The organism is Streptomyces sp. NPDC056480 (genome assembly GCF_042795405.1).
Classification (GTDB): domain Bacteria; phylum Actinomycetota; class Actinomycetes; order Streptomycetales; family Streptomycetaceae; genus Streptomyces.
The window spans coordinates 56,923-98,197 of the sequence record NZ_JBHTSA010000020.1 but is presented as its reverse complement, the minus strand read 5'-3'; the positions used below and the strand labels follow the sequence as shown (position 1 = coordinate 98,197).

General features: G+C 72.8%; 39 protein-coding genes and 1 tRNA gene (1 of these 40 cut by a window edge). 10 read left to right on the top strand and 30 right to left on the bottom strand.

Translation table 11 applies throughout. From position 1 onward, the window contains the following. Positions 1-58: 58 nt before the first annotated feature. From ACFQ79_RS12180 to ACFQ79_RS12170, 3 genes are all read right to left on the bottom strand, one after another. Entirely contained in the window at positions 59-877 is an 819-nt protein-coding gene (locus tag ACFQ79_RS12180) for an SAM-dependent methyltransferase (protein WP_383581879.1), read from the bottom strand. Between the two features lie 74 nt (positions 878-951). After that, entirely contained in the window at positions 952-1,188 is a 237-nt protein-coding gene (locus ACFQ79_RS12175) for a DUF397 domain-containing protein (protein ID WP_015037566.1), read from the bottom strand. Beyond that, the gene (locus ACFQ79_RS12170; RefSeq protein ID WP_030313556.1) at positions 1,189-2,064 is read right to left on the bottom strand and encodes a helix-turn-helix transcriptional regulator; all 876 of its coding nucleotides are present in this window, start codon (positions 2,062-2,064) and stop codon (positions 1,189-1,191) included. Positions 2,065-2,328: 264 nt separating this feature from the next. On the opposite strand from ACFQ79_RS12170, the gene ACFQ79_RS12165 reads away from it, so the two are divergent. The 3 genes from ACFQ79_RS12165 to ACFQ79_RS12155 all read left to right on the top strand — a co-directional run bounded on the left by ACFQ79_RS12165 (position 2,329) and on the right by ACFQ79_RS12155 (position 4,098). Next, positions 2,329-2,766, top strand: a complete 438-nt coding sequence (locus ACFQ79_RS12165) for an ATP-binding protein (protein ID WP_383581889.1) — start codon at positions 2,329-2,331, stop codon at positions 2,764-2,766. Between the two features lie 5 nt (positions 2,767-2,771). Continuing rightward, positions 2,772-3,269: a hypothetical protein gene (locus ACFQ79_RS12160; protein ID WP_383581876.1), complete on the top strand. Its 498-nt coding sequence runs from the start codon at positions 2,772-2,774 to the stop codon at positions 3,267-3,269. 115 nt (positions 3,270-3,384) lie between these two features. Then, positions 3,385-4,098 (top strand): class I SAM-dependent methyltransferase, encoded by a 714-nt coding sequence (locus tag ACFQ79_RS12155; protein WP_383581874.1) that lies wholly within the window; start codon positions 3,385-3,387, stop codon positions 4,096-4,098. 154 nt (positions 4,099-4,252) lie between these two features. On the opposite strand, the gene ACFQ79_RS12150 is transcribed toward ACFQ79_RS12155, so the two are convergent. The 22 genes from ACFQ79_RS12150 to ACFQ79_RS12045 form a co-directional block, all read right to left on the bottom strand. Continuing rightward, a tRNA-Leu gene (locus tag ACFQ79_RS12150) sits at positions 4,253-4,340 on the bottom strand. A gap of 243 nt (positions 4,341-4,583) precedes the next feature. Beyond that, positions 4,584-5,651 carry a sugar phosphate isomerase/epimerase family protein gene (locus ACFQ79_RS12145; protein WP_383581872.1) on the bottom strand — a complete coding sequence of 356 codons (1,068 nt, stop codon included), beginning with the start codon at positions 5,649-5,651 and terminating at the stop codon, positions 4,584-4,586. A gap of 130 nt (positions 5,652-5,781) precedes the next feature. After that, entirely contained in the window at positions 5,782-7,221 is a 1,440-nt protein-coding gene (locus ACFQ79_RS12140; protein ID WP_383581870.1) for an alkaline phosphatase family protein, read from the bottom strand. Further along, entirely contained in the window at positions 7,218-8,513 is a 1,296-nt protein-coding gene (eboE, locus tag ACFQ79_RS12135; protein ID WP_383581867.1) for a metabolite traffic protein EboE, read from the bottom strand. The genes ACFQ79_RS12140 and eboE overlap by 4 nt, the downstream gene beginning before the upstream one ends. A gap of 9 nt (positions 8,514-8,522) precedes the next feature. Continuing rightward, the gene (locus ACFQ79_RS12130; RefSeq protein WP_383581865.1) at positions 8,523-9,371 is read right to left on the bottom strand and encodes a TatD family hydrolase; all 849 of its coding nucleotides are present in this window, start codon (positions 9,369-9,371) and stop codon (positions 8,523-8,525) included. Further along, entirely contained in the window at positions 9,371-9,931 is a 561-nt protein-coding gene (locus ACFQ79_RS12125; RefSeq protein ID WP_383581863.1) for an EboA domain-containing protein, read from the bottom strand. The genes ACFQ79_RS12130 and ACFQ79_RS12125 overlap by 1 nt, the downstream gene beginning before the upstream one ends. After that, positions 9,925-10,869 carry a sugar phosphate isomerase/epimerase family protein gene (locus tag ACFQ79_RS12120; RefSeq protein WP_383581861.1) on the bottom strand — a complete coding sequence of 315 codons (945 nt, stop codon included), beginning with the start codon at positions 10,867-10,869 and terminating at the stop codon, positions 9,925-9,927. Before ACFQ79_RS12120 ends, ACFQ79_RS12125 begins: the two co-directional genes overlap by 7 nt. Positions 10,870-10,916: 47 nt before the next feature. Next, positions 10,917-11,930 (bottom strand): SCO3242 family prenyltransferase, encoded by a 1,014-nt coding sequence (locus tag ACFQ79_RS12115; protein WP_383581859.1) that lies wholly within the window; start codon positions 11,928-11,930, stop codon positions 10,917-10,919. Beyond that, entirely contained in the window at positions 11,927-13,198 is a 1,272-nt protein-coding gene (locus tag ACFQ79_RS12110) for an inositol-3-phosphate synthase (protein WP_383581857.1), read from the bottom strand. Before ACFQ79_RS12110 ends, ACFQ79_RS12115 begins: the two co-directional genes overlap by 4 nt. 164 nt (positions 13,199-13,362) lie before the next feature. Continuing rightward, entirely contained in the window at positions 13,363-17,046 is a 3,684-nt protein-coding gene (locus tag ACFQ79_RS12105; RefSeq protein ID WP_383581855.1) for a ThuA domain-containing protein, read from the bottom strand. 261 nt (positions 17,047-17,307) lie between these two features. Next, entirely contained in the window at positions 17,308-18,312 is a 1,005-nt protein-coding gene (locus tag ACFQ79_RS12100) for a sugar phosphate isomerase/epimerase (RefSeq protein ID WP_055600077.1), read from the bottom strand. Positions 18,313-18,325: 13 nt separating this feature from the next. Next, positions 18,326-19,612, bottom strand: a complete 1,287-nt coding sequence (locus ACFQ79_RS12095) for a Gfo/Idh/MocA family protein (RefSeq protein WP_383581853.1) — start codon at positions 19,610-19,612, stop codon at positions 18,326-18,328. 126 nt (positions 19,613-19,738) lie between these two features. Further along, positions 19,739-20,782: a substrate-binding domain-containing protein gene (locus ACFQ79_RS12090; protein WP_383581850.1), complete on the bottom strand. Its 1,044-nt coding sequence runs from the start codon at positions 20,780-20,782 to the stop codon at positions 19,739-19,741. A 74-nt stretch (positions 20,783-20,856) separates the two neighbouring features. Next, positions 20,857-21,855, bottom strand: a complete 999-nt coding sequence (locus ACFQ79_RS12085; RefSeq protein WP_383581848.1) for an ABC transporter permease — start codon at positions 21,853-21,855, stop codon at positions 20,857-20,859. Then, positions 21,852-23,339, bottom strand: coding sequence for a sugar ABC transporter ATP-binding protein (locus tag ACFQ79_RS12080; RefSeq protein ID WP_383581845.1), 1,488 nt, complete (start codon positions 23,337-23,339; stop codon positions 21,852-21,854). The genes ACFQ79_RS12085 and ACFQ79_RS12080 overlap by 4 nt, the downstream gene beginning before the upstream one ends. Before the next feature lie 322 nt (positions 23,340-23,661). Then, on the bottom strand, positions 23,662-24,843 hold the full coding sequence (locus ACFQ79_RS12075) for an ROK family transcriptional regulator (RefSeq protein WP_209497681.1): 1,182 nt from the start codon (positions 24,841-24,843) through the stop codon (positions 23,662-23,664). A 155-nt stretch (positions 24,844-24,998) separates the two neighbouring features. Next, positions 24,999-25,679 (bottom strand): class F sortase, encoded by a 681-nt coding sequence (locus ACFQ79_RS12070; protein WP_383581843.1) that lies wholly within the window; start codon positions 25,677-25,679, stop codon positions 24,999-25,001. Between the two features lie 225 nt (positions 25,680-25,904). Then, a complete protein-coding gene (locus tag ACFQ79_RS12065; RefSeq protein ID WP_383581841.1) occupies positions 25,905-26,462 on the bottom strand; it encodes a hypothetical protein in 558 nt (185 codons plus the stop codon). 190 nt (positions 26,463-26,652) lie between these two features. Next, positions 26,653-27,609, bottom strand: a complete 957-nt coding sequence (locus ACFQ79_RS12060) for a beta-ketoacyl-ACP synthase III (protein ID WP_229313489.1) — start codon at positions 27,607-27,609, stop codon at positions 26,653-26,655. Between the two features lie 172 nt (positions 27,610-27,781). Continuing rightward, a complete protein-coding gene (locus tag ACFQ79_RS12055) occupies positions 27,782-28,165 on the bottom strand; it encodes a (2Fe-2S) ferredoxin domain-containing protein (protein WP_383581839.1) in 384 nt (127 codons plus the stop codon). After that, on the bottom strand, positions 28,162-28,764 hold the full coding sequence (locus tag ACFQ79_RS12050; protein WP_383581836.1) for an isochorismatase family protein: 603 nt from the start codon (positions 28,762-28,764) through the stop codon (positions 28,162-28,164). Before ACFQ79_RS12050 ends, ACFQ79_RS12055 begins: the two co-directional genes overlap by 4 nt. A 25-nt stretch (positions 28,765-28,789) precedes the next feature. Beyond that, positions 28,790-29,899 (bottom strand): bile acid:sodium symporter family protein, encoded by a 1,110-nt coding sequence (locus ACFQ79_RS12045; protein WP_383581834.1) that lies wholly within the window; start codon positions 29,897-29,899, stop codon positions 28,790-28,792. A gap of 145 nt (positions 29,900-30,044) precedes the next feature. Here ACFQ79_RS12045 and ACFQ79_RS12040 point away from each other — a divergent pair, with 145 nt between their 5' ends. From ACFQ79_RS12040 to ACFQ79_RS12025, 4 genes are all read left to right on the top strand, one after another. Next, entirely contained in the window at positions 30,045-30,902 is an 858-nt protein-coding gene (locus tag ACFQ79_RS12040; protein ID WP_356554058.1) for a LysR substrate-binding domain-containing protein, read from the top strand. Positions 30,903-31,321: 419 nt separating this feature from the next. Further along, the gene (locus ACFQ79_RS12035) at positions 31,322-33,145 is read left to right on the top strand and encodes an AMP-dependent synthetase/ligase (protein ID WP_383581831.1); all 1,824 of its coding nucleotides are present in this window, start codon (positions 31,322-31,324) and stop codon (positions 33,143-33,145) included. A 285-nt stretch (positions 33,146-33,430) separates the two neighbouring features. Next, complete coding sequence (locus ACFQ79_RS12030) at positions 33,431-34,219, top strand: aldo/keto reductase (protein WP_383581886.1); 789 nt, start codon at positions 33,431-33,433, stop codon at positions 34,217-34,219. Positions 34,220-34,411: 192 nt separating this feature from the next. Further along, the gene (locus tag ACFQ79_RS12025; protein ID WP_383581829.1) at positions 34,412-34,879 is read left to right on the top strand and encodes an RICIN domain-containing protein; all 468 of its coding nucleotides are present in this window, start codon (positions 34,412-34,414) and stop codon (positions 34,877-34,879) included. Positions 34,880-34,979: 100 nt separating this feature from the next. Here the strand turns inward: ACFQ79_RS12025 and ACFQ79_RS12020 are convergent, their stop codons facing one another. Beyond that, the gene (locus tag ACFQ79_RS12020; protein ID WP_383581826.1) at positions 34,980-35,948 is read right to left on the bottom strand and encodes a class I SAM-dependent methyltransferase; all 969 of its coding nucleotides are present in this window, start codon (positions 35,946-35,948) and stop codon (positions 34,980-34,982) included. A gap of 113 nt (positions 35,949-36,061) precedes the next feature. After that, on the bottom strand, positions 36,062-36,994 hold the full coding sequence (locus tag ACFQ79_RS12015; RefSeq protein WP_383581823.1) for a cupin domain-containing protein: 933 nt from the start codon (positions 36,992-36,994) through the stop codon (positions 36,062-36,064). 95 nt (positions 36,995-37,089) lie between these two features. Between ACFQ79_RS12015 and ACFQ79_RS12010 the strand changes: the two genes are divergently transcribed. After that, on the top strand, positions 37,090-38,049 hold the full coding sequence (locus tag ACFQ79_RS12010) for an NmrA family transcriptional regulator (protein WP_383581821.1): 960 nt from the start codon (positions 37,090-37,092) through the stop codon (positions 38,047-38,049). Positions 38,050-38,072: 23 nt separating this feature from the next. Here ACFQ79_RS12010 and ACFQ79_RS12005 read toward each other — a convergent pair whose 3' ends face one another. Further along, positions 38,073-38,819: a class I SAM-dependent methyltransferase gene (locus ACFQ79_RS12005; RefSeq protein WP_383581818.1), complete on the bottom strand. Its 747-nt coding sequence runs from the start codon at positions 38,817-38,819 to the stop codon at positions 38,073-38,075. A 191-nt stretch (positions 38,820-39,010) separates the two neighbouring features. Then, positions 39,011-39,316 (bottom strand): 4a-hydroxytetrahydrobiopterin dehydratase, encoded by a 306-nt coding sequence (locus ACFQ79_RS12000; protein ID WP_383581815.1) that lies wholly within the window; start codon positions 39,314-39,316, stop codon positions 39,011-39,013. A gap of 91 nt (positions 39,317-39,407) precedes the next feature. Between ACFQ79_RS12000 and ACFQ79_RS11995 the strand changes: the two genes are divergently transcribed. Next, on the top strand, positions 39,408-40,235 hold the full coding sequence (locus ACFQ79_RS11995; protein ID WP_383581813.1) for a helix-turn-helix domain-containing protein: 828 nt from the start codon (positions 39,408-39,410) through the stop codon (positions 40,233-40,235). On the opposite strand, the gene ACFQ79_RS11990 is transcribed toward ACFQ79_RS11995, so the two are convergent. Beyond that, complete coding sequence (locus ACFQ79_RS11990) at positions 40,225-40,647, bottom strand: hypothetical protein (protein WP_383581810.1); 423 nt, start codon at positions 40,645-40,647, stop codon at positions 40,225-40,227. The two genes, ACFQ79_RS11995 and ACFQ79_RS11990, sit on opposite strands and share 11 nt — an antisense overlap. Before the next feature lie 373 nt (positions 40,648-41,020). Here ACFQ79_RS11990 and ACFQ79_RS11985 point away from each other — a divergent pair, with 373 nt between their 5' ends. Then, positions 41,021-41,275, top strand: the beginning of a protein-coding gene (locus ACFQ79_RS11985) for a low temperature requirement protein A (protein ID WP_383581807.1). 957 nt of this gene lie beyond the right edge of the window; 255 of the gene's 1,212 nt are visible here — the first part of the coding sequence; the start codon lies at positions 41,021-41,023; the stop codon falls past the right edge of the window.

Sequence of the window (41,275 nt, the reverse complement as noted above, 5' to 3'; positions counted from 1 at the left end):
CGGTGAACGCGACGGGGGGCGGGCCCGCGGGCCCGCCCCCCGTGACGCGCGCGTGCGGTCAGGGCTTGCGGGCCACCGCGGCCCAGCCCGGGATGGGCTCGTCGCCCGGTACCGGGACCGGCTCGCCCAGCTCCGGGTGCCACTCCGCGGTGAGCGAGACCCCGGGCTCGACGAACTCGAGGCCGTCGAAGAACGCCGCGAGCTCGTCCCGCGACCGCGGCCGCAGGGTCAGCCCGCGCGCCTTGTACATCGCGACCGCCTCCGCCGCGCCCTCGGGGTTGAAGTCCCCGGTGACATGGGAGAGGACCAGGTAGCTGCCCGGCGCGAGCTGGTCCACGAGCTTGCCCACCAGGTCGTACGCGTTGTCCTCGTCCCCCACGAAGTGCAGCAGGGCGAGCATCGACAGCGCGATGGGCTGATCGAAGTCAAGGACCTTTCCGGCCCTTTCGAGGATGATCTCGGGTTCGCGGGCGTCCGCCTGGATGTACTCGGTGGCCCCTTCCGGGGTCGAGCGCAGCAGGGCGGCCGCGTGCGCGAGCACGATCGGGTCGTTGTCGCAGTAGACGATGCGGGACTCCGGCGCGGCCTCCTGCGCGATCTGGTGCAGGTTGGGCTCGGTCGGGATGCCCGTACCGATGTCCAGGTACTGGCGGACGCCGTGGGCGCTGAGCCAGCGGATGGCGCGGTGCATGAAGGCCCGGTTGACGCGGGCCATGTCCCGGCCGCGGGCGTCGACGGTGAGCAGCTGGCGTGCCATCGCCTCGTCGACCGGGTAGTTGTCCTTGCCGCCCAGGAACCAGTCGTACATGCGCGCCGGATGCGGCGTGCTCGTGTCGATCCGTATCTCACTCCGCGGGGATGCGGGGTCCTGGGTCATCGGCGCTCCTGGTCGGGATGAACGAGTGGCACTACAACAAGAGTTACGTGACGGTAGGGGCGGGGCGGAAGGGGTCAGGTGAGCAGAAAGTCAGCCTGACCGGATTTGGCCCCCTGGATGAAAGCTGCGATCTCCCCGTGGGTGTAGATGAGCGCTGGTCCTTCAGGGTCTGCGGACTGTCGCACGGCGACTCTGCCGTCGGCCAGCTTCATGGCCTCCACGCAGTTGCCCCCGTTCCCGCCGCTCCACGGCTTGTGCCAGCCCTCGGCACCGAGCTCAGCGGCGGGCATGCCGTTGTATATGCGATCCATTCACAGCTCCTTGCGGAGATTCCGGAGAATCTCCTTCGTGCGTTGTGCAGTCGCGGCCTGAGCCGCCATGCGGTCCATGACCTCCAGGTGGGATGCCACCTCGGGGCGCGCGTCGAGATAGACGGCGCCGGTCAGGTACTCGCTGTAGACCATGTCCGGCAGTTCGGGCATGGCGAAGCGGAAGAGGACGAACGGTCCGTAGGTGCCGGGGTGATGGCCGGACGCGAACTCCGCGATCTGCAGGGTGACGTTCGGCAGCTCCGACGCTTCGAGCAGCCGGTCGAGCTGGTCGCGCATCACTTCGGGCCCGGCGCCGACCGGTCGGCGGAACACCGTCTCGTCCATGATCACCCAGAACTTCGGGGCGTCCTCCCTGGTGAGCAGGGACTGCCGCTCCATCCGTAGGGCTACATGCCGCTCGGCGTCCTCGTCCTTGCCGGCATCGCTGCCGCCACCGACCGCCCCGCTGCGCAGAATGGCGCGGGCGTAGTCCTCGGTCTGGAGCAGACCGGGGACGAACTGGGGCTCGTACGCCCGGATGAGGCTGGCCGCCCCCTCCAGGCTGACGTACATGGAGAACCAGCCGGGCAGCACGTCGTGGAACCGCTGCCACCAGCCGGGAAGGTTGGCCTCCTCCGCGAGGGCGATGAATCCCTCGGCCTCGGAGTCCGTGATCCCGTACTCCCTCAGGAGGAGCTGCACGTACGGAATCTTCAGCGCGACCTCGGCGGTCTCCATCCGCCGGACGGTGGCCGGGGCCACCCGGAGGATCTTCGCGGCCTCTTCCCTCTTCAGGCCGGCGCGCTCCCGCAGATCCTGCAGGCGCCTGCCGAGAACGACCTGTCCCACCGTGGGGGCGGACCGCGGCTCGCTCACTCTCAGACCTCCCCGACGCACTGTTTCGACGAGTGTGCCACGAAGCCGGGCCAGAGAGAACACAGCACTCTGGAATTTTCAGAGTGCCACTTGCCAAGTGTCCGACTCAGGAGGACAGTGTTCCGGTGTGAACCAGTACACGCTGCCGCCGTGCGCCACCGCGCCACGGCGACAGTGTCGTACGGCACTCCTGCCCCTTGTTGTGAGGAACCGGTCGTGGCTTCTGGTAACGCGCAGCCTTCAGGTCTCATGAGTCCCCGAGTCATGGCCCAGCGCCCGCAGCCCCAGACCGATACCGATGGCGTCCGCCGCTTCGCCTTCGAGCTCCCCGCCCTCACCTCGTCGGTCGCCCGCGCCCGCCGGCTCGCGGAGGAACGCCTCATCATCTGGGGCTGCGGCCCCGACATCCGCGACACGGTGGCCCTGGTCGTCTCCGAACTCGTCACCAACGCCGTCGTGCACACCGCCAGCGACCGCTTCATATGCGAGCTGCGCGAGGGCGAGGACACCCTGCGGATAGCCGTGCGCGACGAGGGCGGCCCGGCCGACCCGCGGATACGCGACTGCGGCGAGGACGAACGCGGCCGCGGACTCCTCATCGTCGACGCGCTGTGCACCGCCTGGGGCGCCGACCGCACCGGACACGGAACGGCCCAGGTCGTCTGGGCGGAACTGGCCCACGGCATGGGGGAAACGTGCTGAGGTCGATGGCCACCCGCATGATCCCGCTGCTCCCCGGGTCCCGCAGGTCCCCCTCCGGAGACCGCGTGCCGGAACCCCGCCGCTCCGCCGAACTCCGCCCCGGCACCCCGGGCGCCACCGGCACCGCCCACCCCCGTGACCTGGGCGCCATCCGCCTCTCCGTCCCCGTCGGCCTGCACACCGGCCTCGGCTGCGACGCCGTCGGCGTCCCCGCCCGCTTCGGTTTCAAGATCCTCTCCCGCCTCCCCGCCAAGGGCTGCGTCTACGCCGACTCCGACTGGTGGTGGTGGCTGGTCCCGGCCGGCTCCGACCAGGACGTCACCTGGCCCCTGCCCGCCTGCTACGCGCGTGGCGCCGAGATCCCGGACCGCCGGCCGCGCCTCATCCACCACCCCGACGGCACCTCCCCCTACACGCCGCCGATCCCCCTCTACCTGCTGGTCTGCCAGCTGACGGGCATCGCGCCGTCCTGGGCGGGACCGCCGGTCAGCAGCGCACGCTGACGCGCCGTGCACGGACACGCTCGACCGCACTCGGCCGCACACGTGCGGTGACGGCACGAGGTCGGACGATCGATCCCCTGCCCCGCGTGGCCCCTGAACACATAGGGTCGGGGACATGTTCACCCCGCAGGGCCCCAGCCTCCGCGAGCTGACCGTCCAGGCCCTCTCCTCCGTCGAGCACGGCTACGACCTGCTCGCGAACAAGTTCGACGCGACGCCCTTCCGCACCTCCGAACGCCTCCTGACCGCCGTCACCCACACCCTGGAGACCCTCGGCCCCTTCGACTCGGGCCTCGACGTCTGCTGCGGCACCGGCGCCGGTCTCGGCGTCCTCCGCTCGGTGTGCGCGGGCCCGGTCACCGGCGTCGACTTCAGTACGGGCATGCTGAGCCGGGCCCGCGACGCCCACCCCACGGCCGGCCTGGTCCGCGCCGACGCCCTGGCCCTGCCCTTCGCGCCGGCCTTCGACCTGGCCGTCAGCTTCGGCGCCTTCGGCCACTTCCTGCCGGACGAGCAGCGCAGGCTGTTCGCCCAGGTCCACGCCTCCCTGCGCCCCGGCGGCACGTTCGCCTTCCCCATCGGAGCCCCGCCCCCGGTCGGCTCCCGCCTCTACTGGATCCTGTGGGGCTTCGACGCGACGATGCGCGTCCGCAACACGGTCTGGCGCCCACCGTTCGTCATGTACTACCGCACCTTCCGGCTCGGCGACGTCCGCGCCCGCCTGGAGGACACGGGATTCGAGGTCGCCCTCATGTCCGTCGACGCCCTGGGCACCCGCGAGGACGGAAGTCCGCGGTGCCGTCTGGTGGTGGCGCGCAGGAAGGAGTAGCGGATGCCCGACGTCGGCGCTCCAGGGGCCGCCCCGTGGGGCCGCCCCGTGGGGCCGCCCCGCGGGGCGGGCCCTCCTGACACCCGCCTCGGGGGGCCGGACGGCGCACACAACGCGAAATGCCGGTCGATACGAGATCGACCGGCATTTCCGCTGGTGTCCGAGGGGGGACTTGAACCCCCACGCCCGATAAAGGGCACTAGCACCTCAAGCTAGCGCGTCTGCCATTCCGCCACCCGGACAAGGTGTCTGCCGCTGCGGGGTTTCCCTCGCGGCGACAGATGTAACTCTACCAGGGGTTCCAGGTGGCTTTCACCAGCGTTTTCCGTGGTCAGTGGGGTGAAGCCGCCTCATGATCCTTGATCGAGTACGGATTCCCCCGGCCGCGCGCACCGGGTGCTGCCGCTCGCTCACACAGAGTGCCGCGGGGTGGACGCTCGGCGGCCTCGAACCCCCTGGCCGGGGGCCCGAGGCCGCCGGGTGGATCAGCGGCCCTTCTCCCGCAGCGTGTGGAGGTGGGCGCTGGACCTGCGGGCGAAGGTCAGCGAGTCGACGGGGTTGTCGTGCTCGGCCTGCCAGTGGTGGGCGCTCCGGCCGTGACGGGTGCGGTTGACCGCCGAGATGAAGCGGCGGTAGTCGATGTCGCCGTCGCCGACGTCCGTCATCCGGTAGCCGTAGGGGACCGCGGTGTCGTCCCGGTCGCCGTCCTTCACATGGAAGAGCGGATAGCGGTGGGGCTGGTCGAGGACGTAGTCGAGCGGGTCGAACGGGGCGGGAGTGCCGTCCGGGCGGACCGAGTAGCGGTACTGGCCGACGTACGCCCAGAAGATGTCCATCTCCAGGTGCACCAGGTCGGGGTCGGTCTCGGCGAGGAGGACGTCGTAGAGGCGCACGTCGGGGCGGTCGCTGGCGAAGGAGAACTCCTCCGAGTGGTTGTGCTGGTAGAACTTCATGCCGCGCTTCCTCGCCGCGGCGCCGAACCGGTTGAACTCCTCGGCGCACCGCTTCCAGCCGTCGACGGTGGAACCGTAGCGCCAGGGCCCGGAGGCGGTGCCGATGTGGGGCAGGCCCAGGGCGGCCGCGTCGTCGAGGACGCGGTCGAGGTTCTGGGCGAAGGTGTACGCACCGGGGTCGCTCGCGTAGTAGCCGACGTGGCTGCCTATCGGGCGCAGACCGTGGTCGCGGGTGACGCGCTTGAGCTGGGCGAGGCTGATGGGGCCGGCGGAGCCCTGGCTGTATCCGGCGTACTCGACCTCGTCGTAGCCGTACTTCTGCAGCTCGGCGAAGACGGCGGCGAAGCCGAGGGTCGCTACCTTGTCGCGCAGCGAGTAGAGCTGGATGCCCAGGCGGCCGGGCGGCAGGACGGGGCGGCCGTGCCCGTGTCCGTGGCCCTTTGCTGCGGTGGCCTCGGCCGCCGCGGCGGCGGGGGCCGCCGCGGCCCCGAGCAGTGCGGCGGCGGTCGCGCCCGCGGCGACGCCCAGCATGTTCCGGCGGCTGAGCCTGTGAACGAGCTCGGGGTCGTTGGCGGCTTCGGTACGGCGCATGCGACTCATCTGTGGATAACTCCTTGGCTGTCGGAAAGGCCTGCTTCACTGGATTCAGCCGGAGGGGTCGGCTGGGGGGCTCCGGAGCGATCCGGAGCGATCCTGATCGCTCCGGAGAAATTCGGTCTGCTGAGCGGGTTCAGGTCGGGGTCTCCGTGACCCCGGCCAGCCTGAGCAGCAGGTTCTTCACATCGATGGCCGCGACGCGGCCGTCGAGGGCGCGGGGGGTGGAGCACAGGATGAGCGGACCTTCGTCGTCGCTCGCGGGGAGGCGGCCATGGCTGCCGCGAAGAGGTGAGGGGTTGAGGGGGACGACCGCGAGCCGGTACCGCATACCGAGCTTCTTGCGGGCGATCTCCCTGGCGGCCTTGATCCGCACATAGGGGTCGAGCGGGTCCATGAGGAGTTCGGCGGGGTCGTAGCCGGGTTTGCGGTGGATCTCGACGAGCTGCGCGAAGTCGGGGGCGCGGGCGTCGTCGAGCCAGTAGTAGTACGTGAACCAGGCGTCGGGCTCGGCGAGGGCGACCAGTTCCCCCGAGCGCGGATGGTCGAGGCCGTGTTCCTTCTTGCCGTCGTCGTCGAGGAGCCGTTCCAGACCGGGGAGGTCGGCGAGGGCTTCCCGGACGGCCGGCAGGTCGGTGGGGCGCTTCACGTACACGTGGGCGATCTGGTGGTCGGCGACGGCGAACGCCCGGGAGGTCATGGGGTCCAGGTACTCCATGCCGTCCTGGGTGTGGACCTCCAGGAGGCCGGCGCGCCGCAGGGCGCGGTTGATGTCGACGGGGCGCTCGACCCGGGTGATGCCGTACTCGGAGAGGACCACGACCGTGCGGCCCTCGGCCCGCGCCTCCGCGAGGAGCGGCGCGAGGACGGTGTCGAGCGCGGCCGCGGCCCGGAAGGAACGCGGGTCGTCGGGGCCGTAGCGCTGGAGGTCGTAGTCCAGGTGCGGGACGTAGCAGAGGGCGAGGTCGGGGCGGCGGGTGCGAAGGATGTGACGGGTGGCGTCGACGATCCAGCGGCTGGAGACGAGGTCGGCGCCGGGACCCCAGAAGTGGAAGAGGGGGAAGGTGCCGAACTTCTCGGTGAGTTCGTCGTGCAGGGCCGGGGGCCGGGTGTAGCAGTCGGGTTCCTTGCGTCCGTCGGCGTAGTAGACGGGGCGGGGGGTGACGGTGATGTCGGTGTCGGCGCCCATCGCGTACCACCAGCAGATGTTGGCGACGGTGTAGTCGGGATGGGTGCGGCGGGCGGCGTCCCAGAGACGGTCGCCGGAGACGAGTCCGTTGTGCTGGCGCCACAGCAGGACGTCGCCGAGGTCGCGGAAGTACCAGCCGTTGCCGACGATGCCGTGCTCGGCGGGGAGGGTGCCGGTGAGGAAGGTCGTCTGGGCGGTGCAGGTGACCGCGGGCAGGACGGTGGAGAGCGGGGCCTGGGAGCCGCTGCGGGCGAGGGCGGCCAGATGGGGCATGTGCGGCAGGAGCCGCGGGGTGAGACCGACGACGTCGAGGACCAGGAGGGGTGTGGGCGCGGGTGCGGGTGCGGCGGCGGACGCGTGGACGGCTGCGGGTGCGGGGTCGCTCATGGCAGTTCCTTGAGGCCGAGGTCGGTCAGTAGGTCGCGGGCCAGGGTCAGTTCGGCGGCGATGCCGTCGGCGAGCCGGGCCCTGGTGCGGGGGCGGCTCTCGGGAGGAAGGGCCTGCCAGGTGTACGTCTCGACCTCCAGGTGGTGGGTGCGCGGGTGCGGCCCGCCCACGAGGAGCGCGAGGGCGTCCTGGAGGACGGGGAGCGTGGAGCTGAGCGGAGGGGCGGGGGGAGCGTGCAGGGGGACGTGGAAGTGGGCGCGCCAGGGGGTCGCGTCGGGGAGACCGTGGGCGGTCGTGGCGTGGTGCCCGGAGGTGGCGAGCGCCTCGGGGAGGTCGTCGGTGCCTCGGAGGCCGGCGGCGGTTCTGGTGCGGGTCTGGTGGAGGAAGCGGGGCTCGGCGAAGGCGGCGAGCGCCGCCCTGACCTCGGGGAGGTGCGGGTGTTCCGCGTGGAGCGCGGCGGAGAGCTGTGCCTTGGGCACGGGGATGCCGGCGGCGGCGAGCGAGTCCAGGGCGGTGTGCGGGTCCTCGAAGGAGGTCGCGAGATGACAGGTGTCGAGGCAGACGCCGATCCGGGGGTTCGGTGCGGCGGTCGGCGCGGGGCTCGGGTTCGACGCGGGGCTCATGCCTGGCGCGGACGTCGGGTTCGGTCCGGACCTCGGGTTCCGTACGGACCTCGGGTTCGGTGCGGCGGTGAGTGCGGCGACGGCGTCGGCGACGGTCTCGACGATGCAGCCGGGCTCCGGTTCGAGCCCGATCCGGATGCTCCGTCCGGTGAGTTCCTCCAGCGCGTCGAGCCGTCCGGCGAGCGTCGTCAAGGCCGTGCGGGCGGTGGCGGCGGCCCCGGAGTCGAAGGGGGTGCGCCAGGCGAGGGGCAGGGTGGAGACGGACCCCTCGGTGACGTCCTCGGGGAGCAGCGCGGCGAGGAGTCTGGCGAGGTCGGTGGTGTGGGCGAGACGGTCGGGGTGGGTCCAGTCCGGCTGGTAGACGCGGTACTTGACCTCGTCGGCGCCGAATCCCTCGTACGGGAAGCCGTTCAGGGTGACCACTTCGAGGCCGCGGCGGTCGAGTTCGGCGCGCAGGGCGCGGAGCGAGGCCGGGTCGGTGGTCAGGGAGCGGGCGGCGTCCCGGGCGAGCCAGAGGCCGATGCCGAGGCGGTCACGGCCGAGGCGGCGGCGGACCGGCTCGCAGTGGTCGCGGAGCTGGGCGAGGACGCCGTCGAGGGTCTCGGCCGGGTGCACGTTGGTGCAGTAGGCGAGGTGGACGGTGGAGCCGTCGGGGTGCCGGAAGCGCATGGGGGCGCCTCATTCCCCGCCACGGAGCACGGAGTTGCCCTCGTGCAGGTCCGGCGGGGTGGGGAGGTCGAGGTGGAGACGTCCGCTGAGCCCGTAGAAGGCGACGGGGTTGCGCCAGAGGACCTGGTCGACGTCGTCGTCCGTGAAGCCGGCGTCGAGCATGGCCAGGGCGACGGCGCGGGTCTTGAGGGGGTCGCTGCGTCCCCAGTCGGCGGCCGAGTTCACGAGAACGCGGTCGGTTCCGTACTCCTTGAGGATCGCGACGGTCCGGTCCTCGTCCATCTTGGTGTCGGGATAGACGGAGAAGCCGAGCCAGGCGCCGCTGTCGGCGGCCTCCTTGACGGTCGTCTCGTTCAGGTGGTCGAGGAGGACGCGGTCCGGGGCGAGCGCGGATTCGCGCACGACGTCGACGGTGCGGCGCAGACCGGTGAGCTTGTCGCGGTGCGGGGTGTGGACGAGCGCCGGCAGGCCGTGGTCGGCGGCGAGCTGGAGCTGGGCGGCGAGCGCGGTGTCCTCGGCGGGTGTCAGGGAGTCGTAGCCGATCTCGCCGACGGCGACGACACCGTCCTTGGCGAGATACCGGGGCAGGTCGTCGAGGACGGGGACGCAGCGGGGGTCGTTGGCCTCCTTCGGGTTGAGGGCGAGGGCGCAGTGGTGGGCGATGCCGTGCTGGGCGGCGCGGAAGGGCTCCCAGCCGAGGAGGGAGTCGAAGTAGTCGAGGAAGGAGGCGGGCGAGGTGCGCGGCTGGCCGAGCCAGAAGGACGGTTCGACGAGGGCGCGGACACCGGCGTCGTACATCGCCCGGTAGTCGTCCGTGGTGCGCGAGGTCATGTGGATGTGCGGGTCGAAGATGCGCATCAGGACTCCTCGGTGGGGGCGGTGAGGGCGAGGACGCGGGTCAGATCTGCGGGGACGTGGCGGCCGGCGGCGGTGCGTTCGGCGGCGTGGTCGGCGAGCATCCGGGCGAGTTCGCCGTCACCGGCGGCGCGTTCGGCGAGTCCGGCGACCGCGGTGACGGGGACGTCGGTGAAGAGACATTTGAGGACGGCGTGCCGCCAGGCGTGGGGGGTGAGGTGGGTGGCGGCGTAGGGGCCGACGGCGGCGGTGACGAGGGTGGTGTCGTGGGTGCGGAGGGCGTCCTCGACGAGGGGTACGGCCTCGGGGCCGGTGACGAGGGCGGGGAGGGCCAGGAGGACGGCGCGGCGCTCGGCGGCGGCGCCGTGCCGGTAGAGACGGGTGAGGGTGTCGGGGTCGGCGTCGGCGGCCCGGAGGAGGAGGGTGCGGGCCTCGTCCGCGTGCTCGTGCCCGCAGTGCCGGCCGGCGGCGACGAAGCGCTCCTCCCACCCTGGGGCGCGGGCTTCGGCCTCGGCGAGGGCGGAGTCCAGCCAGGCGCGGGCGGCGTCGGTGACGGTCAGCATGTCGGGGCCTCCCGGCGCAGGAAGGAGAGGGAGGTGCGGGCGAGTTCGGGGCCGGCGTGGGAGTGCCGGGGCAGCTCGACGACGGTCAGCCCGGGATAGCCGGCGGCGCTGAGTTCGGTGAGGGCGGCGAGTACCGGCGGGAAGTCGATCTCACCGTCGCCGAACGGCAGGTGCTCGTGCACACCGCGGCGCATGTCCTCGATCTGGATGTGGTGCACCCAGGGGGCGGCCGCCCGGAGGCAGTCGGCGGGAGGGAGGGGTTCGAGGCATTGGCAGTGGCCGATGTCGAGGGTGAGCCCGAGGACGGCGGGCTCGGGGTCGCCGAGGAGTCCGCGCAGGTGGTGGAAGTCGTCGAGGGTGGCGAGGAGGTGACCGGGTTCGGGTTCGACGGCCAGGGGGACGCGGGCGGCTTCCGCGGCCTCCAGGACAGGGGTGAGCGAGGAGGTGAGCCGCTTCCAGGCCTCGTCCGGCGGGGTGTCGGCCGGGCGGATGCCGCTGAAGCAGTGGACGGCGTGCGCGCCGAGGTCGGAGGCGACCCGGACGGCCCGCAGCAGGAGCTGGACCCGGGCCGCGCGGTCGTCGGGGTCCGGGTCGAGCAGGGACGGTCCGTGCTTGCGGCGGGGGTCGAGGACGTAGCGGGCACCGGTCTCGACGGTCACACCGAGCCCCAGCTCGCCGAGCCGCCGGGCGACCCGGGCGGTGCGGGCGGCGAGGTCGGGGGCGAGGGGGTCGAGGTGCATGTGGTCGAGGGTCAGCCCGACGCCGTCGTAGCCGAGATCGGCGAGGAGCCCGAGGGCGTCGTCGAGCCGCAGATCGGTGAGGCCGTTGGTGCCGTAGCCCAGCCGTGGGCGGCCCGAGGCGCGAGGAGACCGGTCCGGAGAGGAGGGGAAGGCGGCGGGAGCGGTGACCTGAGCGGCGGACGCGCCGCGGGAGGGCACCGGCGGACGGGAGACAGGACTGGCAGGACTGGCGGAACTGGCGGGACTCATGTGGGGCTCACCTTCCGGGCGAGGGCGCGCGCGGCCGGGACCAGGCCGAGCAGCGCGAGCGCGGTCCCCGGCGCTCCGGCGCGGGCGGACAGCGCGGCCTGCAGCGGGATGGTCGCCCGGATCCCCCCGCCGACGGCCCGCTCGGTGAGCGCCGCGGACGGGTTGAGCGCGGCGTGGAGGAGGAGGGTGGCCGGGGTACGGGCGTAGGCCAGGGCGAGGAGGGGGCCGAGACCACGGGAGGGGTGGGGCCGACGAGAGGAGAGGAGCCGACGGGAGGGGAGGGTGGGGCGGGGGTGGGGGTGGGGGTGGGGGGTGGGGGGCCCGGAGGCGGACGAGACGGTGGTGGTGTCGGGCCGCCCGCCGAGCCCCTCGCCCGCCGTCGCCCCGGCCACCGCCAGGGTGACGGCGAGTGCGGCGAGCGGGGTGCGGGTGGAGCCGCCCTGGGTCTCGTGGCGGGAGACGGCGGTGACGGCGTAGGTGTGTGCCCCGAGCAGGGCGGCGGAGGGCAGGGCGTGGACGGCGCGGTGGTGGGGCCCGCCGTTCCCGCCCGTCGAGGCCGTGGCGCCCAGGAGGAGGTCGAGGGCTCGGGCCGTGGCCATGGTGCCGGGGCCCGCCGGGGTGTGTTTCAGGCCGAGGTCGTAGGCCCAGACCGTGGCGGCGAGGGCGGTGGCGACCGCGAGGGGCGGGCGGCCCGCGCGGGAGGCCAGTGCCAGACCCGCCGCCGTGAGGGCCGCCGAGGCCGCGAGGGCGGCGCCGGGGGCGATGCGTCCGGAGGGCAGGGGGCGGTGGGGGCGTTCGGCGGCGTCCTCGGCCCGGTCGGCCCAGTCGTTGAGGGCCATCCCGGCCTCGTACAGGCAGAGCGAGGCGCCGATCGCGCAGAGCGTGCCCCGGCCGGGGCGGACCCCGGCCGCCGCCGCGCCCGCGAGGGCGTCCCCGGGCACCGAGAAAAGCGCCGATACGCGGAGGAGTTCCGCCCAGGCCTGTGCCCGGCCGGTACGCCGCCGGGTCATCGGGCCACCCCCGTCCCCGTCCCTGCCCCCGTCCCCGTGTCCCCCGCTCTCGTGTCCCCCGACCCGCCCATGTCCCCCGCGCCCGTGTCCTCGGCACCTGTCTCGCCCGTACGAGGGGCCGCCGGGCCCCGGTCCGCCGGGCCCCGGTCCGCCGTCCCCGGGTGGTCGCCCAGGGTGCGGCCGAAGGTCAGCAGGCGGTCGTACTGGTCCGCGAGTGAGGCCGGTGGGGTGCCTTCCGGGTCCTTGAAGTAGAAGGCGAGGTCCTCCAAGGGCCCCGTGAGGCCCTTCTCGTGGGCGCGGGCCGTGAGGCGCGCCAGGTCGAGGACGAGAGGGGCAGCGAGGGCGGAGTCGCAGCCCTGCCAGAGGGTCTGGAGGATCATCCGGGTGCCGAGGAAGCCGTCGAAGGCGATGTGGTCCCAGGCGGTCTTCCACTCCCCCATCGCGGGGACGTCGTCGATGTGGACCTGGCCTTCGACGCCGGGGCCGAGGGTGTCGGTGAGGACGCGTTCCTTCCCGGCGTTCTTGGCGGCCGCGGCGGCCGGGTCGGCGAGGGCGGCTCCGTCGCCGCCGCCGAGGAGGTTGCTGCCGGACCAGGCGCGTACGGTCAGGGCGCGCTGGCGGAACATCGGGGCGAGCACGGCGCGGAGCAGGGTCTGGCCGGTCTTGCCGTCGCGGCCCGCGTGCGGGAGTCGGCTCGCGGCGAGCGGGGCGGCGAGGGCAGGGTGGCGCAGGCCCGTGGACGGGGTGAAGTTGATGTACGGGCATCCGGCGCGCAGTGCGGCGGCGGCGTACAGGGTGCTGGGTGGGAGCCCGACGCCCCCCGACGCCGGCTCCGTGGATGCCACATTGACGACCACGACGCGGTCCAGGCCAATGCGTCGGCGGAAGTCCGTCAGGTCGTGGGTGAAGGCGGTGATGAGTTGTTCGTCGGTGCGGGTGTCGCCGGGGGCGGGGCCGCCGGGGCGGATCTCGCGGTCGGCGGCTTCGAGCTCGTGGGTGACGGTCCTGGTGAGGCCGTACGGGAGGACTCCGGCCGTGGTGAGTTGTTCGGCGCGTTTGGGGAGCGGGCAGTCGGTGGTGTCGTGTCCGCCGAAGACGAGGGAGGCGAGCGGGGGCAGGCCGGCGTCGGCGAGTTCGGGGGTTTCGGTGGCCATGCCGGTGGGTGGGTGGAGTCCGGCGACGAGAGCGGCGCAGCCGACCATGGTGGTGGTGGCGACGGAGCCTCTCGCGCCTATGAGCCAGATTCCGGTGCGGGGTGCGTGGGTCATGGCGTCGGCCTCCCTGCTCGTCCTGCGGAATGCGGAATGCGGGGTTGGGGGGTGGTGACGGTGGGCGGGGGGTACGGCGCCGCCCCGCCCACCGTCGTCCGGGGGCTCCCGTCTGCTGTGCGCGGGAGCCGGTCGGTGGGACCTCCGTCACGAAGGGAACTCCGTCAGGAGGGGAGTTCCTTGAGGCGGAGGTCGCGGAAGGCGGCCTGGTCTGCGGCTCCGTGGTTCTGGATGCCGATGTGGCCGCTGGTGAGGCTGCGGGCGGGGTCGGTGTTGGTGAAGTCGTTGATCTTGATGCCGTTGAGGAAGACCTGGAGGCGTTCGCCCTGGACGCGGATCTCGTAGGTGTTCCATTGGCCGGGCGGGCGGAGGGCCTGGTCGCGGGCCTTGAGGTTGGCGGACTTGAAGCCGTAGACGGCTCCGGTGGTGCGGTCGGCGGCGTCGGTGGCGTCGATCTGGATCTCGTAGCCGTTGTTCACGGCGGACCAGGGGTCGTCGCTGGCGGGGAAGCCGACGAAGATGCCGGAGTTGGAGTCGCCGGTGAGTTTCCAGTCGAGGGTGAGGGAGTAGGACCGGAGTTCCCTGGCCTGGTACCAGAGCATGCCCATGCCGCCGGTGGAGTGGAGTTCGCGGTTCGTGATGTCGAATCCGCCGGGTCCGGCCTGCTTCCAGCCTTCATGGGTCTCGCCGTTGAAGAGGTCGCGGTAGCCGGTCTGGGGCCGGCAGTCGGCCTTGACCTGGCCGGTGGCGTAGCGGAGGCCGCCCAGGAGGTGTTGGCGGAAGGCGGGTTCGGTGTACGACTCCTTGGTGTGGCCGCCTCCGGTGTAGAAGGAGCGGCCGCCGCCGTAGGTCTGGCACCAGGCGATGGGGTGGTCGCCCTTCATGGTGCCGCCCTGGTAGGTGGTCTCGTCGAGGGTGGCGAGGACGCGGGCCTGGTCGCGGGGGTTGGTGCGGTAGTTGTACCACTCGTCGGTGCGCTGCCAGGGGCCGTCGATGTGGGCGGTGGCGGGGTGGGTGTGGTCTTCGGCGCGGACGGTGGCGGGCTGGATCTGGGGGTGGGACTGGAAGTAGGCGCCGACGAGTCCGCCGTAGAAGCTCCAGTCGTATTCGGTGTCGGCGGCGGCGTGGATGCCCATGTAGCCGCCTCCGGTGGAGACGTAGTTCTCGAAGGCCTTCTGCTGGTCGGTGTCGAGGACGTCGCCGGTGGTGGAGAGGAAGACGACGGCGTCGTAGCGGGCGAGGTTGTTGGTGGTGAACTGGCGTGGTTCTTCGGTGCTGTCGACGACGATGTCGCTGGTGGCGCCGAGTTCCTTGAGGGCGGTGATGCCGGTGCCGATGGAGTCGTGGCGGAAGCCGGCGGTCTTGGGGAAGACGAGGACTCGCTTGGTGTCGCGGTTCACGGGGGTGCTGGAGAGCGTGAAGTCGTCGAGGTCGTAGAGGGCGCCGGTGCCGCCCTTGAAGACGAGGAAGAGTTCGGTGGTCTTGCGGGGCAGGTTGCGCAGGGGGACGTCGATGTCCTGGAAGGTCTCCCAGCTGCCGGTGACGGGGACGGGTGCGGAGCCGTGGAGGGGGCCGGTGGGTGAGGCGGTGCGGACTTCGAGGAAGCCGCCGTTGCCGCCGGAGGAGATGCGGGCGGTGAGTCTGGTGGCTCCGGTGACGTTGTAGGGCGTGAAGGAGATCCAGTCGCCGTCGTTGATGTCGCCGACGGTGCGTCCGCCGTTGGCCTGGGTCTTGTCGAAGAGGTTGACGCCGTTCTGGGCGTCGAAGTGTTCGGCCTGGCGGTGGCGGGGCTGGAGTTTGGCCTGGTCGTGGGTGGTGAGGGCGGCCTGGCCGCCGCCTCCGCCGTCGGTGTATTCGGCGTCGAAGACGGCGAAGATGTTGGCGTCGTCGTCGTGGCCGCCGTCGGCGGAGGTCTTGATGGTGCCGGTGCAGCCGTTGGCGGTGGTGACGGGGTGGCCGTGGCTGTCGTGGCCGAGGACGTAGGTGACCTTGACCTTGGTGCAGTCGATGGTGCCGTCTTCGGGGTCGGTGACGGTGACCTTGAAGGGGATGTCGTCGCCGAAGGAGAAGAGGGCTCCTTCGGCGGGGAGTTCGAGGGTGACCTTGGGGGCGGTGTTGCCGACGACGAGGTGGACGGAGGCGGAGCCGGTGCGGCCGCTCGCGTCCTTGGCCGTCACGGTCGCCGTGTAGGTGCCGTTCTTGCGGTACGTGTAGGTGGGGTTGGCGGCGGTGGAGGTGCCGCCGTCGCCGAAGTCCCAGGTGTAGGTGAGGGCGTCGCCGTCGCCGTCGGTGGTGCCGGCGGAGGAGAAGGCGACCTTCAGGGGGGCGGTGCCCGAGGTCTTGTTCACGCTCGCCTCGGCGACCGGGGAGCGTCCGCCGGTGGCGTTCTCGATGCGGTAGAGGCCGGAGTTGTGGTCGCCGCCGAACCAGGCGGTGCCGTAGTCGAGGACGTAGAGGGCTCCGTCGGGGCCGAAGGCCATGTCCATGATCTGGGTGCCGGTCCAGGGGACGTCGTTGATGGAGGCGACGGTGCCTTCGGCGTCCTGGTCGATGCGCTTGATCCAGCGGCGGCCGAACTCGCCGGCGAAGAAGTCGCCGTCGTAGGCCTCGGGGAACTTCACCGGGGATGTGCTGGCGGGGTCGTAGCGGTAGACGGGGCCGCCCATGGGGGATTCGGAGCCGGTGCCGAACTCGGGTACGGAGCCGCCGTTGTAGGGGATCCAGGCGGGTTCGGCGGGCGGCAGGTCGACGAGTCCGGTGTTGTACGGGGAGTCGTTCTCGAGGGCGGCGCAGTCGTAGGCGGCGCCGGAGGTCTTGGTGGCGAAGTCGTAGTCGACGTAGGGGTCGTTGTCGCCGGTGCAGAAGGGCCAGCCGAAGTTGCCGGGTTTGGTGACGCGGGCGAACTCGACCTGTCCGGCGGGGCCGCGCTGGGGGTCGGCGGCGCCGGCGTCGGGGCCGTAGTCGCCGACGTAGAGGACGCCGGTGGCCTTGTCGACGCTGAAGCGGAAGGGGTTGCGGAAGCCCATGGCGTAGATCTCGGGCCGGGTCTTGGCGGTGCCGGGGGCGAAGAGGTTGCCTTCGGGGACGGTGTAGGTGCCGTCGTCGGCGACCTTGATGCGGAGGATCTTGCCGCGGAGGTCGTTGGTGTTGCCGGAGGTGCGGCGGGCGTCGAAGGCGGGGTTGCGGCCGGGGCGTTCGTCGATGGGGGTGAAGCCGTCGGAGGCGAAGGGGTTGGAGTCGTCGCCGGTGGAGAGGTAGAGGTTGCCCTGGGCGTCGAAGTCGATGTCGCCGCCGACGTGGCAGCAGATCCCGCGGGTGGCGGGGACGTCGATGACCTTCTTCTCGCTGGTGTTGTCGAGGGTTCCGTCGGCTTTCAGGGTGAAGCGGGAGAGGCGGTTGACGCCGTCGTACTTCGCGAAGTCGGCGGCGGTGCCGTTCTCGGGGGCGTCGCCGGCGGGGGTGTCGAGGGGCGGGGCGTAGTAGAGGTAGATGGCTTTGTTCTGGGCGAAGTCCGGGTCGAGGCCGATGCCCTGGAGGCCTTCCTCGTCGTGGGAGTAGACGGGGACGGTGCCGATGACGGTGGTGTTGCCGGCGGCGTCGGTGCGGCGGAGTTCGCCGTTGCGGGAGGTGTGGAGGACGCTGCGGTCCGGGAGGACGGCGAGGGACATGGGTTCGCCGACCTCCTCGCCGCCCTTGGCGAGGGTGATCTGCTGGAATTCCTCGGCGGCGGATGTGCCGGGGGTGGGGGCTTCGGGTTCGGCGGCGAGGCCCTGGGGGGCGCCGAGGGCGAGCAGTCCGATGGTGAGTAGGGCGAGCGACTTCCTGGCGCGGAGTCGTTTTCTGTGCACGGGTGTCCTCCGGAGTCGGGCCGGGTGTGCGGGTGGTCCGGGGACCGGCGTGCGCCGTCACGCTGGTCACGTCACGCTGTTACGCCATCACGCTGTTACGCCATGTACACATCAGGGACCGTAGCCGGGTTCGTCCAGCACGGAAAGCCCTTGCGCAGCAGTGCGGTCGAACTTTTCCCCGCGAAAGGACAAAGGCTCTCGCGGGCAGCGCGGACCGGCCCGGCGGCACCTCGCCGCCAGGCGCGGACCTGCGCTTTCACCTCAGTCGGCGCTCCCGAAGGCCGCGTCGAAGGAGGCCGCCGGGGGGTCGAAGTCGTACCGCTTGAGGAAGGACAGCGCCTCCGGGGCGCCGGTCAGCCGGTCCATGCCGGCGTCCTCCCACTCCACGGAGACGGGCCCGGCGTAGCCGATGGACCGGAGCATCCGGAAGACGTCCTCCCAGGGCACGTCGCCGTGTCCCGCGGAGACGAAGTCCCAGCCGCGCCGGGGGTCGCCCCAGGGCAGATGCGAGCCGAGCCGGCCGCTCCGGCCGTCGAGCCGCTTGCGGGCCTCCTTGCAGTCCACGTGGTAGATCCGGTCGCGGAAGTCCCACAGGAAGCCGACGGGGTCGAGGTCCTGCCACACGAAGTGGCTGGGATCGAAGTTGAGCCCGAAGGCGGGACGCCGGTCGACGGCGTCCAGGGCCCGCTGGGTGGTCCAGTAGTCGTAGGCGATCTCGCTGGGGTGGACCTCGTGGGCGAAGCGGACGCCCTCGGCGTCGAAGACGTCGAGGATCGGGTTCCACCGCTCCGCGAAGTCCTCGAAGCCGCGCTCGACCATGCGCTCGGGGACCGGCGGGAACATCGCCACCAGATGCCAGATGGAGGAGCCGGTGAAGCCGATGACGGTGTCGACGCCGAGCGCGGCCGCGGCCCGCGCGGTGTCCGCGAGTTCGCGGGCGGCCCGCTGTCGCACCCCTTCGGCGTCGCCGTCGCCCCAGATCCGGGCGGGCACGATCGCCTGGTGGCGCTCGTCGATGGGATGGTCGCACACGGCCTGTCCCACCAGGTGGTTGGAGATCGCCCAGCACTTCAGGCCGTACGCGTCGAGCAGTTCGCGCCTGCCCTTGACGTACGCGGGGTCGGCGAGGGCCTTGTCGACCTCGAAGTGGTCTCCCCAGCAGGCGAGTTCGAGGCCGTCGTAGCCGAAGTCGCGGGCGAGCCGGCAGACCTCCTCCAGGGGCAGGTCGGCCCACTGGCCGGTGAAGAGCGTGAAGGGTCGTGGCACGGTCGGGCGCCTCCTAGCTCGGTACGGACGTGTCGGCGGGCGTCTGGGCGGGCGAGTCCGCGGGCGTGTCGGCTGATCCGTCGGCAGCAGTGTGGACCGGGATGCCGACCGGGGTGTAGACCGCGTTGCTCCGGGCGCTCTCCTCCACGGCGGCCAGCACCCGCTGGACCTGGAGGCCGTCGGCGAAGGAGGGCGCCGGGGGGATGCCGCTCGCGACGGCGTGGACCAGGTCGCGGGCCTGGTGGGCGAAGGTGTGCTCGTAGCCGAGCGCGTGCCCGGGCGGCCACCAGCCCTCCAGGTACGGGTGGTCGGGTTCGGTCACGAGGATCCGGCGGAAGCCCGCCGAGACCGCCGGTTCGGTGTGGTCGTGGAAGGAGAGTTCGTTGAGCCGTTCCAGGTCGAAGGCGAGCGAGCCGCGCTCGCCGTTGATCTCGAGCCGCAGCGCGTTCTTGCGGCCCGCGGCCATCCGGGTGGCTTCGAAGGAGGCGAGCGCGCCGGAGGCGAGCCGCCCGGTGAACAGGGCCGCGTCGTCGACGGTGACCTGCCCGTACGCCTCCGATCCCGCTCCCCCGGCGAGACCGCCCGCGGCGACGCCCGCGAGCAGCGGACGCTTCCGTACGAAGGTCTCGGTGAGCGCCGAGACGCCGATGAGCGGCTCCCCCGCCAGGTACTGGGCGAGGTCGACGGCGTGCGCCCCCAGGTCGCCGAGCGCGCCGGAGCCGGCGTGTTCGCGTTCCAGGCGCCAGGTGAGCGGGAAGGCAGGGTCGACCAGCCAGTCCTGGAGGTAGGTGACGCGGACGTGCCGCAGGCTGCCGAGCCGGCCGTCCGCGATGAGCTGTCGGGCGTACGAGAGGGCGGGCACCCGGCGGTAGTTGAAGCCGACCATGGCGATCTGGCCCCGGGCTGCGGCCGCCTCGGCGGCGGCCGCCATGGTCTCGGCCTCGGCGACCGAGTTGGCGAGGGGCTTCTCGCACAGCACGTGCTTGCCCGCCTCCAGGGCGGCGACGGCGATCTCCGCATGGCTGTCGCCCGGGGTGCAGACGTCGACGAGCTGGACGTCGTCGCGGGCGATCAGGGCGCGCCAGTCGGTCTCGGCGGCGGCCCAGCCGTGCCGTCGGGCGGCGGCCCCGACGGCGGTGGCGTCACGGCCCGCGACGGCGGCGAGGACGGGTCGCATCGGCAGGTCGAAGACGCGGCCCGCGGTGCGCCAGCCCTGTGAGTGGGCGGCTCCCATGAACGCGTAGCCGACCATGCCGATGCCGAGCGTCGGCGGTGCGGCCCCGCTCTCCCTCTGTTCCATACGGTTCCTCCGTTTCGTGGTGCGGCGAGTTGCTGCTCCCCGGGGGCGGTCGGGCCGCCGGGGACCGGTCCGGCCGGGCGGCCCCGGTGCGGGCCGCCCGGTGCGGACCGCCCGGGTCCGGGTCGGTCAGCTGAAGCCGGTGGGCAGGTACTCGTCGACGTTCTCCTTGGTGACGACGGCCGAGTAGAGGGTGATCGAGGCGGGGATCTCCAGCTCGGACATGCCGCCGACGCCCTTCTTCTGACCGAGGGCGCGGGCGAGGTCGATCGCGGAGGCGGCCATGGTCGGCGGGTAGAGGACGGTGGCCTTGAGGACTCCGGTGTCGGCCTTGATGGCGTCCATGGCGGACTTGGCGCCGGCGCCGCCGACCATGAGGAAGTCCTTGCGGCCGGCCTGGGCGACGGCCCGCAGGGCACCGACGCCCTGGTCGTCGTCGTGGTTCCACAGGGCGTCGAACTTCGGCTGGGCCTGCAGGAGTTGGGCCATCTTGGCCTGCCCCGACTCGACGGTGAAGTCGGCGGCCTGGCGGGCGACCTTGCGGATGTTGGGGTAGTTCTTGAGGGCGTCGTCGAAGCCCTGGGTGCGCTGCTTGGTGAGTTCGAGGCTGTCCATGCCGGCGAGTTCGACGACGGTGGCGTTCGGCTTGTCCTTGAGCTGTTCGCCGATGAAGTTGCCGGCGTTGAGGCCCATGCCGTAGTTGTCGCCGCCGATCCAGCAGCGGTAGGCCTGCGGGGAGGCGAAGATCCGGTCGAGGTTGATGACGGGGATGCCGGCCTTCATGGCCTGGAGGCCGATCTGGGTGAGGGCCTTGCCGTCGGCGGGGAGGATGACGAGGACGTCGACCTTCTTGTTGATGAGGGTCTGGACCTGGCCGATCTGGGTGGCGGTGTCGTTGGAGCCCTCGGTGATCTCCAGGGTGACGTCGGAGTACTTCTTCGCGCGCCGCTCGGCGTTGTCGTTGATGGCGTTGAGCCAGCCGTGGTCGGCCTGCGGGCCGGCGAAGCCGATGGTGACGGGGGTGCCGGGCTTGTCGTCGGCGGCCGGCGCGGCGCTCCCGACGGGCGCCGTGTCCTTGGCTTTCGGCTCGTTGCTCGTACAGGCCGTGAGCAGCGCGCCGGCGGAGACGGCCGCGCCGCCGAGGAGGAGGTGTCTGCGGCTGGTTTCGGGCATGGCGGTGGATCCCTTCCGAGCGGGTGGTGGTGAAGGGGGAGGTGGCGGGGGGGGCGGGTCGGGCGGGTGTCCGGTCAGGTTCCGTCGCGGACGGTGCGGCGCTGGAGCAGGACGGCGGCGACGATGATCGCGCCCTTGGCGATCTGCTGGACGTCGCTCTGCAGGTTGTTGAGCGCGAAGATGTTGGTGATCGTCGTGAAGACGAGGACGCCGAGGACGGAGCCGACGATGGTGCCCCGGCCGCCGCTGAGGAGGGTGCCGCCGATGATGGCGGCGGCGATGGCGTCGAGCTCGTACAGATTGCCGTTGGTGTTCTGGCCGGAGCCGGCGAGCACGATGAGCAGGAAGGCGGCGATGCCGCAGCACAGTCCGGAGAGCAGATAGAGGAGGAGCCGCTGGCGGCGTACGTCGATGCCGGCGAGGCGGGCGGCCTCCGGGTTGCCGCCGACGGCGACGGTGCGGCGGCCGAAGGTGGTCCGGTTGAGGAGCAGCCAGCCGGCCGCGGTGACGGCCGCGAAGACGAGGACGAGCGGCGGGATGCCGAGGACGTAGGCGTCGGGGAGGCCGAGGTCGAGGACGGACGGGACGGTGACGATCTGCGTCTTGCCGTCGGTGATCTGGAGGGCGAGGCCGCGGGCGGAGGCCAGCATGGCGAGGGTCGCGATGAACGGGACCATGCCGCCGTACGCGACGAGGACGCCGTTCACGAGGCCGCAGCCGAGTCCGACGGCGACGGCCGTGAAGAGGATGCCGACGAAGCCGAACTCCTGGGTGGCCAGGGTGGTGGCCCATACGGAGGCGAGGGCGACGATCGCGCCGACGGAGAGGTCGATGCCGCCGCTGGTGATGACGAAGGTCATGCCGACGGTGACGACGCCGATCACGGAGGCCTGTGTGAGGACGAGTTGGAGGTTGGAAGTGGCGAGGAACTCGGCGGGCCGGGTGAGGCCGCCGACGACGATCAGTGCGGCGAGAACGCCGAGCAGCGACAGGTTCCGGACGTCGACCCTGAGGCCGAGTGCGCGCCAACGCCCCTCCTGGGGCGGCGCCTTGGCCGGGGTGGTGAGTGTCATTCCGCAGGGCTCCCTTCCATCACGAGGTCGAGTACGCGGTGTTCGTCGAGGTCACGGGCGGGCCCCTGGTGGACGACGCGGCCCTCGCGGAGGACCAGGACGCGGTCGGCGAGGCCGAGGACCTCGGGGACCTCGCTGGAGACGAGGAGGACGGCGAGGCCGTCGTCGGCGAGCCCCCGGATGACCGCGTACAGCTCGGCGCGGGCGCCGACGTCGACGCCCCGGGTGGGTTCGTCGAGGAGGAGGACGCGGCAGCCCCGGAGGAGCCAGCGGGCGAGGACGGCCTTCTGCTGGTTGCCGCCGGAGAGGGTGCGGACCGGGACGTCCGGGAGGTCGGGGCGCAGCGACAGGGTGCGGGTGGCGGTCCTGGCGGTCTCGCGTTCGGCTGCGCGGTCGATCCAGCCGGCCCGGGAGAAGCGGGCGAGGGAGGAGACGGAGACGTTGCGGGTGACGGATTCGAGGAGGAGCAGGCCCTGCGCCTTGCGTTCCTCGGGGGCGAGGCCGAGTCCGGCGGCGACGGCGGCGGGGACGCTGCCGGGGCGCAGGGGCCTTCCGTCGACGGTCACCCGGCCCGCGGTGGGCTTCCGCGCTCCGTAGACGGTCTCCAGGATCTCGGAGCGGCCGGAGCCGACGAGCCCGGCGAGGCCGACGATCTCGCCGGGGCGGAGTTCGAGGTCGAGGGCCTCGAACTCGCCTTTCCTGGCGAGTCCTTGGACCCGGAGGACGGGTTCGCCCACGGGTGGGAGGGCGGGGCGTTCGGGAAAGACGTACGGGACGTCCCGGCCGGTCATGAGGGCGACGACCTCACGGGTCGGGGTGGTCGCGGCGGGCAGTCCGCGGGCGACGGCGCGGCCGTCCTTGAGGACGGTGACGCGGTCGCCGATGCGGCGGATCTCCTCCAGGCGGTGGGAGATGTAGACGACGGCGACCCCGTCGGCGGTGAGGTCCGCGACGATCCGGAAGAGGTTGGCGACCTCGTCGGGGTCGAGGGCGGCGGACGGTTCGTCCATGACGATGAGGCGGACGTCGTGGGAGAGGGCGCGTGCCATGGAGACGATCTGCTGCTGGGCGGCGGAGAGTTCGCCGACGCGGCGGGCCGGGTCGATCTCGGGGTGGCCGAGGCGTTTCAGGAGGGCGGCGGTGATCTCCCGCGCTTCCCGGGCACGGACGAATCCGGCGGTGGTGGGTTCGTGGCCGAGGTGGACGTTCTCGGCGACGGAGAGGCCTTCGACGAGGTCGAGTTCCTGGTAGATGGTGGCGATGCCGAGGCGGACGGCGGCGCTCGGGGAGCGGAGCCGTACGGGCGAGCCGTTCCAGGTGATCCGGCCCTCGTCGGGCTGGTGGGCGCCGGCGAGGACCTTGATGAGGGTGGACTTGCCGGCACCGTTCTGGCCCAGGAGGCAGTGGACCTCACCGGGCGCGACCTCCAGGTCCACGCCGTCGAGGGCACGGACGCCGGGGAAGGACTTGGTGATTCCGGACATGGTGAGGAGGGACGGGTGTTCTTGGGATTCTTCGGATTCTTGGGGCTCTTGGGGTTCTTGAGGCATGGCGGAGGTCCCCTCGGCGGGTGCGGGTGGCGCCGGAGCGGGTGGACGTGGGCACGGCGGGGCGGGCCGGTGGACGTGGGCACGGCGGTGCGGGCCGGTGGGGTGGTGCGGGCCCGTGGTGCTGGGGCCGGTGGTGCGGGCCGGTGGGTGGCGTGTGTCACCCGTTCCGCCCTGGGCGTCCCCCGGACGGAATCCGGGGGGGGGAACGCAGGCCCGCCCACCACTGGAGAGGAAGCCGACGGGCTACCCGGAGGTGTTACGCCGGGGAGAAGAGGTGGTCGCTGATGAGGCGGGCCGCGCCCGTGACCCCGGCTGTCTGGCCCAGTTCGCCCAGGACGATGGGCAGGTTGCCGGTGGCCAGGGGCAGGGACTGCCGGTAGACCTGGGTGCGGACGCTGGCGAGGAGGTTGTGGCCGAGGCCGGTGACTCCGCCCCCGATCACCACCAGACCGGGGTTGAAGAAGCTGACGAGTCCGGCGATGACCTGCCCGACCCGGTTTCCGCCCTCACGGATGAGGGCGAGTGAAGTGGCGTCTCCGGCGGCGGCCGCCGCCGCGACGTCGACGGCGGTGAGGTGACCGGCCGCCGCGAGCCGGGCGGCGAGCTCCTCCGATCTGCCGCCGCGCGCCGCGTCCTCGGCGTCGCGGGCCAGGGCGGCGCCGCTGAAGTGGGCTTCCAGGCAGCCGTTGTTGCCGCAGGCGCAGGGGCGGCCGTCGGGTTCGACCTGGATGTGTCCGATGTCCCCCGCGCTGCCCGTCGTACCGCGGTAGACCTCTCCGCCGACGACGATGCCGCAGCCGATGCCGGTGCCGATCTTGACGCAGAGGAAGTCGCCGACCGAGCGGGCGACGCCGGCGTGCTGCTCCCCCATGGCCATGAGGTTCACGTCGTTGTCGACCATGACGGGGCAGCCGAGTTCCTGGCTGAGTGCCTCCCGTACGGGGAAGCCGTCCCAGCCGGGCATGATCGGCGGTGCGACGGGGACGCCCTCGGGGAAGCGGACGGGTCCGGGGACGCCGATGCCGGCGCCGTCGAAGCCCTCCGCGAGCCCGGTGGAGCGGAGCTTCGCCGCCATCGACAGGGCCTGCTCGAAGACGGCGACGGGGCCTTCGCGGACGTCCATGGGGTGGTTGAGGTGCCCGAGGACCTCCAACTCGGCGTTGGTGACGGCGACATCGATGGAGGTGGCGCCGATGTCGATGCCGAGGAAGCGGAGTTCGGGCGCGAGCCGGATGTTGTGCGAGCGACGGCCGCCCCGGGAGGCGGCGAACCCATCGGCGACGACGAGACCGGTCTCCAGGAGCCGGTCGACCTCGACGGCGAGCTTGGAGCGGGAGAGATCGATCTGATCTCCCAGCTGGGCGCGGGAGTTGGGTCCTCCGTCGCGCAGCAGCCTGAGGAGTCGCGCCTGATGCCGGTTGGCAGGTCGTGCCGTCATGCGTCTCACGCGCCCCTCCCTCTCGTACGTGCTCGTCTTCGTGCTTTCGAGGGGAACGTAGCAGCGGCGTACCGGAGTGGGAAGAAGTTGCGCAGGAATCCGCTCCGACTTTTTCCCGGTTGGGGACAAAGGCGGGTGGGGCGGCGGGAGAAGGGTCAGCGGGCACCGGCACCGGCACCGGCACCGACGACCTCGACCAGACGGGCCGAGACCACCACGTTGCCCGCGTAGCCGTTCTCCTCGGTGAACGTGCCGCCGCAGGTGATCAGGCGCAGCTCGGGCGCGCCGGCGTCGCCGTAGACCCGCTCGGCGGGGAAGCCCTCCTTGGGGACGAGCTCGACCCCGTACACGGCGAAGACAGCGGTCCGGCCGTCGCGGCGCGCGATCTCCACGCGGTGTCCCTTGCGGAGGGCGCCGAGGTCGTAGAAGACGGCACGGCCGCCGGGGACGTCAACGTGCCCGACGACGACGGCGGTGCCGCGCTCGCCGGGGGTGACCGCGCCGGTGAACCAGCCCGCGAGTCTGTTCTCCTCGGGCGGTGGGGCCTCGATCCAGCCGTCGGCGTCGAGCCCGACCTTCGTGACCGGCGCGTCGATCCCGACGGCCGGGACGCGGACCCGGAGCGGGGTCGACGGGGGCAGCGGATCGGGTACGGAGGCGGGGACGAGCGCGGCTTCGGCGCGGGTGCCGTCGGGTGCGGCGGCGGAGAGCGGCTGTGGGGGGCCGTCGGCCCGGATCTCGTCCGCACCGCCGCGCACGAGGTGGACGCCGACGAGGAGGACGACGGCGACGAGCCCCCACGCGCCGTGCCGCCCGGCTCCGTCCGACCGCCCCACGTCCGCTCTCCTCCTCGCGCCGTGAGCGCGCCGGCTGCACACCGTCCGAGCGGGCCTGGAGCGGAGGTCGCGCCGACCGCGCGTCGTCCCGCCCGCCGCCCGTGCCCTTGACCGCGTGCCCGGGGGCGCCCGCGCACGGGCGTCCGCCGGTGGTGGCGCCCCTCCGTCCCGGACCTCGTCACACCGGGGCGGAGGGGCCGTTTCAGAGCCCGCTGGTCCCGGGCGTCAGGCGCTGCCGTCGGTGGCGCGGCGGCGGGTCAGGACGACGGCGGCGCCGAGCGCCCCGACGATGAGCAGCACACCCGTGACCACCTCGGTGACGCCGAGGCCGTCGGTGTCCGCGCCGGAGGCGGCGGCGGTGCCGTAGCCGGCCTTCACGCCCTTGTGCGCTCCGGGCGGCAGGCTCTCGTTGTGCCCCGTGGTGTTCCCGCCGGTGTCGCCCTGGGTGATGGTGAGGGTGGTGGTGCCGCGCTCGCCCTTGCAGTCGAAGGTGATCTCGTACTGGGTGCCGGCCTTGGCGTCGACGTCCACGGTCGCGTTGCCCGAACGGCCCTCGTTGAGGGTCACGGTGTCGAACACCCCGGAGGTGACGGTCACCGACGGCACTTCGCAGCCGTCGGACTTCAGCGTCACGGTGCCGCCGGGGGCGACGGTCTCGGGGCTGACGGAGAAGCCGAACGACGTGATGGTGCGGTCGTCCTCGTTCGCGAGGGCGGTCGGCGCGACCATGACCACCACGGCGGCGCTCAGCAGGGCGGCGGAAGCGGCACGTATCGCGCGCATGACGGTCCTCCAGATCACGGGAGGGATCGGCCACGGAGCGATTCCGTGCCCGGAATACGACGACCCTCACCGCGATCGAAGCTAGGTCCGCCACCGGCGCGCCGCCAACCGGGATCCGCCGAACGGGGCACGGCCGACGGACCCGGTCCGCAGTCCTGCGGCAGCCGGGAGCGGACCGTAACGGACCGCGCTACGGCACCCGGACGACCTGGCCCGCGTACGACAGGTTGCCGCCGAAGCCGAAGAGGAGGACCGGGGCGCCGGAGGCGAGTTCGCCGCGTTCGACGAGCTTGGCGAGGGCCAGCGGGATGGAGGCGGCCGAGGTGTTGCCGGAGTCGACGACATCACGGGCGACGATCGCGTTGACGGCGCCGATCTTCGCGGCGAGCGGCTCGATGATCCGCAGGTTGGCCTGGTGCAGGACGACGCCCGCGAGCTCCTCGGGGCCGATGCCGGACCGCTCGCAGGCCTGCCGGGCGAGGGCGGGCAGCTGCTGGGTGGCCCAGCGGTAGACGCTCTGGCCCTCCTGCGCGAAGCGGGGCGGGGTGCCCTCGATCCGGACGGCGTGGCCCATCTCCGGGACCGAGCCCCACAGGACCGGGCCGATGCCGCGCACGGCCCCCGGCGCCTCGTCGTCCACGGCCTCGACGATCGCGGCGCCCGCGCCGTCGCCGACGAGGACGCAGGTGGTGCGGTCGGTCCAGTCGGCCACGTCGCTCATCTTGTCGGCGCCGATCACCAGCGCGCGGCGGGACCCACCGGCCCGTACGGCGTGGTCGGCGGTGGCCAGGGCGTGGGTGAACCCGGCGCAGACCACGTTGAGGTCCATGGTGGCCGGCGAGGTCATGCCGAGGCGGGCGGCGACGCGGGCGGCCGTGTTGGGCGAGCGGTCGATGGCCGTGGAGGTGGCGACGAGGACGAGGTCGATGTCGTCGGGGGTGAGTCCGGCGGTGGCCAGGGCCTTGCCCGCCGCGTGCGCGGCGAGCTCGTCGACGGGTTCGTCGGGCCCCCCGATGTGCCGGGTGCGGATACCGACCCGGCTGGTGATCCACGCGTCGTCGGTGTCGACCAACTCCGCGAGGTCATGGTTGGTGAGCACCTTGGCGGGCTGGTAGTGCCCGAGCGCGGCAATGCGAGTGCCCGTCATCCCGGGACCCCCTCGGTGGTTCGATCGTCGGCAGGATTCCCCAGTCTTGCCAGCGACTGATGGGTAACAGGTGACGTAAACCACCAAGATTCCCCCGTACCCCTTGGCCGACCGTGACAAGGACCCGGGCGCCCCACGGGCCCCACGGCATCGCGTGGGGGCCGTGGGCGGGTCAGTTCTTCGGCGGGTCGATCATCTGGAGAGCGAGGGTGGCCGGGGGCGGGGCGATGCCGGGGCCTCCGGCGGCCGTCCAGGCGAGGATGTCGTCGAGGGAGTCCTGGTCGAGGGTGAAGGCGACCCAGGCGGCCCGGCCGCCGCGCCGCCGGCCCTCGGTGGAGGGCTGGACGACGACGATGTTGGCCTGGGCGCAGGGGCCGAGGCAGTCGCTCGTACGGACGGAGAGCCGGCCGCCGGAGGCCGCGGCGGCCTCCCGGAGGCGGGCGAGCTGTCCGGCGTGGTCGGTGCCGGGGTTCTTGCGGGCGTCGCCGCAGCAGCAGCCGCGGCAGACGACGAGAGAGCAGGGGCGGGCCCCGTAACGTATCGGGACCGGGGTCACGCGCGGCCGTCCGGGGTCGTCGCGGGGGCAGGGCTGTCGGGCGTGGTCGCGGCGGCGCGGCCGTCCGGGGTCGTCGCGGGGGCAGAGGCTTCCAGGGTGATCTCGGCGACCGGGGCGACCGTGCCGAGGCGCGGGAAGTCGAGGTCGACGGAGGCGCGGTGTTCGTCGGCGGTCAGCGCGCTCATGGCGTCCTCGGCGAAGACGAGGTCGTAACCGAGGTCCCCGGCCGCGCGGGCGGTCGACTCGACACCCAGGTTGGTGGCGATGCCGCCGAAGACCAGGGTGGTGGCGCCGAACCCGGTGAGGAGTGCATGGAGTCCGGTGTCCTGGAAGCCGCCGATGGTGCGCTTGACGACGACGGGCTCGCCGTCCCGGACGAGGTCGGCGACGAGGCCGCTGCCGGGCGGCTGGACGTCGACGTTCGGGCGTTCGACCCGGATGTGGACGACGGGCGCGCCGGCGGCCCGGAAGGTGTCGGCGAGCCGGGCGGCGGCCGACAGGACGTCGGTGCCGGGGCGGGGCGCGAGGGGCAGCGCGACGATGCGTTCCATGAGGTCGACGAGGACGAGCGCGGTGCGGCCGGAATCGAGTGCGGGCATGGGAGCACCGTAGCGGCCGCGATGATCACCCTGGGGTGGTCGTGGGTGTGATCCGGCCTACGGCGGGAGCCGCCGAGGGGGTCACCGCGGTCCCCTCCGTCCCGGGATCCCCGTCCGCGTCACGGGCGCGGCGCTTCGCGATCACCGCGCACACCATCAGCTGCATCTGGTGGAAGAGCATCAGCGGGAGGACGGCGAGGGCTGCCTGGGCGCCGAAGAGGACGCTCGCCATCGGCAGTCCGGCCGCCAGGCTCTTCTTCGACCCGGCGAACTGGATCGCGATCCGGTCCGCCCGGCCGAAGCCGAGGCGCCCGGCTCCGTACCAGGTCAGGGCCAGCATCGCCGCGAGCAGGACGGCCTCGGCGGCGAGCAGCAGGCCGAGCCGGGCCGGGGTCACCAGGTGCCAGATGCCGGCGACCATGCCCTGGCTGAAGGCGGTGTAGACGACGAGGAGGATCGAGCCGCGGTCGACGTACCCGAGGACCTTCTTGTGGCGGACGAGGAAGCCGCCGACCCAGCGCCGCAGGAATTGTCCGGCGAGGAACGGTACGAGGAGCTGGAGCACGATCTTCATGAGCGCGTCGGCGGAGAGGCCGCCCGCGCTGTTGCCGAGGAGGAGTGCGGCGAGCAGCGGGGTGAGGACGATGCCTGCGAGGGAGGAGAAGGAGCCCGCGCAGATCGCGGCGGGGACGTTGCCGCGGGCGATCGAGGTGAAGGCGATGGAGGACTGGATGGTGGACGGCACGAGGCAGAGGAAGAGGAGGCCGCTGTAGAGCTGCGGGGTGAGCACGGTGGGGACGAGGCCGCGGGCGGCGAGTCCGAGGAGCGGGAAGAGCAGGAAGGTGCTGCCGAGGACGGTGAGGTGGAGCCGCCAGTGCTTGAGGCCGTCGAGCGCCTCGCGGGTGGAGAGCCGGGCGCCGTAGAGGAAGAAGAGGAGGGCCACGGCTCCGGTGGAGGCGCCTTCCGCGACGTGGGCGGCGCCGCCGGACGCGGGGAGCAGCGCGGCGAGGCCGACCGTGCCGAGCAGCGCCAGGATGTACCCGTCGACGGGGAGCCAGGACGGCAGCCGGAGGGCGCGGCGCGGTAGGCCGGGGCGGCTTCGGCGCGGGGTGGGGGCGGGCGTACGGGCGGTCATGGGCTCCACTGCTCTGTGCTCGGCGAGAGGGTGTCCCGCGCCTTTCCATCCTGGCCCAGGGCTCGGTGATCGGGAATCCCGTACAGGGCTCTGACTGTCATCGTGTTTCGCGATAAGCAGGTCGCGGAGGCGTTACGGTCGTCCTGTGTACGAGCCCACCCATCTCCGCACCTTCCTCGCCGTGGCCCAGACGCTGAGCTTCACCCGGGCCGCGGACCGCCTCGGGCTGCGGCAGTCGACCGTCAGCCAGCATGTGCGGCGCCTGGAGGAGGCGACGGGCCGGCCGCTGTTCACCCGGGACACCCATCGGGTGGCGCTGACCGAGGACGGGGAGGCGATGCTCGGTTTCGCGCGGACGATCCTTCAGGCGCACGAGCGGGCGGCGGCGTACTTCGGTGGGACGCGGCTGCGCGGGCGGCTGCGCTTCGGGGCGTCGGAGGACTTCGTGACGACCCGGCTGCCGGAGATCCTGGAGTCGTTCCGGCGCGAGCACCCGGAGGTCGACCTGGAGCTGACGGTCGAGCTGTCCGGCACGCTCCAGGCCCGGCTCGCCGCGGGCCGGCTGGATCTGATCCTGGCCAAGCGGCGGGGCGGGGAGAGTGAGGGGCGGCTCGTGTGGGAGGACTCCCTGATCTGGATCGGGGCGCCCGGGCTCCGGCTGGATCCCGACCGTCCGGTTCCGCTCATCCTGTACCCGCCGCCGGGGATCACCCGGGCGCGGGCCCTCGAGGCCCTGGAGGCGCAGGGCCGGGCGTGGCGGATCGCGTGTACGAGTTCCAGCCTGAGCGCGAACGTGGCGGCGGCCCGTGCGGGCCTGGGCGTGATGGCGCACACGCGGGGTCTGGTGCCGCCCGGCCTGGTGCCGGTGGCGGGGCTTCCGGAGCTCGGCGACGTCGGCTTCGTGCTGCGCGCGGGGCGCCGGGGCGGGGCGGTGCAGGAGGCGGCGGACGCGCTGGCGGAGGCGATCCTGGCGGGCGGCGACCGGCTGCACCGGCCGGGCTGAACGGGGCCGGAGCGGCCCGTGCGCGCCCTGCCCGGGCCGTGCGCAGGGCTGTCGCGGTGGCGGGGGCATGCCTCGTGGGCGCCCGCCCCCGGCCGCGCGGGCGGGCGGGGGTGAGCGCCTGCGGGCCCTGGCCGGGCGGCCCCGCACGTGCAGGTGCGGTGCCTCGCCGGGTGGCGGCCCGTGAGCGGCGCGTACAGATTCCGTGGAGATTCCCGCCCGGTGGACGTACCGAGCGGTCGGTAACGCCCCCGCAGCACCCGTGACTTGACTCTGCCACCCACCCTGACCTGTACGAACACGGAATGTCCCGGCTTGGTGAAGGCCCTCCCGCCGGGCAGTGCCGTGGGGTACCGTCACCCGCGCTGTACGGAGCGCTACAACGAGCTTTTCCAGCCATCGAGCCGTCGAGGAGCAGGTCAGTGCGCGAGTTCACCGTGCCGCCCGTCGAGGCGGCGCCTCAGGTCGGCGGTCTGGCGGACGCCGTGTTCGAGCGTGCCCTGACTGAGCCGGACCGGATCACCTTCGGCCGGAAGGGTCCGGACGGCGCGTGGCGGGACGTGACGGCCGGACGGTTCCGGGACGAGGTCCTCGGCCTGGCGAAGGGGCTGATCGCGGAGGGCGTGCGGTTCGGCGACCGGGTCGCCGTCATGGCCCGCACCCGCTACGAGTGGACGCTGTTCGACTTCGCGCTGTGGGCGCTGGGCGCACAGCCCGTGCCGATCTATCCGACGTCCTCCGCCGAGCAGGTCTTCTGGATGCTGCACGACTCCGAGGTCACGGCCTGTGTGGTGGAGCACGAGGACCACGCGATGACGATCGGTTCGGTGGTCGACCGGCTGCCCCGGCTCCAGCGCCTGTGGCAGCTGGACGCGGGCGCGGTGGCCGAGCTGACGGCCGCCGGGGCGGACATCGACGAGGACGTCGTGCACCGGCACCGGCGGGCGGTGACCCCGGAGACGGTGGCGACGGTCATCTACACGTCGGGGACGACCGGCCGCCCCAAGGGCTGTGTGATCACCCATTCCAACTTCATGTTCGAGACGGACATGCTGGTGGGCCGCTGGGAGTCGGTGTTCCGTTCCCGGCCGGGCGAGGAGGCGTCCACGCTGCTGTTCCTGCCGCTCGCGCACGTCTTCGGGCGGATGGTGGAGGTGGCGGCGGTCCGGACCGGGGTGAAACTGGGCCATCAGCCGGTGATGGCCGCGGCGGAGCTGATCCCGGACCTCGCCGCCTTCCGGCCGAGTTTCGTGCTGGCCGTTCCGTACGTCTTCGAGAAGGTCTTCAACGCGGCGCGGCGCAAGGCGGAGCGGGAGGGGAAGACGGGCCCGTTCGACAAGGCCGTGGAGGTGGCGGTCGCGTACGCGGAGGCGCTGGAGCACAAGGCCTTCGGTACCGGTCCCGGGCCTTCGGCGGCGTTGCGCGTGCAGCACCAGTTCTTCGAGAAGACGGTGTACGCGAAGGTCCGCGCGGCCCTCGGCGGAAGGCTCCGGCACGCTATGTCGGGCGGTTCGGCGATGGACCGCCGGCAGGGGCTGTTCTTCGCGGGTGCGGGGGTCACGGTCTTCGAGGGGTACGGCCTGACGGAGTCCTCGGCCGCCGCGACCGCGAACCCGCCGGAGCGGACCCGGTACGGCACGGTGGGGCAGCCGGTCCCGGGGACGACGGTGCACATCGCGGAGGACGGCGAGGTGTGGCTGCACGGCGGCCAGGTGTTCTCCGGCTACCTCAACGCCCCCGAGGCGACCGCCGCCGTCCTCAACGACGGCTGGCTGGCGACCGGGGACCTGGGCTCCCTCGACGAGGACGGCTATCTGACGATCACCGGGCGCAAGAAGGAGATCCTGGTGACCTCGGGCGGCAAGAGCGTCGCGCCGACGGGCCTCGAGGAGCGGGTGCGGGCGCATCCGCTGATCGCCCAGTGCATCGTCGTCGGCAACGACCGGCCGTACATCGCCGCGCTCGTGACCATCGACCAGGAGGCGGTGGAGCACTGGCTCGCGATGCAGGGGCGTGCGCCGCTCGCGCCGGCGGAGCTCGTACGCGATCCGTCCCTGGAGACGGAGATCCGGCGGGGGGTGGTGGCGGCGAACACGCTGGTGTCGCAGGCCGAGTCCATCCGTACGTTCCGGATCCTGGCGCATCCGTTCAGCGAGGAGCACGGGCTGCTGACCCCGTCCCTGAAGCTGAAGCGGAAGGCGATCGAGCGGGCGTACGCGGCGGAGGTCGCGGCGCTGTACGGCTGAGCCGCACGCCCGGGAGGCGAACGACGCCCGGGAAGGCGACCCGGCGCGGTGCGCGGCCCGAGGCGGCGAACGACCCGGCGCGGCGGGCGGACCGGCGCGGCGGGCGGCCAGAGGCGGTGCGCGGACCGGCGCGGCAGGCGGCCAGAGGCGGCGGGCGGAATGCGAGACGCCCCCGGATCGTTGAAGCTGGGAGCAGTAAGACAGGACCCGCCACAACGTAAGGATCCCCTCCACGTGAGCACGGACAGCAAGGTTCCCTCGGTCACCCTGAACAACGGCGTGCGGATGCCGCAGCTGGGCTTCGGTGTCTGGCAGGTGCCGGACGACGAGGCCGCCGCGGCCGTGGCGACCGCCCTGGAGGCCGGCTACCGCTCGATCGACACCGCCGCGATCTACGGCAACGAGGAGGGCACGGGGCGTGCCGTGGCCGCGTCCGGGATCGCCCGCGAGGACCTGTTCGTCACCACCAAGGTGTGGAACAGCGAGCAGGGCTTCGACTCGACGCTGAAGGCCTTCGACGCCTCGCTCGACAAGCTGGGTCTCGACTACGTCGACCTGTACCTGATCCACTGGCCGGTCCCCTCGAAGGACGCGTACGTCGACACCTACCGCGCGTTCGAGAAGATCTACGCGGACGGGCGCGCCAAGGCGATCGGCGTCTCGAACTTCCTCCCGGACCACCTGGAGCGGCTGATCGGCGAGACGTCGGTCGTGCCCGCCGTGAACCAGATCGAGCTCCACCCGCAGCTCTCCCAGCAGGCCTCCCGCGAAGCGCACGCCGCGCACGGCATCGCGACCGAGGCGTGGTCGCCGCTCGGCTCGGGCAAGGGGCTCCTGGACGTGCCGGCGATCGTCGCGATCGGCCGCAAGCACGGGCGGACCCCGGCCCAGGTCGTGCTGCGCTGGCACCTCCAGCTGGGGAACGTGGTGATCCCGAAGTCGGTCACCCCGTCCCGTATCCGGGAGAACATCGACGTCTTCGGCTTCGAGCTGGACGCCGAGGACCTGGCGGCGATCGCCGCCCTCGACGAGAACCGCCGACTGGGCCCGAACCCCGCGGAGTTCGGCGCCTGACGGGTTGACGCCCCCGACGGGTCGCGTGACGGCCCCGAAGGGTCTCGCGTGACACCGGTCGCGCTCCGGCGGTCGTGACGAAGACGGCGCCGAGGTCCACCCGGACCTCGGCGCCGTTGTCGTACCCCCGGCATAGAGTCGGCGGAGGACCGTGAAGCAGTGGGCCGAGCGGCGAGCGAGGGAGTCGACGCGGTGAGTGGTGGGTCTCCGGTGCCCGTGGAGGAAGGCCTCTACCGGGTGCGGAACGTGGCCAGTGGGCTGCTCCTCGAGGTGTACGAGGGGTCGAGCCGCAGCGGTGCCAACGTGCAGCAGGGCACCGAGAAGGGCACGCCGGGCCAGCACTGGCAGATCACCTCCGTGCCGAACGGCGGCGGGCTCTACCACCTGGTCAACGCAGCCAGCGGCAAGCGGCTCGACGTCGCCAACGCGTCCACGGAGAACGGCGCCAACATCCAGCAGTGGAAGGCGAACAACTTCGGCGCGCAGGAGTGGATCATCGAGCAGGACCTCCAGTCGCCGGGGACGGTGGCCCTGGTGAGCTTCATCAGCGGGCTGTTCCTGGAGGTCGCCGACGACTCCAAGGAGGACGGCGGCAACGTACGGCAGTGGGAGGACACCGACTCCCCGTTCCAGTGGTGGCGCTTGGAACCGGTGTCCTGACCCGCCGGTCACGACCGGTCACGCCGGTCACACCGGTCACGGCCGGTCACGGCCGGTCACGCCGGTCACGGCTGGTCACGGCCGAGGGGTGTGGCGGTCCTCAGCCCTTGCGCGCGGTGTGGACCGTGCGGGCCGCGAGGTAGAACAGGTCCGTGCGGTGGTGGAGCGACATCGCGTCGGCCGGGTCGAGGAGCCGGTCGAGCATCGCGCGGTCGTCCGCGTCGAGCCGGTCGCCGAAGCCGTCCCGGACCCGGCCGAAGTGGGTGAGGGCCAGTTCCCGTACGACCGGGGACACCGGCGCGGGAACGTCGGTGAGGAAGGTGCGGGTGCCGGCGGGGGTGAGGCCCGCGTCGGCGAGCAGGGCCCGCCAGTCGTCCGGCTCGTCCTTGTGCCCGGGGGTCTCGGCGCGCATCTCGGCGAACCGGTCGGCGTTGGCGGCGTCGAGGCGTGCCTCGAGGCCGGGACGGCCGAAGCCGATGTGCCAGGGCAGGTGCCGGGCGGGCAGCCCGCCCTCGACGAGGACCATCAGGCCGCCGGGGTTCAGCAGGCCCGCGAACTCGACGAGGGCGGCCCGCTGGTCGCCGATGTGGTGCAGGGAGTTGCCGGCCCAGATCACATCGGCCCTCCCCAGCTCGGCGATGCCGTCCGGGAGTTCGGCGTGGAGCGTGGAGACCCGGGCGCCGAGGCCGTGTTCCCCGGCGCGTTCGCGGGCGCGGACGAGGAGTTCGGGGCTGCCGTCGACGGCGACCGCCTCGGCCGCCGGGAAGGCCTCGGCGAGGACGCCGGTGACGACACCGGGGCCGCTGCCGACGTCGAGGACCCGGCGGACGCCCTGCGCGGGGGTGAGCGTGCCGAGCCAGGCGGCGGCGTCCGCATAGGCGGCGCTCTCGGTCTCCGCCTGTCGCTCCAGGAGCGGGGCGATCGCGTTCCAGTCGAGCGGGGCGCCGTCGTGGTGGGAACCACCGTGGCCGTGCCGGTGGCCGGAGGTGTGCGGGTCTCCGGGAGTGTGCTGGTGGCCGTGCGCGTCGCCGTGCGTGTGGCCGTGGTGCGTTGCGGTGTGCTGGCTCATGGGTCCAGCGTGCGTCGAGTCGGCCGCGAGCGCGAGAAGCGTTGCCGTTCCGGCAAGAAAATCGCTCCTGTGTTGCCCGTATCGTCATACTCGGCGGGTCGTGACCCGCCGCGTCACGCCCCGGCCCGGTGCTCCTGCGGGCTGACGCCCCTGACCCGCTTGAACGCGGCGCTCAGCGCGAAGGCGCCGCTGTAGCCGACCTGCCGGGCGACGGACTCGACGGTGGCGTCGCTCTCGCGCAGCAGATCGGCGGCGAGCGCGAGCCGCCAGCCGGTGAGGTACGCCATCGGGGGCTCGCCGACGAGTTCGGTGAAGCGTCGGGCGAGCGCGGCCCGGGACACGCCCGTCTTCGCGGCGAGCGAGGCGACGGTCCAGGGGTGGGCGGGGTCGTCCTGGAGCAGCCGCAGCGCGCGGCCGACGACCGGGTCGCCCATGGCCCGGTACCAGGCGGGGGCCTCGGCGCCCGGCCGGGAGAACCAGGCGCGGACGCCGGAGATGAGCAGCAGGTCGAGGACCCGGTCGAGGACGACGGTCTGGCCGGGTTCGTCCCGGGCGATCTCCTCGCCGAGGAACGGCATGAGGGGGCAGTTCCACGCGTCGGCGGGCAGGTGGAGCAGCGCCGGCAGGGCGTCGAGCAGCCGGCGGCCGACCTCGCCGTCCATGCGGTACGTGCCGACGAGGACGGTGGTCCCGCCGTCGGGCGCGTTGCCCCAGGTGCGGACGCCGAGCCGCATGCGGTCGGCGAGCGGCTCCCCGCTGAGGGTGGTGCAGACGCCGTCGGGCCCGATCACGGCGGTGGGCGGGGCGTCGGGGGTGTGGGCGACGGTGTACGGCTCCGGGCCCCGGACGATGGCGATGTCCCCGGGCCGCAGCACCACGGACTCGCCGGAGTCGGGTACGACCCAGGCCTCGCCCTCGGTCACGCACATCACGCAGATCGGGGCGGCGTCCTCGATGCGCACCGACCACGGCGGCTCCATGACCATGCGGAGCAGGAAGGCGCCCCGGGCGCGGGGTCCGTCGAGGAGTCCGGCGAGTGCGTCCATGGGTCACCAGGGTAGGCGGGCCGGTGAGACGGAGACATAGGGGTGTGAGACGGCGGAGCATGGGCGGCGGGCGCCGTGGGCGGGAGTCTTGACCCATGACGAAGCAGACGAACGACACGCGGACCGAGCAGGGCATCGACGAGCAGAGCGCGAACGGGCGGGGCGCGAACGGGCAGGGCATCGACGAGCAGAAGGCGAACGAGCAGAGCGCGAACGGGCAGGGCGCGAACGGTGAGAGCGTGACCGTCCTGGTGACGAGCGCCACCGGCAAGACCGGGCGCCGCGTGGCCGAGCGGCTCACGGCGCGCGGGGCGACCGTCCGCGCCGGGTCCCGTTCCGGCTCGACGCCCTTCGACTGGGAGGCCCCGGAGACCTGGGGCCCGGCGCTGCGGGGCGCGGACGCCGCCTACGTGGCCTACTACCCGGATCTCGCGGCGCCCGGCGGGGTCCAGGCGATGGAGACCTTCGGCCGGCTGGCCGCGGAGCACGGCGTACGGCGGCTGACGGTGCTGTCCGGGCGCGGGGAGCCGGAGGCGGTCGTGGCGGAGGAGGCGCTGCGCGCGGCGGCCGCCGGGGTGGAACTGACCGTCGTACGGGCCGCGTTCTTCGCGCAGAACTTCTCCGAGGGACTGCTCGCGGAGGGCGCCGCGGAGGGCGTGGTCGTCTTCCCGGCGGGTGACACGGCGGAGCCGTTCATCGACCTGGACGACCTCGCGGACGTGGTCGTCGAGACCCTGACGACGGACGGTCACGCGGGGCGGGTGCACGAGCTGACGGGGCCCCGTCCGATCGGCTTCGCGGAGGTGGCGGCGGAGATCTCGCGCGCCTCGGGGCGTCCGGTGGCCTACCAAGCCGTGTCCCCGTCCGAGTACGCGGGGATGCTCACCGGGTTCGGGCTTCCGGCGCCGGAGGCCGAATGGCTCGCGGCCCTGTTCGCGACGCTCCTCGACGGCCACAACGCCTCGGTGACGGACGGCGTGAAGCGGGTCCTGGGTCGCGAGCCGCGGTCCTTCGGCGCGTTCGCGGACGCGACCTGGGCCGGCGAGGGGGCCTGAGCCCCCGGCCCGCGGGTGCCGCCTCAGCCCTGCCGGACGAAGCGGGCGAGCCGGTACCGGGGATCGGCCCGGGGACGGTCCTGGTCCGGGAGGGCGGCGAGAGCGGTGGCGAGCGTCTCGACGGCCGCCGCGTCACCGGGGAACCAGGAGGCGAAGTACCCGGCGCGCAGCTTCCGCACGGTGTCGCGCGGGGTGGCGCCCTGGCCGTGTCCCGTGAAGCGGGTGCCGGGGGCGGGTGCGAGGCCGTGGGCGGCGGCGGACCGGGTGATGAGGTCGGCGCGGTCGGAGGCGGCCCCGGCCGAGCGGTACGGGCGGAGGACGCTGTCGATGTCGCTGCCGACGTCGTGGGCCGCGTCCTTGTCGACGGTGGCGATGAGGACGCCGCCGGGGCGCAGGACGCGGGCGGCCTCGGCGACGATCTCCGCCGCGAAGGGGACGAGGTGCAGCAGCCAGACGGCGCTGACCGCGTCCAGGGAGGCGTCGGGGAGCGGCAGTCGCCGGGCGTCGGCGCGGACGACCCGGCCGGGTGCGCGGCCGTCGGCGACCCGCAGCATGGCGTGGGCGGCGTCGGCCCCGTAGACGCGCAGTCCGGGCCGGGTGAGCCGTTCGGTGACGAGGCCGGTGCCGCAGGCCAGGTCGAGCAGGGTCCGGGCGCCGGGCGGCACGAGGCCCAGGACGGCCTCGGCCGCGGCGGCGGCCCGGGGCACCCCACCCCGGGTCCTGTCGTAGTGCGCCGCTTCGGTCTCGTAGTCGAGCAGGGTCTCCGGCATGCCGTCGATCGTACGAGGGGCGTGACCGTACGGGGGGCGGGAGGCGGATGGGCGTACGGAGGGCGGCCCGGACGGAGGGCGGCCCGGACCGAGGACGCCCTGACCGAGGACGCCCGGACGGAGGACGGTCGGACGGAGGACGGTCGGACGGAGGACGGTCGGACGGAGGGCGGTCGGCGGCTGACCGTACGTCAGGCGGCGCCGTGGCCCGGGGCGATCCCCTCCACCCGCTCGGCGAGCCCGAAGTCCTTCTCCGTGACGGCGCCGCCGGCGGAGTGGGTGTTCACGGACAGGGCGACGGTGTTGTAGCCGAGGGTGAGATCCGAGTGGTGGTCGAGCTCCTGCTGGATCCTGGCGACGTGGACGACGAACGCGGTCGCCGCGAAGTGGTCGCCGAGCCGGTACTCGCGGGTGAGCCGGTCGGCCTCGACGGACCAGCCGGGGAGCTCCCGCAGTCGGTCCTCGATCTCCTTCTGCGACAGCGGCTGTGTGGGCACGGCGGTGCTCCCTCCGGTCGGGTGGCGCGGGTGACGGACAGAGGTCCCCGGGGGAAACTACCCGGGTCCCCCTCTGGGATACCGTCTGGCCATGACAACGGTCGTGAACGACACGGGAGTGGGACCACTGCTGCGAGGCTGGCGCGAGCAGCGGCGGCTGAGCCAGCTGGAGCTCGCGCTGCGTGCGGACTCCTCGGCGCGGCACATCTCGTTCGTGGAGACGGGCCGCTCCCGGCCGAGCGAGGAGATGGTCCTGAGGCTGGCCGAGCACCTGGATGTGCCGGTCCGCGAGCGGAACGCGCTGCTGCTGGCCGCCGGGTACGCGCCGCGGTACGAGGAGTCGCCGCTCGACGCCCCGCGCCTGGAGACGCTGCGGGCGGGCATCGAGCAGCTGCTGCAGGGGTACGAGCCGTATCCGGCGCTCGTGGTGGACGGTTCGTACACGGTGGTGGCGGCGAACCGGGGCATCGGGCTGCTGCTGGACGGGCTGCCGGAGCATCTCCTGACGCCGCCGCTGAACGCGATGCGGATCACCCTGCACCCGGAGGGGCTCGCGCCCCGGATCAGGAACCTGCCGGAGTGGCGCGGGCATCTGCTGCACCAGATGGAGCGTCAGATCGGTCTGGCCCGTTCGGAGTCGCTGCGGGCGCTGTACGCGGAGGTGACGGCGTATCCGCCGCCGCCGGGCTCGGTCGACGACGACGAGGTCGGCGCCCCGGGGCCCGAGGAGGTGTACCCGTACTTCGCGCTGCCGCTGCGGATCGAGCACGACGGGCGGGTGCTGTCGTTCGTGTCGTCGATCTCGACGTTCAACACCCCGCTGGACGTGACGGTCGCCGAGCTGGCCATCGAGACGTTCCTCCCGGCCGACCCGGAGACGGTCGCGTACCTCCAGTCCCTGCCGCCGCTCAGCGGCTAGCGGCGACGGCCCGGAGCGCCGCCCACTGCGCGAGGGCGAAGCCGCCGACGGTGGCCGCCTGGAGGGGCGTCCACACCAGCCCGGCGGTGGTCGGCTCCAGCCAGGCGACCAGGGCGACGATGCTGAGGACGGCCCAGACCGCGTTGATGTCGACGACGAGCTTCACGCCGAGCGCCGGGGGCTGCGGGCGGCTCGCGAGCCAGGCCACGCCGGCCGCGTACACCGCGAGCAGGATGCCCAGTTCGAGCAGCAGGCCCGCGTCGATGCCGAGGAACTCCCCGAGCGGGCCGGAGGCGAGGGCGTAGGCGATCCCGTTCGCCCCGGTGACGACGGCGTCGAGGGCGAGGAACCGGCGCACCGCGGACTGCGGACGGGTGGTACGGGCGAGACCGGCGAGCAGGGCCTGGGACATGGCGGATCACCCTCCATGGGGGACGTTCGCGCTGATGGTGGACCCGGAGCCCGAGCGGAGTGCGCCGCCCGGGTTCCGGTGTCTCCGAGCATGCCGGGCGGGCCGGAGGGGGTCGATTACCTGGGAGGTAATGCGCCCTCGCCGCCGGTCGTCGGCGCCTCGGAACGTCTGCGGCGGGGCGGGGCAACACCGCTGATCGGGAGGGAAGTTGGCTGTTGCGGGTCATCACCCTGCCCGACGGACGGTGCGCGTGGGCCCGGGGTGTGCGGGTGGCGTTCCGTCCGTTGCGGAACCGTGTGTCACCGGGGCCCGGGCGTGAGTATTGTTCGCGCCGGGGTGGCCGGGAGTGGTCTCCCCGGAGGGGGAGAGACACATGGCGTGGAACAGGGAACGGGCCCGGATGGTGGCCACCGGGGACGATCACGCGGTGACGCCCGCGGAGCTCTTCTTCGACCTGGTGTTCGTGTACGCGATCACGCAGGTCACCGCTCTGATGGCGGCCGCGCCCTCGCCGGTGCGGGTGGTCGGCGCGATGGTCGTCCTCGCGCTGCTGTGGTGGTGCTGGTGCTGCTTCGCCTGGCTGGGGAATGTCGTACGGGCCGACTCCGGCGCCCTGTTCGGGGTCCTC

Bases quoted from the DNA above. Each gene is read 5' to 3' on its own strand.
- ACFQ79_RS12180 (WP_383581879.1), bottom strand. From the start codon at position 877: ATGACCCAGGACCCCGCATCCCCGCGGAGTGAGATACGGATCGACACG.
- ACFQ79_RS12175 (WP_015037566.1), bottom strand. From the start codon at position 1,188: ATGGATCGCATATACAACGGCATGCCCGCCGCTGAGCTCGGTGCCGAG.
- ACFQ79_RS12165 (WP_383581889.1), top strand. From the start codon at position 2,329: ATGGCCCAGCGCCCGCAGCCCCAGACCGATACCGATGGCGTCCGCCGC.
- ACFQ79_RS12160 (WP_383581876.1), top strand. From the start codon at position 2,772: ATGGCCACCCGCATGATCCCGCTGCTCCCCGGGTCCCGCAGGTCCCCC.
- ACFQ79_RS12155 (WP_383581874.1), top strand. From the start codon at position 3,385: ATGTTCACCCCGCAGGGCCCCAGCCTCCGCGAGCTGACCGTCCAGGCC.
- ACFQ79_RS12145 (WP_383581872.1), bottom strand. From the start codon at position 5,651: ATGAGTCGCATGCGCCGTACCGAAGCCGCCAACGACCCCGAGCTCGTT.
- ACFQ79_RS12140 (WP_383581870.1), bottom strand. From the start codon at position 7,221: ATGAGCGACCCCGCACCCGCAGCCGTCCACGCGTCCGCCGCCGCACCC.
- eboE (WP_383581867.1), bottom strand. From the start codon at position 8,513: ATGCGCTTCCGGCACCCCGACGGCTCCACCGTCCACCTCGCCTACTGC.
- ACFQ79_RS12130 (WP_383581865.1), bottom strand. From the start codon at position 9,371: ATGCGCATCTTCGACCCGCACATCCACATGACCTCGCGCACCACGGAC.
- ACFQ79_RS12125 (WP_383581863.1), bottom strand. From the start codon at position 9,931: ATGCTGACCGTCACCGACGCCGCCCGCGCCTGGCTGGACTCCGCCCTC.
- ACFQ79_RS12115 (WP_383581859.1), bottom strand. From the start codon at position 11,930: ATGACCCGGCGGCGTACCGGCCGGGCACAGGCCTGGGCGGAACTCCTC.
- ACFQ79_RS12110 (WP_383581857.1), bottom strand. From the start codon at position 13,198: ATGACCCACGCACCCCGCACCGGAATCTGGCTCATAGGCGCGAGAGGC.
- ACFQ79_RS12095 (WP_383581853.1), bottom strand. From the start codon at position 19,612: ATGGAACAGAGGGAGAGCGGGGCCGCACCGCCGACGCTCGGCATCGGC.
- ACFQ79_RS12090 (WP_383581850.1), bottom strand. From the start codon at position 20,782: ATGCCCGAAACCAGCCGCAGACACCTCCTCCTCGGCGGCGCGGCCGTC.
- ACFQ79_RS12085 (WP_383581848.1), bottom strand. From the start codon at position 21,855: ATGACACTCACCACCCCGGCCAAGGCGCCGCCCCAGGAGGGGCGTTGG.
- ACFQ79_RS12080 (WP_383581845.1), bottom strand. From the start codon at position 23,339: ATGTCCGGAATCACCAAGTCCTTCCCCGGCGTCCGTGCCCTCGACGGC.
- ACFQ79_RS12075 (WP_209497681.1), bottom strand. From the start codon at position 24,843: ATGACGGCACGACCTGCCAACCGGCATCAGGCGCGACTCCTCAGGCTG.
- ACFQ79_RS12065 (WP_383581841.1), bottom strand. From the start codon at position 26,462: ATGCGCGCGATACGTGCCGCTTCCGCCGCCCTGCTGAGCGCCGCCGTG.
- ACFQ79_RS12060 (WP_229313489.1), bottom strand. From the start codon at position 27,609: ATGACGGGCACTCGCATTGCCGCGCTCGGGCACTACCAGCCCGCCAAG.
- ACFQ79_RS12050 (WP_383581836.1), bottom strand. From the start codon at position 28,764: ATGCCCGCACTCGATTCCGGCCGCACCGCGCTCGTCCTCGTCGACCTC.
- ACFQ79_RS12045 (WP_383581834.1), bottom strand. From the start codon at position 29,899: ATGACCGCCCGTACGCCCGCCCCCACCCCGCGCCGAAGCCGCCCCGGC.
- ACFQ79_RS12030 (WP_383581886.1), top strand. From the start codon at position 33,431: ATGCCGCAGCTGGGCTTCGGTGTCTGGCAGGTGCCGGACGACGAGGCC.
- ACFQ79_RS12020 (WP_383581826.1), bottom strand. From the start codon at position 35,948: ATGAGCCAGCACACCGCAACGCACCACGGCCACACGCACGGCGACGCG.
- ACFQ79_RS12015 (WP_383581823.1), bottom strand. From the start codon at position 36,994: ATGGACGCACTCGCCGGACTCCTCGACGGACCCCGCGCCCGGGGCGCC.
- ACFQ79_RS12010 (WP_383581821.1), top strand. From the start codon at position 37,090: ATGACGAAGCAGACGAACGACACGCGGACCGAGCAGGGCATCGACGAG.
- ACFQ79_RS12005 (WP_383581818.1), bottom strand. From the start codon at position 38,819: ATGCCGGAGACCCTGCTCGACTACGAGACCGAAGCGGCGCACTACGAC.
- ACFQ79_RS11995 (WP_383581813.1), top strand. From the start codon at position 39,408: ATGACAACGGTCGTGAACGACACGGGAGTGGGACCACTGCTGCGAGGC.
- ACFQ79_RS11990 (WP_383581810.1), bottom strand. From the start codon at position 40,647: ATGTCCCAGGCCCTGCTCGCCGGTCTCGCCCGTACCACCCGTCCGCAG.